This is a genomic window from Streptomyces olindensis (assembly GCF_040645895.1).
Lineage (GTDB): Bacteria > Actinomycetota > Actinomycetes > Streptomycetales > Streptomycetaceae > Streptomyces > Streptomyces olindensis.
The window spans coordinates 1-45,724 of sequence record NZ_JBEYZD010000073.1 but is presented as its reverse complement, the minus strand read 5'-3'; the positions used below and the strand labels follow the sequence as shown (position 1 = coordinate 45,724).

The window sequence follows — 45,724 nt, the reverse complement described above, 5'->3', positions numbered from 1 at the left end:
GACGACAGCGACCTCTCGGGTGACCAGGGCGTCACCGACCCGACGCCCGAGCCGGTCGAGGCGCAGGTGCCGGGTGGCCGCGAGGCCGCCCGGCTCAGGTCAGGAAGTCCTTGGCGATGCGCTCCGCCACGCGTTCCAGGATCGGGCCCGCCTCCGCGATGCACTTCGCGACGTCCGGCTCCGCGTCCGTCAGGGGGTAGGCCCGGCGGATTCCCGCCCGGCCCAGGGCCTCCGGGGGCAGGGCGAGGCGGCCGCAGACCGCGACGACGTCCTTGCCGGCGGCACGGGCGGCGGCGGCGACCCCGGCCGGGGCCTTGCCGTGCAGGGTCTGCTCGTCGAGGGAGCCCTCGCCGGTGATCACCAGCTCGGCGCCGTCCAGCGCGGGGGCGAAGCCCAGGACGTCGAGCATGACCTCGATGCCCGGGCGGAAACCGGCGCCCAGCAGCAGGGCGCCGTAGCCGATGCCGCCGGCGGCACCCGCGCCCGGGGCGGCCGCGTACTCGGCGGCCTCCGGACCGGCCGGGCCCTGAAGCACCTCCGCGAAGTGCGCCAGGGCGGCGTCCAGGGCGGCCACGTCGTCCGGGGAGGCGCCCTTCTGCGGGCCGTAGACCGCGGGTGCGCCCTTCGGGCCGGTCAGGGGGTTGTCCACGTCGCTCGCGAGGATGAATGCGATCTCGGTGAGGCGTGGGTCGAGGCCCGACAGGTCCGCGGTCGCCAGCTCGGCGAGACCGCCGCCGCCCGGGGGCACCGGCTCCCCGTCCGCGTCCAGGAACCGGGCGCCCAGCGCCGACAGCATCCCGGCGCCGCCGTCCGTGGTGGCGCTGCCGCCGACCCCGAAGACGATCGTGCGGGCACCCGCGTCCAGGGCGGCCCGCAGCAGCTCGCCGGAGCCGTACGTGGACGCCGTGAGCGGTGCGAAGACCCCGGCGGGCAGCCGCTGGAGTCCGCTGGCCTCGGCCATCTCGACGACCGCGGTGCCCTCGCGCAGCGCGAACGCCGCCGTCACCTCGTCGCCGAGGGGGCCGGCGACCCGCACCTCCCGGCGCTCGAACCCGGCCGCGACCGCCGCGGCCACCGTCCCGTCACCGCCGTCGGCGACGGGCAGCGCCTCGACCTCCAGGTCCGGCACGACCCGGCGCAGCCCGGCCGTCACCCGCTCGGCGACCTCCACGGCCGTCAGCGACCCCTTGAACTTGTCCGCGGCGACGAGCACCCGCCGCGTCCTCCGGGTGCCGCTCCCTGCAGCGTCCGCCACTTGCACTCCCCTTGCTCTCCGGGCCCTCACGCACGTCAAGGCCAGTCGCGCCGCAGCGACCTTAACCGGAGGACGCCCCCGCCGTCAGCCCGTGCCCATCCCATGGACCTGAGGGTCCTCGCCCCTTGGGCACTCTGCGGGAAACGGGTAGACGACATGCATGACCCTCGTCGACAACGAGACGGCACTGGCCGACCGCATCCTCGGCGGCTGGACGGGCCGCATCGCGGGAAACATGCTGGGCAAACCGGTCGAGCAGGGCGAGCTCTGGACGCGCGAGCGCATCGACCGATACCTCAGACAGGCCGCCGCCCTGCCCCTGACCGACTACCTGCCCGAGCCCACCGGCGACCTGGAAATCGCGCTGCGCCCCGAATGGCGCCAGTGCGTCCGCGGCCGCATCCACGGCAGCTGCCGTGACGACGACGTCGACTACGCGATCCTCGGCCTGGACCTTCTGGAGACCCACGGCTTCGGCTTCAGCACCGAGCAGGTCGGCGACCTGTGGCTGCTGCGGCTGCCCTACCTCCAGACGTTCACCGCCGAGCGCGCCGCGTACCGCAACCTCGCGGGCGGGCTCAAGCCGCCGCTGACGGCGACGTACGACAATCCGTACCAGGAGTGGATCGGTGCGCTGATCAGGGCCGACATCTACGGCTGGACCTGCCCGGGCGTGCCGCGCCGGGCCGCCTCGCTGGCCCGGCGGGACGCGGTGCTGTCGCACACCGGCAACGGCGTCTACGGGGCGATGTGGGCGGCGGCGCTGATCGCGGCGGCGTTCACGGCGCCCACCGTGCGGCACGCCGTCGACGAGGCCCTCGCCGTGATTCCGGCGAGCAGCCGCCTGGCCCGCACGGTACGGCGGGTGACCTCCCTGCACGAGGCCCGGATGTCCTGGGAGGACACGCTCACCACGCTCTCCGAGGAGACCAGCGGGATGGGCTGGATCCACGCCGTCCCGAACGCGGCCGTCCTCACCGCCGGCCTGCTCTACGGCGACGGCGACTTCACCCGGACCATCACCCTGACCGTCCGCGGCGGCCTGGACACCGACTCCAACGGTGCGACGGCCGGTTCCGTCGCGGGCGTGTTCGGCGGGGCGGCGGCCATCCCGGACCAGTGGAAGGCGCCCCTGGAGGACACGGTCCGCAGCGCGGTTTTCGGCTTCGACGGGGTGCGGATCAGCGAGCTGGCGGAGCGGACGGTGCGTCTGGCGGCGTCCGCGGCCTGACGCCTGCGAACCGGCCATTCACGGGCCGGTCTGGGCGGTCGGGGCGGCCTTCCGGTTCGGCACTGCGCGGCAGCGGCTACACCCTGCGCAAGGCGATCCCGCTGCCCCTCGGCACCGAGCCGAGCGAGCGTCTGGCCACGCTGTTCTCCTACGAGAACGGCGGCAAGGGCTGCGTCATCCTCGACAACAACGTCGGCCGGGCACAGTACATGTACGTGCAGGTCTGCAAGGTCGGCGGCACCGCCTGCGACCCCGACTCGGGCAACTTCAGCGAGTACGCGGGCCCGGTGTACGTCTCCAGCTTCGCCTGCGCCCCGGTGACCGCGAAGATGGGCTCGTCCGCCGGCAACCTCTACATCAACTACAAGTCCAGCTACGTCTTCCCGTGCGGATGAGGCCGGGCCGGTGGTTACCCTGCATCGATGACCACCACTCCTGACTTCGCCGCCTACATCGCCTCCCTGCCGCGCGTCCTGGCCGGTGCCGCCGCGCTGTTCCGGGACGGCGAGGGCCGTGTCCTGCTCGTCGAACCCAACTACCGGGAGGGCTGGGCGCTGCCGGGCGGCACCGTCGAGTCCGACGACGGCGAGACCCCGCGGCAGGGCGCGCGTCGCGAGACCGCCGAGGAGATCGGCCTGGACCGTGAGCTCGGCCGGCTGCTGGCGGTCGACTGGGTGCACGGCACCGGCCGTCCGCCGCTCGTGGCGTACCTGTACGACGGCGGGGTGCTCGGCGAGGACGACCTCAAGGCGATCCGCCTCCAGGAGGAGGAGCTGCTCTCCTGGCGGCTGGTCCCGCGCGAGGAGCTGGCCGAGTACCTGCCGGGCGCCCTCGGCCGCCGGGTGCTGACCGGGCTGGACGTGCTGGCGGACGGCTCGGGCCCGGCGGAGCTGGAGAACGGCCACCGGGTGTCCTGACCGGCCCCGCCCGGGCCGCCACCGCTCGATATCCGCTCGCAACCCCGGCGGGGCCCGGCCTACGCTCGGTGGCATGGCCAAGCCACTCGTCGCGCTTCTCACCGGTGCCGGTATCAGCACGGACTCCGGGATCCCGGACTACCGCGGGCCGAACGGGCTGTGGCGGCGGGACCCGGAGGCCGAGAAGCTCGTCACGTACGAGTACTACATGGGCGACCCGGAGATCCGCCGCCGCTCCTGGCGGATGCGGCGCGAGAACCACACGCTGCGGGCCGAGCCCAACGCCGGGCACCGCGCGGTGGCCGAGCTGGAGCGGTCCGGGGTGCCGGTGCGGGTGATCACGCAGAACGTGGACGGGCTGCACCAGCTCGCCGGGATGCCCGACCGCAAGGTGCTCGAACTGCACGGCACGGCGCGCGGTGTCGTGTGCACCGGCTGCCACGCGCGCGGCTCCATGGAGGACGCGCTGGCGCGGGTCGAGGCCGGTGAGGACGACCCGCCGTGCCTTGAGTGCGGCGGGATCCTGAAGTCGGCGACGGTGATGTTCGGCGAGCGGCTCGACCCCGTCGTCCTCGGCGAGGCGGCCGCCATCAGCAAGGCCTGCCAGGTGTTCGTCGCCGTCGGCACGAGCCTCCAGGTGCAGCCCGCCGCCGGCCTCGCCGGTGTCGCCGCCGACCACGGCGCCCGCCTGATCATCGTCAACGCGGAGCCGACGCCGTACGACGACCTCGCCGACGAGATCGTCCGCGAGCCGATCGGCACGGCCCTGCCGGAGCTGCTGCGCGGCCTCGCTGCCTGAGAGCACCGGCTGGGCGTCGGGCGGTCGTTCACGCGAAGAGTGCGGCGCCCCGCTCGAAGTCCAGCAGGCGCTGCTTGCGCTCCAGGCCGCCGCCGTAGCCGGTCAGGCTGCCGTTCGCGCCGATGACGCGGTGGCAGGGGACGATGATGCCGACGGGGTTGCGGCCGTTGGCGAGGCCGACCGCGCGGGAGGCGGCGGGGGTGCCGAGGGCCTCGGCGAGCTGGCCGTAGGTGCGGGTCTCGCCGTACGGGATGCGGCGCAGCTGATCCCAGACGGTGCGCTGGAACGGGGTGCCGGTCAGGCGCAGTTCGACGGTGAACTCCTCCAGCTCGCCCGCGAAGTAGGCCCGCAGTTCTTCCTCCGCCCGCGCGAAGAGGGTGTCGTCGCGCGGGCCGAAGCTCTCCTGCGGCGGGCGGTGGCGCTGCCCGGTCATGTAGAGGCCGCACAGGACGCCGTCGTCGGCGACGAGGGTCAGGGGGCCGTACGGGCTGTCGGTCACGGTGTGCTGCTTCATGAACGTCCTTATTCCGGAAGGAAGTTGATGGGGTGGCTGTCGGTCGCCCAGAGGTACTGGACGGCGTAGGCGCGCCAGGGCCGCCAGGCCGCCGCGCGGGCGGTGAGGGCGGCCGGGGTCGAGGGCAGGCCCAGGTCCCGGGCGGCGCGGCGGACGCCGAGGTCGGTGGGGAGGAAGGCGTCGGGGTCGCCGAGGGCGCGCATGGCGATCACGTCGGCCGTCCAGGGGCCGAAGCCGGGCAGGGCGAGGAGCAGGTCGCGGGTCTGCGGCCAGTCGCTCTCCACGCCCAGCCGGAGGGAGCCGTCGGCGAGCCGGCCGACCAGGGTGGTGAGGGTGGCGCGGCGGGTGCGGGGCATGGCCAGCGACTCGGGGTCCACCGCCGCGAGTGCCTCGGGGGACGGGAACAGGTGGGTGAGGCCGCCCTCGGGGTCGTCGACCGGGTCGCCGTGCGCGGTGACCAGGCGGGCCGCGTGGGTGCGGGCGGCGGCGGTGGAGACCTGCTGGCCGAGCACGGCCCGGACGGCGAACTCCGCCTCGTCGACCGTGCGCGGCACGCGTCGGCCCGGCGCCTTGTCGACCAGGGGGGCGAGGACCGGGTCGGCGCGCAGCTGGTCGTCGATGGCGACCGGGTCCGCGTCCAGGTCGAGCATGCGGCGGCAGCGGCTGATGGCGACGGTCAGATCGCGCAGGTCGCTGAGGGTGAGGCGGCAGGCGATGTGGTCGGGGGTCGGGGTGAGGGCCGCGATGCCGTGGCCGTAGGGCAGCCGGAGCGTGCGCCGGTAGGCGCCGTCCCGCCACTCCTCCACGCCGGGTACGGCGGTCGCGGCCAGGTGGCCGAAGAGGTTGTCGAGGTTGAGGGGGGCGCGGAACGGCAGGCGCAGGGTCAGGGCGCCCGCGGTGGCGCCGGTGCTCCGCTTCGGCGCCCGGGTCCGCAGCTCGCTCGGGGACAGGGCGAAGACCTCGCGGACCGTGTCGTTGAAGGTGCGGATCGAGGCGAAGCCGGCGGCGAAGGCGATCTGCGCCATCGGCAGGGCCGTGGTCTCGATGAGCAGCCGGGCCGTCTGGGCGCGCTGCGCGCGGGCGAGCGCGAGAGGACCGGCGCCCAGCTCGGCGAGCAGCTGGCGTTCGACCTGCCGGGTGCTGTAGCCGAGCCGGCCGGCGAGGCCGGGCACGCCCTCGCGGTCCACGACACCGTCGGCGATCAGCCGCATGGCGCGGGCCACGAGGTCGGCGCGCACGTTCCACTCCGGGGAGCCGGGGCTGGTGTCGGGCCGGCAGCGCTTGCAGGCCCGGAACCCGGCCTGCTGGCAGGCCGCCGCGCTCGGGTGGAAGACCATGTTCTCCGGCTTGGGCGGCACCACCGGGCAACTGGGCCGGCAGTAGATGCGGGTCGTCAGGACGGCCGTGAAGAACCATCCGTCGAACCGCGCGTCCTTGGACTGGACCGCGCGCACGCAGCGCTCGGTGTCGGTGTGCATCCCCATCTGCATGCGTCCAGCATCGGGGACCGGCGGGCCGGGGTCTGGCGAGAATCCGACATCGACCTGATCGTGCAGCACCCCCGGCAAGTACAGATGAAGATTCATTCATGTGTTCGTGCGGGGCCGGTACGATGACGTCATGGGTCATGGAGCCGTCATCCCCGCGCAGGACGCAGCCGAGCGCGTACGTCTGGACGCGGACAACGTCGCGAAGGTCGCCACCACGCTCCAGGCCCTGTCCACACCGTCCCGGCTGCTGATCCTGGCGCGGCTGCGGGAGGGCCCGCTGCCGGCCACGGAGCTGGCCGCCGAGGTGGGCATGGAGCAGTCGGCCTGCTCGCACCAGCTGCGGCTGCTGCGGAACCTGGGCCTGGTGGTGGGCGAGCGGCGGGGCCGCTCGGTCGTGTACGCGCTGCACGACCACCATGTGGCCGAGTTGCTCGACCAGGCGGTGTACCACGTGGAGCACCTGCGCCTGGGCATCAGTGACACCGCGGAGTGAGACGCCCCCGGCGTCCGCGCGCCGGATGTGGCCGCTGTACGCGGCCGGTTTCACCACCGCCTTCGGCGCGCACGGCATCGCCGCGAACCTGGGCGGCTCCGGCGCCGACGCGGTCACCTCGCTGCTGGTCCTCGGCGGGCTGCTGGCGCTGTACGACGGGGCGGAGGTGCTGCTGAAGCCGGTGTTCGGCACGCTGGCCGACCGGGTGGGGGCGCGGCCCGTGCTGCTGGGCGGTCTGCTGGCCTTCGCCGCCGCGTCCGCGCTGTACGCCCTGGCCGGCTCCCCGGGGTGGCTGTGGGCCGCCCGGCTCGGGCAGGGCGCGGCGGCCTCGGCGTTCTCCCCGGCGGCCGCCGCCCTGGTGGCCCGGCTGAACCCGGCGGCGAAGCACGGGCGGGCGTTCGGGAGTTACGGCTTCCACAAGTCGGTCGGCTACACGCTCGGCCCGTTGCTCGGCGGGCTGCTGGTGTGGGCGGGCGGGCTGCGGCTGCTGTTCTGGGTGCTGGCGGGGCTGGGTGCCGGGGTCGCCGTGTGGGCGCTGGTGGCCGTGCCCGTCGTGGCGCCCCTCCCCCGGGCCCGGCAGACCGTGCTGGACCTGGCGCGGCGGCTGGCCGACCCGGTGTTCCTGGGCCCGACGGCGGCTTTGGCCGGAGCGACGGCCGCGCTGTCGGTCGGGGTGGGCTTCCTGCCGGTGTCGGGTGCGGCGGCCGGGCTGGGCACGGTGGCGACGGGGGCCGCGGTGTCGGTGCTGGCGGCCTGCGCGGCGGTCGTCCAGCCGCGTGCGGGGCGGGCCCTGGACACCGGCCGGATCACCCCGCGCGCCGGGCTCACCGCCGGCCTGCTGCTCACGGCGGCCGGTCTCGCCGCGGCGATGCTGCCGGGCCTGGCGGGGCTCCTGCTCGCCGCCGCCCTGATCGGCACGGGCACCGGTCTGATCACCCCGCTCGGCTTCGCGGCCCTGGCCTCGTCCACCCCGCGGGAACGCCTCGGCCAGACCATGGGCGCCGCCGAGCTCGGGCGGGAACTGGGCGACGCGGGCGGCCCGTTGCTCGTCGCCGGGGTGGCCGCGGCGACGACGCTGACGTACGGGTACGGGGCTCTGGCCGTGCTGCTGGCGGCGGGTCCGGCGGCGGTCGCCGCGGCGGCCCGGGTGCGGCGGCGGGTAGGCCGCCCGGACGGCGCACGGCCGGGGAGCCGTATCCGCTCCCCGGCCGTGTCCCGGTCCGCTGCGCCTACTGGGCCGCTGTCGGGCGGCGCGAGAGCGCCATCGCGTCGGTCACGTCCGTCAGGGGGCGCAGCCGGTAGGTGTACGCGTAGTCGCGGTTCGCGAACAGCTTGAACTCGTCGTGCGGGTGCGCGCCCCAGCTGTCGTCCCCGCCGACGCCCGTCTGCCGGTGGTTGACCCGCAGGACCACCGCGTCCCGGGGGGTGAGCTGGTAGTCGTGGCGGGCGCCCACCGACAGGTCCTCGGGGGTGAAGTGCGAGGCGTTGACCTCCAGCAGCGGCTCACCGGAGACGAGCAGTCCGCGTCCGGCGGAGTCCGTCAGCGCGGCCCAGCGGACGTCGGTCTTGTTGCCGTTCTCCTGGGGCCGCAGGTAGGGGGTCCACTGGTCGGAGACGGTGCCGGAGTACAGGCCCACATCGGTGGCGTTGTTGCGGTCCCACATGTTCTCCTCGGGGCCGCGGCCGTAGTAGTGCAGCCGGTCCAGGCCGCGCGGCAGGAACAGCAGGGTGCCGACCTCGGGGATGTACGGCAGGTTCGCCGCGCCCGGGTGCAGGGTGTTGTCGACCCTGATCTCGCCGTTGCCGAAGACCGTGTAGGTCGTGCTGAACGTGGACTCGGTGCCGGTGGGCAGCGTGCCCGTGATGGTGATCTCGACGGCCCGGTCGCTCAGCGGGCGCACCCGTACGTCCGCGACCTTCCGCTTCGCCCCGGCGTCGCGCCAGACCTGGTTGCGGATGTGGTGGCCGTTGCCCCGGTCGTTGTCGGTGGGCGCCCGCCAGAAGTTGGGGACGGGCCCGGAGCTGATGAGGCGCGTGCCGGCCGCCTCGTACGAGGTGATGGTGCCGCTGCTCTTGTCGACGGTGACGGAGAAGCCCTTGCCCTTGACCGTCACGGCGGTGTCGTCGTCGGTGTGGCGCAGGGCGGGCACGCTGCCGAGCGGTGCCGGCTTCACGGCCGGGGCGCCCGCGTCCAGGGCGAGCTGCTGCTTGGCCACCTCGAAGCCCGCCCTGGCCCACGGGGTGGCTTCCCTGGTGGTGAAGGAGAGCTGCAGGAAGAACTCCGTGCCGGGCGCGGGCTTCGCCGGCAGCCGGACCGGGATGTCGATGTCCTTGGCGGTCAGCGGTGCGACGTTCAGCTGCTCGCGGGTGAGCCGGCCGCGCTGGATCACCTTGCCGTCGGCGACGAGGGACCAACGGCCGTCGAACTCGTCGAGGCGGGTGAAGAGGTACTCGTTGGTGAGGGTGACGGCGCCGGGGCCGCCGGAGGCCGGGGCGGCGTTGATCGCCTGGTAGATCTGCTTGACCTCGGCGGACTTGCCGGTGAGCCTGCGGTCGGGCAGGACGATGCCGTCCCCGGCGAAGGCGCCGTCGTTGGGGTTGTCGCCCCAGTCGCCGCCGTAGGCGTGGAACGTCTTGTCGCGCGGGCGCTTCTCGGTGAAGCCGACGGTGGCGGCGTCGAACCAGAACCGCACGCCCTCGTCGTCCGGGCCGCGGCTGTCGGAGGCCAGTTCCGCGGCGCTGAGCGCGCGGGCGTAGACGCGGGCCCGGCGGATGGTGCCGCTGAACTCCCGGGTGGGGTTGTCGACGTCGGTGGCGAGCGCCAGGGACGCGGTGTTGTCGGTGGGACGCCGGGTGGTGGTGCGGGTGCCGCGCACCTGGCCGTCGACGTACAGGGTGAGGGTGCCCGCGTCCGCGTCGAAGACGCCGGCGACGTGGTGCTCCTTGCCCGTCCAGTCGTCGGGCAGCGCCCAGCTCGCGGTGACCCACTGGCCGCCGCCGTGGATGAAGAACTCCAGGTTCCTGTTGGTCTGCTTGAGGGCGTACTGGGTGTCGCCCTTGGCGAGGATGGGCTGGTGGCCGTAGGGCACGTCCGGGGTGACCCAGGCCTCCAGCGTGAGGGAGCCGGTGAGGTCCAGACCGGGGTCGCGAGGGAAGACGGTGCCGCCGGAGACGCCCTTGGCGCGGTCGAAGGTGCCGGCGGGCGCGATGATCTCGCCGCGCAGGGAGCCCGGGCCGGACTCGGTCAGCAGCTTGCGGGTGGGGGTGGGCCAGCTCAGGGACTGGTCGACGAAGTCCCAGATCCAGCCGCCCTGGAGGACGTCGTAGCGGCGGACGATGTCCCAGTACTTCTTGAAGTTTCCGTTGGAGTTCCCCATCCCGTGCGAATACTCGATCATCACGTACGGGCGGGTGTCGCGGGTGTCCTTGGCGCGCTGTTCGACCCGCTGCGGGCTGTCGTACATCTCGGAGCGGATGTCGCTGATGCCCGGGCGGTCGTCGCCCTCGTACTGGATGACGCGGGTGGGGTCGTAGGAGCGGATCCAGTCGTACATGGCGTTGAACGTGGTGCCGCCGCCGGCCTCGTTGCCGAGGGACCAGATGACCACCGAGGCGTGGTTCTTGTCGCGGTGGACCATGTTCTGGGCGCGCACCACGCACGCCTCGGTCCACTCCGGGTGGCCGCTGCCGGGGTACCTGTCGCGGATGCCGTGGGTCTCCAGGTTGGTCTCGTCGACGAGGTACAGGCCGTACTCGTCGGCGAGTTCCAGCCACAGCGGGCTGTTGGGGTAGTGCGAGGTGCGGACGCTGTTGATGTTGAGCCGCTTGATGATCCGGATGTCCTCGACCATCTGCGCGCGGGTGAGGGCCGAGCCGGTGACGGGGTGCATCTCGTGCCGGTTGGTGCCGCGGAAGGACACCGGTTCGCCGTTGATGCGCATCAGGCCGTCCTTGAGCGCGAACTCGCGGAAGCCGACCCGGTGCGAGAGGGTCTCGACGACCTTGCCGGCCGGGTCGCGCAGCCGCAGCACGGCCGTGTAGAGGTTCGGGTGCTCGGCCGACCACAGCTTCGGCGAGGGGACGGCTCTGGACGCCTCGGCCGTGGCCTCGTCGCCGTCGGGCACGTCGACGGGCCGGCTCAGGGGCCGGGACCAGACGGCGTGGCCGCGGTCGTCGTACAGCTGGGTCTCGACGGTGTAGCGGCCCGCGCCCTCGCCGCCGTAGTCCCGGACGTGGGCGGTGACCTTGAGCTCGGCGGAGGTGTAGCCGTCGGCCAGCGGGGTGTCGAGCTTGAAGTCGCGCAGGTGCACCGAGGGCGTGGAGTACAGGTGGACCGAGCGGAAGATGCCGCTCAGCCGGATCATGTCCTGGTCCTCCAGCCACTCCGCGTCGGAGTAGCGGTAGACCTCGACGGCGATCTGGTTGGTGCCCGGCTTGAGGTGGCGGGTGATGTCGTACTCGGCGGAGGTGTAGGAGTCCTCGTGGTAGCCGACCAGTTCGCCGTTGATCCACACGTAGTGGGCGGACTTCACGCCCTCGAAGTGCAGGAAGGTGCGCCGGCCTCTCCAGTCGCGGGGGACGGTGAAGGTACGGCGGTACTGGCCGACGGGGTTGTAGCGGGTCGGGGCGGCCGGCGGCTGCGCGTCCTCGCCGCCGCCGTTGGGTCCCCACCAGGGATAGGTGATGTTGACGTAGATCGGGAAGTCGTAGCCGTGCAGCTGCCAGGCGGAGGGCACGGGGATGGTGTCCCAGCCGGAGTCGTCGACGTCGGTGCGGTGGAAGTCCGGGTCCCGGTCGTCGGGCCGGTCGGCGTAGGAGAACTTCCACGTGCCGTCGAGGCTCAGCCGGTACGGCGAGCGCGTGCGGTCGCCCTTCAGGGCCTGACCGAGGTCGGCGTACGGCATGAGCGTGGTGTGCGGCGGCTCGGTGCCCACCCGGTACACCGACAGGCCGTCGTTCCACTCCGGGGGGCCGTCCGCCGCCGGGCGCCGGGCGGCCGCGTACGCCGTGCCGGGCGACGCGGACAGGGCGAGCGCGCCGAGCACGGCGGCGCCCCCCTCGAGCAGACGACGACGGCTGACGACGGGCCGGTCGGCGGGAGTGGGGTGGGGGTGCGGCATGACCGTGGCCTTCCTCGGTTCGACAGGGTGCTGCACGGACTGAGGGCACGTCAGGTGCGGTCCTCAACTACCCACCCGTGATGGGTGTTTCTGTTGAGAATCGTGTCAACTGACGGTGACGGAGCAACTGCTGAGCAGGCACACCCTAGGACTCGAACACAACCGAAGCAATGACCCCGTCGGACTTTGTGCGGTCCTGATGGTTCAGCGGGAGAGGAAGGCGAGAACCTCGCTCGTCAGCCGGGCCGGCGCGTCCAGCGGGACGAGGTGGCCGGCCTCCGGGACCGGCACCAGCCGCGCGCCCGGGATCAGGGCGGCCAGTTCCTGTCCCTTGGCGAAGGGGATCCAGGTGTCCTCGGTGGCCCAGCAGACCGTGACCGGCAGATCGATCGTGGGGTACAGCGGCTGGATCTCGTCGGTGTAGCGCTGGTCGGCCTGCGCTATCTGGCGGTAGAAGGCCGCCTGGCCCCGCTGCCCCGTCCACGGCCGGACCAGGGCGTCGAGCGCGGCCGGGCGCAGTCCGATGTGGCTCGCGGACGTGACGTACTCGCGCACCAGGGCCTGGTGCAGCGCGGCCGGCAGCTGCTCGAAGACGTGGCTGTGCTCCCCGACCAGCCGGAAGAAGGGCGAGCCCCACGGCTCCAGGGCCACCGGGTCGACCAGGGCGAGCCGCCGGTAGCGGGCGCCGTGCAGCAGGTGGGCGCGCAGTGCCACGCACCCGCCGAAGTCGTGCGCGACGACGGACGGCTCCCGCAGCCCCCAGTGGGCGAGCAGCTCGGTGAAGACGCGGCCCTGGGCGCCGAGCGAGATGTCCTGGTCCGGGTGCATCTCGGAGGTGCCGTAGCCCGGCATGTCCCACACGTGCACGTGGTATCCCGAGGCGGCGAGGGCCGGGGCGATCCCGTGCCACACGTACGACGAGAACGGCGTCCCGTGCAGCAGCACGACCGGCTCGCCGCCCGGGTCCCCGAACCGGTCCCAGCGCACGGTCCCCGATGCGCTGGCCAGGCTCTCCCGCAGTATCCAGTCGCTCAAGACGCCACTCCTTCTCTCGGTGAACGGACCCTCGGTTTTTTGTCATTTCGGCGCGACAGTGTCGCGCCTCCGACCGTAATGTGACCTCATCGGACAGCCCGAGCAACGGATCTTGGCGGTACCTTTTGCCGCGCCGGAAGGGGAGCGGCTCGCATGAACGGGTATGCGACGTCGGATCGCGACGCCGTCACGGCCGCACCCGGCGGGCTGCTGGACCTGCTCAAGGTCGCCGCCGTGGTCCTGGACGGGACCGGGCACATCGCCCTGTGGAGCCCCGAGATCGGGCAGCTCCTCGGCTACAGCGCCGAGGAGGCCCTGCGGCAGCGCGCCGACACGCTCCTCGTCGCACCCGAGAACCGCCACCGCGGCAGGGAACTGTTCGCCCAGGTCAGCTCCGGTGCCCGGTGGGCCGGTGTCTTCCCGCTGCGGCACCGCGACGGCACGGAACGCGCCGTGGAGTTCCGCACGATGCGCCTCCTCGACAGCGAGGGGCAGCCCCATCTGCTGGGCCTCGCCACGGACGCGACGACCGTACGGAACGTGGAGCGGGACCTCGCCCTCTCGCACAGCCTGGTCAACCAGACCCCGCTCGGCATCGCCGTCTTCGACAACGACCTGCGCTGGGTCGGTGTGAACCCCGCGCTGGAGCGCATCAACGGCGTACCCGAGGAGGCCGTGCTGGGCCGCCGAATCGGCGAGGTGCTACCGGACCTGGACGTGGCGGCCATCGAGGCCCGGATGCGGCACGTCCTGGAGACCGGCAGGCCCCTGCTCGACCAGCAGACCATCGGCCGTACGGCGGCGGACGCCCAGGACCGCGCCTACTCCGAGTCGTACCACCGCATCGAGGACACCGACGGGCGGGTGCTGGGCCTCGCGATGGCCGTCCTGGACGTCACCGAGCGCCAGCAGGCCTCGGCCGAGGTCGCGCAGGCCCGCCAGCACCTGTCGGTGATCGCCGACGCCGGGGTGCGGATCGGCACCACGCTCGACCTCCGGCAGACCGCCCGGGAACTGGCCGAGGTGGTCGTGCCGCAGCTGGCCGACCTGGCGGCGGTGGACGTCCTGGAGTCGGTCGTGGCCCACGGCACCATCGCGCCCGTGTCGGGCGGCGCCCCCGCCGAGTTCCGGGCGCTGGCCGTCGCGGCCGGCTATCCCACCGACGCCATCCACGCCGCCGATCCGGTGGGCGAGCTGGCCACGTACGGATCGTCGCGGGTCATCACGCAGTGCGTCCGCCGGGCCCGCCCGGTGCTCGTCGAGCGCGTGGATCCGAAGATGCTGCGGCGCCTCGCCCGGGACGCGCGGGCCGCCCAGGCCCTGCACGAGGCCGGGGCGCACTCCTACCTGGCGCTGCCGCTGATGGCCCGGGGCAAGGTGCTCGGCACGCTCTCGCTGTACCGGACGGTCAACGAGCGTCCCTTCGACGACCAGGACCAGTTGCTCGCCTCGGAACTCGCCGCCCGCGCCGCGATCTGCATAGACAACGCCCGCCTCTACGGCCGGGAGCGCGGCACCGCCCTGACCCTCCAGCGCAGCCTGCTCCCGAGCACGCCCGCCCAGCGGGAGGGGCTCGACATCGCCGCCCGCTACCGACCGGCCCTCAGCGAGGTCGGCGGCGACTGGTACGACGTGCTGCCGCTGGGGCCGGGGCGCACCGGCCTCGTCGTCGGGGACGTGATGGGCAAGGGCGTCCAGGCCGCCGCGATCATGGGGCAGCTGAGCACGGCGACGCGGGCGCTGGCCCGGCTGGACCTGCCGCCCGCCGAACTGCTGCGGCACCTCGACGACATCGCCGGCTCGCTCGGCGACGCCATCGCCACCTGCGTGTACGCCGTGTGCGACCTGGAGCGCGGCACCTGTGCCCTGTCCAGCGCGGGCCATCTGCCGCCCGTGCTCGCCGGGGCGGACGGCAGCGCACGGCTCGTCGACGTGCCGGGCGGCGTGCCGCTCGGGGTCGGAGGTGTCGATTTCGGCACGGTGGAGGTGGAGTTCGCGCCGGGCTCGCTGCTCGCCCTGTACACCGACGGGCTGGTCGAGAACCGCGGGGAGCCGATCGACACCGGTCTGAGCACGCTGACCCGTCTGCTGACGACGGCGGGTCCGAGTCTGCAGCGCACCAGCGACAGCCTCCTCGGCGCGCTGAGCCCGGAGCCCGACGACGACGTGGCCCTGCTCCTGGTCCGCGCGCGGGCCTAGAGGGCCTGCTCGATCACCCCGCTGCGGGGCGGGTGAGCCCCGGCGCGAGGCGCGCGACCCGCGGCCAGTCGGCGGCCGGTCTGCTCACGGATTGCCCGGTGGCCGTTCGAACGGCTCCCAGGCGTCGTCCTTCCGCACGGTGCACAGGGCCCAGATGATGAACCCCGACATCGCGATCATCACGACCGACCAGACCGGGTAGTACGGCAGGGAGAGGAAGTTCGCGATGATGACGAGCCCGGCGATGGCCACGCCGGCGACGCGCGCCCACGTCGACGCCTGGAACAGCCCGAAGCTGACGATCACGGCCGCCACGCCCAGGAACAGGTGGACCCAGCCCCAGCCGCTGAGGTCGAACTCGAAGACGTAGTTGCGGGTGGTGAGGAAGACATCGTCCTCGGCGATCGCCGCGATACCGCGCAGGATGTCCAGGATCCCGGCGATCATCAGCATCACGGCCCCGAAGACCGTCAGACCGACGGCCCATTCGCGTTTGGCTGTCGAGGGCGCGTGTGTGGGGTGTGTGGCGGTCATCCTGGTGCCTCGTTTCTGCTGCGTCCGGCGCGTTCAGCGACCGGAGGGGGAGGTGACGGTGCCCGAGGATCCCGAGGGGGCGGAGCCGCTCAGCACCAGTTCCTTCGCCCTGCGGAACTCCTCGTCCGTGATGTCGCCGCGGGCACGGATCTCGGACAGCCGGGAGAGTTCGTCGACGCTGCTCGACCCGCCGCCACCGCTGCGGGCGGTCTGCCGTACGTAGTCGTCGAAGGCCTGCTGCTGTTCGCGCGCCTGGGCCACTTCCCGGCGGCCCATGTCCTTGCCGCGGGCGACGACGTAGACGAACACGCCGACGAAGGGCAGGACGATGCAGAACACCAGCCAGCCGGCCTTCCCCCAGCCGCTCATCGAGTCGTCCCGGAAGATGTCGAAGACGATCCGGAAGAGCAGGACGAACCACATGATCCACAGGAAGAAGACCAGCATCGTCCAGAAGGCGCTCAGCAGCGGAAAGTCGTACGCCAGGTAGGTCTGCGCACTCATGTCACTCCTCCGTCCCGGGCGCGGCCCGGCAGCCGCTCCGTGCTGTTACAGCGTGCTTCGCGGCCGACGGGGGCCGCCTCACCCGGGACGGGTGAGCGTGCCGCCGGCCCGGGTCGGGTCAACGGCCGTCCGCCGGACGGTGCCGGTCAGCGGCCGTCCGCCGGACGGTGGCGGTCAGCGGCCGTCCGCCGGACGGTGGCGGGCGGCGGGCAGCCTGCGGAACCGGGGGGCGGCGAGCAGCCCGCGGTACCGGGCGGTCGAGGCGACGCTCTCCCCGAGCGCCAGGCCGCACACGATGCCCAGGAAGACGGCGATCAGCCAGGACAGGAAGGTGAAGACCGGGCCGAGAGCGCCGAATTCCGCCAGGCTGCGGTCCATCGCCGTGGGCAGTACGAGCGGGGCCACCCGGCTCAGGCCGACCGTGGTCGCCGCCGCCAGGACCGCCCCCGGCAGCAGGGGCCCCCATCCGACCCGGCCGCCCAGCAGGAGGTGCTGGGACCACCACCACAGCAGCGTCGACGACAGCAGCGACAGCACCAGCCCGGCCACCGGGCCGCTCCCGAACCCGTCGCGCAGCGGCGCCTGGACGAGCAGGTAGGCCAGCCAGCCGAGCAGCCACAGCGGCCAGCGCCAGGCCGCCGCGCGCAGCGGGGCCCGGGGCAGGCGCCAGCACCTGAGGCAGACCGCCTGGAGGGCGCGGGTGAAGGCGGTGGCCGAGACGAGGGCGACCACGACGCCGAGGGCTCCGACCGAGTTCCGGGTGGGCCCGGTGGCGGCGAAGGTACGGCGGATCTCCTCCAGGGTGTCACCGCGTACACCGAGGACCGCCCGCAGGGAGTCGATCAGGAGGTCCTGCACGCCGCTCGGTGCGAACGCCGCCACCGTCATCAGCAGGGGCAGCGCGGTGAGGAACGCCTGGGCGGCCAGCCTGACGGCCCCTTCCATGATGTTGAGCGCGGTCAGCCTGGGCAGCAGCCGGGCCGCCGGGCCCGACCGCAGGCTCGCCGAGAGCCGCTCCGCCCTGGATCTGCGGGACGGCGGAGGCGGTGCGGGCGACCCGGGCATGGGTCACGGGGCGGGCGCCGGGCCGGGGCGGGGCGGGGCGGGGGTGTGGGTGTGGGTGTGGATGGCGTTGGCGGCGAGCGTTTCCAGGATGATCAGGACGGCCAGGGCCACGCCCACGACGAGCGCCACCGCGCCGACCGTCGGGTGGTTCCAGAGGACCAGGGTCAGGGCTGCCGCGCCGATGACGATGCCCGTGGTCCAGGAGCGGTGCTCCGCGAGGGCCCGTCCGGCCGCCCCGGTGCGCAGCCCGGCGGTGGAGAGTCCCCGTCCGGCGGCGCCGGTGCCGCGCCGGGCGAGGCCCCGGACGGCTCTCGCCCCGCGCCCGGGACCGTAGAGGTACGCCGTCAGCGCGGTGATCACGGCGACCACGAGGAGGGTGCTGGTGCTGTCGCGCAGGAAGCGGACGAAGGTGTCGTAGATGACGGCGGCGGCGTCCGGGGGCAGGGTGGAGCCCGGCACCGCGTCGAGGTAGACCCGCCGGACGACGGCCAGCGCGACGAGGAGCAGCACCATCATCACGCCCACGCCGACGGCCGTGACCAGCAGCATCAGCCGGTGCCGGGGAGCGGTCCACACCGCCAGGGCGGCCAGGGCGATGGTCAGCACGGGCAGCCAGGTGCCGACGATGTCCAGCAGCCGCATCGCGTTCTGGGCGCTGTCGAGCTTCTCGGTCTCGAACAGCGTGACGGTCCGGTCCGTGTCCGGGATGGCCGCGGCCTTGTCGAACCCCGCGTCGACGAGGCGCTGCCGTACCTCGTCCACGGCCTGCCCGAGATCGAGCTGGATGGTGTCGCCGGTGGCGCGCAGGGTGCCCTCGCGCTCGCCGGTCAGCATGGTGACCACGGCGGCGTGCGCCCGCTCGTTGGCGCCCTCCCACGCCTGCTGGAAGGCGTCACTGGTGATGACACGGCTGATGGTGCTGTCCACGACACCGCGGACGGCGGAGCGCAGCGGCCCGGCGAGGGACTCGGAGGCCTCGACCACGCCCGGCGGTGCTCCGGCCTCCGCGAGCGTCCGCGTCAGGGCGTCCGTGACCGCTTCGACGTCCACGGCGGCCACGACACGGTCGGTGAGCCGGTCCGTCACGACTTCCTGGACGGCGGGTTCCGACGCCAGCGGCGCCACGGTCTGCACGTAGCGGCCCGTGTCGGAGACCTCGTCGTCCACCCAGGCGGCGACGACGGACAGCGGTGCGAGCAGCAGCGCCAGGACGAGCAGCACCACCGCGCCCGCGCTGCGCAGCCGCCGGTGGCGTACCCCGGCGGCCCGGCGCAGCCGCTCGTACTCGTCGTGTTCCGCCGCGCTCAGGACGCGGCCGGAGCCCTCGGTTCCCGGTCCTTCGGTTCCCGGTCCTTCGGTTCCCGGGCCCTCGGTTCCCTCCGGGGGCGGCGGTACGGGGCCGTGGCTCGGTGCCATGGTTCCTCCTCGGGCTCGGGCGCCGGGCAGCGCCAGCCGGTTCATCCGGCGGCGGCTCTGCGCAGCGCTGCGCGCCAGGCGAGGGCGAGCCCCGCCTCGGCGAGGCCGAGCAGCACCAGCCACAGGCCGAGCAGCCGGGTCAGCGCCCGGGCCGACTCCGCGGGCAGGGCCAGTACGACGACGCCCGCGACGAGGGCGAGAACGGCGGCGCCGAGGACGAAGCCGCGGTGCGGCAGGTCCGGAGCGGCGAGGGCGTGGTAGAGCGTGAGCATGCCGGACACCAGCCAGACCAGTCCGACGATCAGGGACAGCGCGGTGATGGTCTGGAGCGGGTTGCGCAGGCACAGCACCCCGGCGAGGACGTACAGCACGGCCAGCAGCAGGCTGGGCAGGCGGTGGCCCTGTTCCCGCCGGGCGAAGGTCTCCACGAACCGGAAGGCCCCGGCCGCCAGCAGGTACAGGCCGATGAGGACCGCCACGACGTGCAGGGTCGCCTCCGGCCAGACCAGGAGCAGGATGCCCGGCACGAGGGTCGCGACCGCGGAGGCGAGGATCCACGTCCAGGAGCGGCCGAGGGCGGCCAGGACCTCGGCGGGGTCCGCCGCGCGAGGGGGCCCGGGGCCGTCCGGCTCGTACTGCGCTCCGGTGCCCGGTGCCCGGCCTGGCGACGTGGTCATCGCTTCTCCTCCTGCCCGACGGGAGACCCCGGGGCCAGCGTCGCGCGCGCCGCCGGTCGTCCGGGTCACCCTCGGCGGGTGATCCGTCCGCGCCGCCGGGGCGGTGAGGTGGTAGACGCCCCGCACCGGTTGCCCGGGGCGGGGCAGGACCATCAGCGGGGAAGGACCGTCCGGGTGCCGGGCACAGAAGCGAGAGACACGACATGAAGGATTCGGCGTTCGTCGGCACCGGCCCCGCCGGGGCCCGGCAGGGTCAGGGGCCGCAGCGGCGGCGTGCGTCGGCCGCGGCGCTCGTGCGGGCGCTCCTCATCGCGGCCGGGCTCGTCACCGTCTACTACGTGCTGCCCCTGGACGGACGGCTGGCGGGCGGTGCCGCGGCCGTGCTCGTCTGCGGACTGCTGCTGGTCGTGGTGGTCTTCTGGTGGGAGGTGCGGGCCATCGTGGACTCGCCCTATCCGCGGCTGAAGGCCGTCGAGGCCCTGGCCGCGACGCTGGCGCTGTTCCTGCTGCTCTTCGCGGGCGCCTACTTCCTGCTGGAGCACTCCTCGCCGGGCTCGTTCAGCGAGCCGCTCACCAAGACGGACTCCCTGTACTTCACGCTCACCACGTTCGCGACCGTCGGCTACGGGGACATCGCGGCCCGTTCCCAGACCGGACAGGTGCTGACGATGTTTCAGATGGCGGGCGGGCTGGTGCTGGTGGGCATCGCCGCGAAGATCCTCGCGGGCGCGGTGCAGGCGGGGCTGCGCCGGCAGGGCCGGGAGCCGGCGGAGGACTTCCCTCGCGGCCGGAGGGCCGAGCGATGACCGTCCCGGGCCCCACGACCGGCTTCCTGTCACCCGCCGAGCGGGCCGCCGAGGGCCGCGCCGCGCGGCGCCGCTCGCCGCGTTCGTCGCACGGCCGGTTCGAGGCGGAGCCCGGACGGTTCGACCCGGTCGAGGTGGTGGAGCGCCAGTCGGCCACGCGCCTGCAGGAGCTGGTCCCGGTCCGCTACGGCCGCATGCTCGAATCCCCGTTCCGGTTCTACCGGGGCGCCGCGGCGATCATGGCCGCGGACCTCGGTGCCGCCGCCGACACCGGGCTGCGGGTGCAGCTCTGCGGGGACGCCCATCTGCTGAACTTCCGGCTGCTGGCCTCGCCGGAGCGCCATCTGGTCTTCGACGTCAACGACTTCGACGAGACCCTCGCCGGGCCCTTCGAGTGGGACGTCAAACGGCTCGCGGCCAGCTTCGCCATCGCGGGCCGTGCGAACGGCTTCGGGACGCGGGAGCAGGACAGTGCGGTGCGGACGTGCGTGGAGGCCTACCGGCGGCGGATGCGGGAGTTCGCCGGCATGCGCACCCTGGACATCTGGTACGCGCAGGACGACGCCGACCGCATGCGGGAACTGATGGCCGCGTCGATGACCAAGCGGGCCAGGCGCCGCACGGCCGAGGCGACGGCGAAGGCCCGGACCCGCACCCACCTCCAGGCCTTCGCGAGCCTCACCGTCGCCACCGCCGAGGGCCGGCGGATCGCGGCTGATCCACCGCTGATCACCCCGCTGCGGGACCTGGTGGCCGGCTCCCCCAGGCACGAGCAGGAGAAGGAACTGCGCACCGTCCTGGAGGGATACGCCCGCACCCTGTCCTCCGAGCGCCGGCACCTGCTGCGCCGCTTCCGGCTGGTGGACGTGGCCCGCAAGGTCGTGGGCGTCGGCAGCGTCGGCACCCGCTGCTGGATCGCGCTCCTGCTCGGCCGGGACGACGACGACCCGCTGCTGCTCCAGGCCAAGGAGGCGCAGGAGTCCGTCCTCTCCCCCCACACCGAGGGCATCCGCTACGACAACGAGGGCCGCCGCGTGGTGGCCGGGCAGCGGCTCATGCAGACCACCAGCGACATCCTGCTGGGCTGGACCCACGCCGTGGGCCTCGACGGGCGCGAGCGGGACTTCTACGTGCGGCAGCTGCGCGACTGGAAGGGCATCGCCCGGCCGGACACCATGGACCCGGCCCTGCTGCGGCTGTTCGCCCGGCTGTGCGGGGCGAGTCTGGCCCGGGCCCACGCCCGCTCGGGCGACCCGATCGCCATCGCCGCCTACCTGGGCGGCGGCGACCGCTTCGACCGCGCGCTCACCGCGTTCGCGCAGTCCTACGCCGACCGCAACGAGCGGGACTTCGAGGCGCTCGGCGCCGCCGCCCGCTCGGGCAGGATCCGTACGGCGTCCCTGTGAGCCCCGGCCCGGGTGTGAGCCCCTGCCCGGGGTGCGAGCCCGTGCCCGGGGTCAGGTCACTCGGGCAGCTGGCGCATCTCCACGACCCGCAGCCCCAGCGACTGGAAGCGGCTCAGCAGCCCGTACAGGTGGGCCTCGTCGATGACGGGGCCGAACAGCACGGTCTGCCCGGCCATCAGGACGTGGTCGAGCTCCGGGAAGACCTTGGCCAGCGTCTCCGACATCTGTCCGTCGACGCGGATCTCGTAGCGCATGTGCTGCTCCCCCGGGCGGTGTGGGGTGTGCGGTGCGCGCCCTTCTCCTGCGATGGTCCGCCCCGGTGGCCGGGCCGCCCTCACCCGGGGCAGGTGAACCTCCGCCGGCGGCACGGGCGGCGGTTCACTTCTTCAGGACGATCTTGAGCAGGATGATCAGCAGCCCGAGCAGCAGGTTCACGGCGGCGGAGAGCGCCATCTGCCGCCGGGAGGCGCCGGCTCGCACGGCCGCGGCCAGTGACCAGCCCACCTGCCCGGCCACGGCCACGGCGAGCGCGAGCCACAGGGTGCCCGGCACGCCCAGGCCCAGCAGCGGGCTCACGGCCACGGCGGCGGCGGGCGGGACGGCGGCCTTGAGGATGGGCCACTCGTCGCGGCAGACGTGCAGCACGGTCCGGCGGTCGATGCTCTGCTGCGCCAGGCGCGCCCCGAACAGCTGGGCGTGCACGTGCGCCATCCAGAACACCGCGCCGGTCAGCAGGAGCAGCAGCACCAGCTCCAGGCGGGGCAGCTCCCCCAGGTGACCGGCTCCGACCACGACGGAGGCGGCGAGCATGGAGCCGTAGACGCCGCCGGTGTTGTCGGCGTGGGCCCGGCGCTGCGCACTGCGGGCACGGCGCGCGGTGCCGCGGGAGGTGGTCATGACGTCACTTCCCCGGCCTCGGGGCCCCGGTCGGGACCTCGGCGTCCGGCTGCCGCGTACGGGGCGTCCGGCCGCTCGGCAGGTGCGGGGTGGCCAGGAAGCCGACGAGGGTGATCCCGCCGGTGGCGAGGACGGCCGCCTTCAGCCCGTCGAGCTGGGCCGCGGCATAGGAGTCCGTGACCGCCTCCACCTCGGCCGGGGGCAGCCCGGCCCGTTCGGCCGAGGAGCGGACCTGGTCCGTGGAGACGAAGCTGACGCCGGCGTCCAGGGCCACGCCGGTCTGGCGGCGGGCCTCGTCCGACAGCCGGGGGTCGTTCTCGACCTGGGTGGTGAAGGCGTGCACCAGGGCGCCGATGAGCAGCGACCCGATGAGGGCGGTGCCGAGCGCGGAGCCCAGGTTCTGGGCCGTGAACTGCAGTCCGCCGGCCTCGCTGCGCTCCTCCTCCCCCACGGCGGACTGGACGACGTTGCCCAGCTGCGAGGCGAGCAGGCCCATGCCCACCCCCAGCAGGGCCATGGCGCCGGCGAACTGGGCGTCGTCGATGGCGGGGTCGATCGTGGCGAGCAGCCACACGATCGACCCCGCGAGGGTCAGCAGGGCCAGCCGCACCACCCTGCGGGGTCCCGCCACCCGGCCGAGCGGCGCGGCGAACAGGGACGCGAGCAGCATGGTGACGGACACGGGCAGCAGCCGCAGCCCCGTCTCGAAGGCGTCGAAGCCCTGCACCACCTGGAGGTACAGCGGGATGGTGAAGAACAGGCCGAGCAGGATGAGGTTCTGGCTCAGCAGCATGGTCAGGCCGGACCGCAGGACCGGCCGGTGCAGCAGCGTCAGGTGCACGAGGGGGTCGCCGCCGCGCCCGGACCGCCGTCGCTCCCAGTGCGCGAAGCCCGCGAGGACGAGCACGCCCGCGCCGACGACGAAGAGGGTCGGGGCGAAGCCCAGCACGGTGAAGGGCGGGTCGCGCGGCCGGACCCAGCCCCAGGCGGTGCTCTGGAGCACGCCGAGCACTCCCAGTCCCAGACCGGCGGCCGAGAGCGCGGCGCCCACGCCGTCCAGCCGCGGGCGCGGATCGGCCGGGGGCGTGCGGGGGATCCACCGGTGCAGGCAGAGCACGGCCAGGACGATCACGACCTCCCCGGCGAAGACCAGCCGCCAGGTGAGGTAGGTGGTCATCCATCCGCCCAGCAGCGGGCCGACGGCGATGCCCGCGCCGGCGAGGCCGCCGATCACGCCATAGGCGACCGCGCGGTCCCGGCCTCGGTAGGACTCGGCGACGAGTGCCGCCATGGACGGCAGGACGAGCGCGGCACCGAGCCCCTCGATGACGGACCAGCCCAGGGCCAGGACCCACAGGGTGGGGGCCACGGCGGTCAGGGCCGACCCGGTGCCGTAGACCGCGAGCCCCAGGAGGAACACGCGCCGGCGGCCCAGGATGTCCCCGTACCGGCCGCCGATCATCATGAACGCCGCCATGACCAGGGCGTACAGGGTGATGACGGCCTGGATGGCGGTGACCTCGGTGTCGAAGTCGTCGACCAGCCGGCTGATGGACACGTTCATCACGGAGGTGTCCAGCACCATCAGGAACTGGGCGGTACCGAGGACGAGCAGGGCGCGCCAGTGGCTCACGCAGTCCATCACAGCGGTGGTGCCCGAGACGTGCCTCACCCCTCACGGGGGAACCCTCGCGGGGGAACCCTCGCGGGCTCACAGGAGGCGCACCTCGCGGGCGCGGCGCACGGCCTCGGCCCGCCGGCTCACGCCGAGCTTGCGGTAGATGCTCTTGAGGTGGGTCTTCACGGTGTTCGCGGAGACGTGCAGATCGGCGGCGATCTCCTCCGTGGACAGCATGTCGGCCAGCCGGTGCAGCACGTCCCGCTCCCGCGCGCTCAGTTCCTCGACGGCGAACCCCGGGGGCCGGGCGGGGGCCGCCGCCGGGGCCCGGCCGGGGCCGCGGACGAGCCAGCCGCCGGCCAGTTCCCGCAGCCGGCCGGTGCTCAGCAGCGGCCGGATCCAGGGGCCGGCCTCCAGGAACGGCCGGCGCAGGTGCTCGCGCCTGCCGTCCAGGAGCGCGCGGGCGACGAGACGGTGGGCGGTGCCCCGGTCGCCGGTCTCGTACGCGGCCTGGGCGCGCACCAGCGTGGCGCGGACCGCCACGGCCGGGCCGGGTCTGTCCCCCTCCGGCAGGCCGTCGATGAGGGCGAGCGCCTCCTCGGCCCGGCCGGCCGCGAGCCGGACCCGGGCCGCCTCGACCGCGCACGCGGTCCGGTGGGGTGCCACCCCGTCGACGGCCTTCCGTGCCAGGTCCGGATGTCCCTGGGCCAGGTGGGCGGCCGAGGCGAGCAGCGCGCTCTGCTCCCGCGCCCAGGGTGAGCCGACATCCGCGGTGACGGGCTCGTCGGCCGCGGCCAGCGCCGCCCGGGCGTCCCCTCGGGCCAGGAGCAGCCGGCCCCGGACGACGGTCCGGCCCGCCCGTGCCACCGGGTCCTCGACGGCCGGGCGGGAGACGGCCTCGTCGTCGAGGAGCGCCTGGGCCTCGTCGAGTTCGTCGCGGTCCACGTGGACGGCGGCCAGGACCAGCGGGCCGAGGCCCGACCCGGACCTCCGGGGCAGGCTGTAGCGCTCGGCCTGGCCGGCCGCGGTCAGGGCCTTGTGCTCCGCGCGGCCGGGCCAGCCGTTGAGGTAGTCGATCAGTGCCAGATGGCCGAGGGCCTCCCAGCGGGGCAGCGCCATCACCGCTCCGCCCGGGTGCCCGGCGACCGCCGACAGGGCGGTCCTGGCGTCCTCGAAGCGCCCGGCCCACAGGCGCGCGGAGCCCAGGTGGGTCAGGAGGAGGGCGGTGAGTTCGGGGTGCTCGTCCAGGCGCTGCTCGGGGACGTGCCGCCGGAGCCCGCGGGCCTGCTCGGCCGCCCGCTCGGCCCGCCCCGGAGAGCCGGTCAGCCGGGCCGCCAGCGCTTCCAGCAGGGCGCAGCTGAGGCGGACCGGGGCCGGCTCGGGGCCGTCGCCCTCGGCTTCCGCCACTTCCCGCGTGGCGCGCCGCAGATGGGTCAGGCCGTGTTCCAGATCGTGCCGCCCCAGGTCGCGGGCCGCGCGGACCAGGTCGGGCACCGGGCCGGTCACCTCCGGGCTCATCCGCGAGAACAGGGCGGACAGGTCCTCGGAGCGCAGGCCGGTGAAGAGCCGGCCGATCGCGAGGTCGTCGACGACGGCACGGGCGGTGAACTCCCAGTCGTCCGCCGCGGCGCCCTGGACGAGCGCTTCGCGCAGGGCTCCGGAACGCCGCAGCCAGCGCGCGGCCCGGCGGCGCAGTTCCGGTTCCAGCCCGGGTGAGCGCTCGCGCAGATGGGCGCGGAGGATCTCGGCGAAGAGCGGGTGCAGGCTGTACCACGACTGTCCGAGGTAGTGGACGAACGCGTTCTCGCGGTGCAGCGCGGCGAGGACGGTCTCGGCGTCGGTGCGCAGCGTCAGCGCGTTCACCAGGTCGGGGCAGAAGCGTTCGAGGACGCTGATGCGCAGCAGCAGGTCCTGGGTGCCGGGCGACTGCCGGTCGAGCACCTCGGCGAGCAGGAAGTCGGCCACCGCGCTGTGGTCGGCCTCGAACTGCTTGACGTACGTGCCGGGGTCCGGGCCCCGCCGGGCGGCCAGCGCGCAGAGCCGGAGACCGGCGGCCCATCCCTGGGTGCGCTCCACCAGGGCCTCGACGGCGCTCGGGGGCAGGTGCAGGCCGTGGCGGGAGAGCAGTTCGCCGGCCTCGTCGGTGGTGAAGGCCAGCTCGGCGTCCCGGATCTCCGTGATCTCGCCCGACGCCCGGTAGCGGTGCAGCGGCAGCAGGGGTTCCGTGCGGGTGACGAGGACCAGGTGCAGGCCGCTTCCGGCGTGGTGCAGGACGAACTGCAGTTGCCGCGCGATCTCGGGGGAGGTCACGCGGTCGAACTCGTCGAGGACGACGACGGTGGTGTGGTCGCGGCGCTCCAGGTCGGCGGCGAGGCAGGTCAGTGTCCGCCGGTCCACGCGGCTCGCCTCCGCGGGGCAGCCGACCTCGGCCGCCACCGGGACACCGGCGGCCCGCAGCGCCTGGAGCAGATACGCCCAGAAGATCCCCGGGGCCTGGTCGGCGGTGTCGGCGGTGAGCCAGGCGACGGGCTCGTGCAGGCCGGTGGCCCAGTCCGCGACCAGGAGGGTCTTGCCCGCGCCGGCGGACCCGTCGACCAGGGTCAGGGGCGTTCGGAGTGCCTCGTCGAGGTGCCGGACGAGGCGGGGGCGGCGCAGGAAGGTGGCGGGCCGCTTCGGCAGCGCGAACCGGGTGCGCAGCAACGGGTCGCCCTCGGGGTCGACGCCCGGCGGCGCCGGCTCCGCGTCGGTCTCGTCGGTCTCGTCGGTCTCGTCGGTCAGGGCCATGGGGCCCTCCCCACTGCCTGCCGTCCGCCGGATCATGAGCGGCGCTCGTCCCGCTCAGGATCTCAGCGTTCACGCCCCCGCGCACGCCCGGGGGCGTGTGCTCGCATCCCCGCTCAACCACCCGTGGCGGGCGATGCGCCGCCGCGGCGGCCGGTGTTCGCTGGGGTACCCGCACACCACCCAGGGAGCCGCGGGGCAGATCCGGCGGCTCGGGATCGGGGGTACCGACCATGTGCCGCTGGCTCGCCTACTCGGGCACTCCCGTGCTGCTCGACGACGTCCTGTACCGCCCGGAGCACTCGCTGATCGACCAGAGCCTGCACGCGCGGATGGGTGTCGACACCACCAACGGCGACGGTTTCGGCGTCGGCTGGTACGCGTGGCACCTGCGCAGCCCCGCCGTCATCCGCGACACGGGCCCGGCCTGGAGCAACCGCAACCTCCGGGAGATCGCCGACCACGTCCGCTCGCCGCTGTTCTTCGCGCATGTGCGCGCCTCCACCGGGACGGCCGTGCAGCAGACCAACTGCCACCCCTTCCGGCACGAGCGCTGGATGTGGATGCACAACGGGGCGATCGCCGGGTTCGCCGACCTGCGCCGGGAGCTGATGCTGGCCGTGGACCCGGCGCTGTTCCCGTCGATCGAGGGCACGACGGACTCCGAGGTGATGTTCCACGTGGCCCTCACCTTCGGCCTCGACGGGGATCCGCCCGGCGCGGTGGCCCGGATGGCCGGGCTCGTCGAGCGGCTGGGGCACGAGCACGGAGTGGCGCAGCCGCTCCAGATGACGATCGCGGTGACCGACGGGGAGCGGCTGTGGTTCTTCCGCTACTCCAGCGGCGGGGAATCCCGGTCGCTGTACTTCAGCAGCCGGGTGGAGGACATCCGCGCCCTCCACCCCGACCTCGCGTTCCTGAAGCACATCTCCGACGAGACCCGCCTGATCGTCTCGGAGCCGCTGGGTGATCTGCCCGGTGTGTGGAACGCGGTACCGGAGAGCAGCTACGGCGTCGTCCAGCCCGGCCGGGACCTGCTGCGGCACTTCGAGCCCGAGCCCGTCTGAGTTCGGCGGCGACCGCCTCGGCGGAGCCGCCGGGAACACCTCGTACGCCTGCTGCTCGCGGGAGCGTCAGGAGAAGTGCTCGGCCATCGGGTGCAGCTGCTGGTCGAGGATGCCGAACCCACCGTCGACGCGGATCAGCTGACCCGCCACGGCACCGAACTCCTCGTCGGCGACCGCGGCCACGGCCCGCGCCGCGTCCTCGGGCTCGACCAGTCGGGACAGCACGGACCGGTCCGTGAGGAACTTGCGCAGGCCCTCGCTGAAGCCCGCCCCGGACGACTCGGTGCGCACCGCGCCGAACGAGACCGTGTTCACCCGGACCCCGAACTGCGCGGCGACGCCGGCGACATGACGGCTGAAGGTGTTCAGCGCGGCCTTGGCGGTGGAGTGCGCCACGGCCATGCCGATGAAGTCGGTGGCGGTGCTGGAGATGAAGACGATCCGGCCCGACCGCTGCTCCCGCATCAGGGCGAGCGCGTGCCGGCTGAGGTGGAAGACCCCGGACAGCTCGCCGTCGACCTTCTCGGCGAAGGCGTCCCAGGACAGCTCGGTCAGCGGCACGAACGACGGGTTGACGGTGTTGGCGCTGAGGATGAGCACGTCGATCCTGCCGTGTTCCGAGCGCACCCGCTCGACCAGGGCGGCGACCTGCCCGGCGTCGCAGACGTCGGCCTGGGCGGACTGCGCGGAGCCGCCCTCCTCGGCGATCGCCGCGACGACGGCGTCGGCGGCCTCCGCGCTGCTCCGGTAGTTGACGATCACGTGGTATCCGCGCCGTCCCATCTCCCGCGCGGTGGCCGCGCCGATGCCCCGGCTGGCTCCGCTGATCAGCGCGACGGGCTTGGGCTGGGTCACGATGTCTCCCTTGGAAACTCAGTGGGCCGTCGGCCGGCTCCAACGAGTTTCCAGGCAACACCGCGGAGATCCGCCCTGTCACTGCGGGACGACCACAGGTTCTCCGTTCGTGCGCGGCATATCCGTCATTCCCCGGCGCCTTCGAACAATGATGAGTCGGCGACGGCCGACGCTCACGATGCGGCGACGGCCGACGGTCATGAGTCGGCGACGGCCAGGGACGTTTCGGCCCGGATGACATCACGGGCCAATGCGATGGCTTCCGCGGCGGCGCCCGTGGCGCCGAGTGTGGCGCCACTGGCGTACACGCCGTCGATGATCAGCATGATCCGGTCGCCCAGCCGGTCGGGATCGGCCGCGGAAGTCCGCCGCGCCAATGCGCGCAGCTGTTCCCGGACGGCCTTGAAATGCTCCACGGACACTCGGTGCGCGGGGTGTTCCGGATCCGGGAATTCGGCGTGCGTATTGCGGAGTGAGCAGCCCCGGGTGCCCGGCACCATGGACTGCACGGCGCGGACGACTTCGACGAGCTGTTCTTCGGGGGTGTCGGCCGCCGCGAGGGCGCGTGCGAAGGTGCGGTCCCAGTCCTGGGTGCAGCGTTCCAGATAAGCCACGACCAGCTTGTCCTTGCTGGCGAATTCGCGGTACAGGAGCTGTTTTCCGCATCCCAGCTCATCGATGACCTGCTGCATCCCGACGGCGTGCACGCCATAGCGGTCGAACAGGTCGGCCGCTGCATCCAGGATGCGGTCGTGAGCGTCGGGCGTCGGCTTTCGCGGCATGTTTCCGAACAGTATCAGACCGATCGGTCCCCGCCCAGGGCAGGGCACATTGACATCCCGTCAGCGGTGTGACCATGCTGTGCCCTCCCGTTTGCAGACCGATCGGTCCGGACCTTCTGGAGGTTCTCCCATGCCCGCCCCTCCCCCCACGAACGCGATCTTCACGGCCATGACGCCCAGGGCCTACGGCATGCTTGCCGTACTCTGCGGCGCGTTATTCCTCGACGCCCTCGACGTCTCGATGAAGGGCGTCGCCCTGCCGGCGATCGGCACCTCGCTCGACATCTCGACCAGCACCCTCCAATGGGTGATCACCGGTTACGTGGTCGGCTTCGGCGGCTTCCTGCTCCTCGGCGGACGCGCCGCCGACCTGCTGGGCCGGCGCACGGTGCTGCTCGTCTCGCTCATGGTCTTCGTCATCGGTTCCGCGGTCGGCGGCGCGGCGCCCAACGGCGAGGTGCTCATCGCGGCCCGCTTCGTCACCGGCGTCGGCGCCGCGTTCAGCGCCCCCGCCGGATTCTCGATCATCACCACGAGCTTCGCCGAGGGTCACATCCGCAACAAGGCCCTGGCCATCTTCACCGCGACCGGCGCCACCGGCATGGCCTGCGGCATGGTGATCGGCGGCCTGCTCACCGATCTGGACTGGCGCTGGGTGTTCTTCGCCCCGGCCGCCGTCGGACTCGCCGCGTTCGTCGCGGGCCTCGCGCTGATCCCGCGGTCGGCCCGGCCGGAGGGCGGCGCCAAGGACTTCGACATCGCGGGCGCCGTGACCATCACCGCGACCATGGTGCTGGTGGTGTTCACCCTGGTGCAGGCGCCGGAGGTCGGCTGGGCCTCGGCCCGCACCCTGGGCTCGCTGGTGGTCGCCGCGCTGCTCCTCGTCGGGTTCACGGCCATCGAGCGCAGGGTCGACAAGCCCTTGGTCCGGCTGTCCATGCTGCGCTCCCCCGCCCTGGTGCGCGCCAACATCGCCGCCATGTCGCTGATCGGGGCCTGGATCGGCGTGCTGTTCACCATGACGCTGTACTTCCAGGAGTACCGGGGCTGGTCGGCGATGGAGACCGGCTTCGCGGTGAGCCCGGTGGGTCTGGTCGCCGCCGTGCTGTCGACCCGCATCGCCGCCCCGCTGGTGGGCCGCTTCGGTGTGGAGCGGGTGGTCCTGGCGGGCCTCACCTCGGCCGTCCTGGCCTACGCGCTGCTGCAGTTCCTGACCGCCGACTCCAGCTACGCGGCGCTGCTGCTGCCGGCGTTCCTGCTGATCGGCCTGGGCTTCTCGCTGGCGTACGGTCCGCTGACCATGGCGGCGGCCGACAGCGTCCCCGTGGAGGACCAGGGGCTGGCCGGCGGACTGGTCAACACCTCGTTCCAGATCGGCCCGGCGCTGGGGCTGAGCGTGGCCACCGCCGTCAACGCGGCGAACACCGGCCCGGCGCCCTCCGAGGCGCTGCACGGCCTGCGGCTCGCGCTGGTGGTCCCGCTGATCTTCGCGGTGCTCGGCGTGCTCGCCATGCTCCCCGCGCTGCGCCGGCGCGTCGCCCCGCCCGTCGCCGCCACGCTGCCCCAGGAAGAGGCAGCGCGCGGGTGATGGCGTACGGCTCGGCCCCCGGGCACGGGTCCCGGGGGCCGGTCGGGATCACCAGGGCCAGCGCCAGCCCTCGTTGTCCGGCACCACCCAGTAGTGGTCCAGTTCGACCTTGCCGAAGTACCAGCGTCCGTTCCGGTGGACGTAAGTGTCGGTGAACTGGCCGATGCTGTTGTGGATCTCGCTCTCCCGGTCGAACCGTATCTTCTCCTCGAAGAAGGAGACACCGGTGGCGGTTTCCCGGCTCAGCACCTCGACCTGATGCCCGTGGATGAAGTTCTTGAAGGAGATCGTCCGGGCTCCGGACTTGAACTCGAGGATCTTCCCGGGTAACGCGCTGTAGAAGTCGCGGATTCCGGCGCTGCCGTGCGCCTGCCCGAAGTCACCGTAGTCGAGATGCGCGTCATCGGTGAACAGACCGGCCAGCCCGTCCCACTCCGCGTTGTTCAGGCAGCGGTGGAACTCCGTCCGCAGCCGCTGGAGTTCACGAATCGCCTCCAGTTCATGAACCCGTTCGGTGAGCTGCTTCACCGTCTCGGCCAGCTCTGTCTCGTAACTCATCAAACGACCTTTCTTTTCTCGCTTGTTTTCTCGTTCCGGCCTTCAAGGAGAACATCATGAAGACCCTGGTTGTCTCGGGCGGCACCTCCGGCATCGGAGAAGCGCTCGCCCACAAATATCTGAAGCGCGGAGACCAGGTGGTGGTCATCGGCCCCAATCCGGAGAAGGGGCGAAAATTCCTCGCCACGGCGGAAGGCCTGGGCGCCGGGGAGCGGGCCTTCTTCCTGCCCGCCGACCTCAGCCTGGTCAGCGAGAACGAGCGGATCATCGGGGAAATCAGGGAGAACTTCCCCGCAGTGGACGCGCTGGTGCTGTGCGCCCGGTTCTTCCGTTCCCATCGACGCGTCACCTCCGAAGGCTTCGAGCACAATTTCGCGCTGTACTACCTGAGCCGCTTCCTGCTCGGCTACGGCCTGCTCGACCTGCTGGAGAAGGCCCCCGAGCCGGTCATCGTGAACGTGGCCGGGCCGGGTGTCGAAGCCGGCCGGATCCACTGGGACGACCTGGGCCTGAAGCGGGGCTACGACGGCTGGGGCGCCATGTTCCAGGGGGGCAAGCTCAACAACCTGCTCGGCGTTGCCTTCTCCCTCCAGGGCCGCGATCACCGGACCCGGTACGTGCTGGACTTCCCGGGCGGTACGGCGACCGGCTTCGCGGGTGAGTTCGACCCGGCCACCGCCGCCCACGTCAAGGAGATGCTGCTGTTCGCCAAGCCGGTGGAAGCGGGCATCGTCCCGATCGTCGCGGCCATCGACAGCCCGCCCGCCGAACCACTGAGCGCCTTCTTCGAGGGGCGGCGCCTGGATCTGCGGCACCACTCCTTCGACCCCGAGGACGCCCGGCGGCTCGACACCGTCACCCGGAAGCTGCTGGCCGGCTGAGGCGGACCTCATGTGCGCGCGCGCAGCCCGCCGACGGCTGCCACCACCCCGGCCGCCGCGACCAGCGAGGTCGCCAGCAGTGGTGCCCGGTAGCCGTCGGTGAGGTCGGCGAGACCGGCGACCAGCGGCAGCATGACGACGCTGCCGAGCTGCACACCGGTCTGGTAGACCGGCACGGCCGCGCCGCGCAGAGCCGGCGCCACGCTCTGCGCGGCCTGCATGTTCAGCGCCGCGAAGGACAGCACGAAAGCGGCCGAGACCAGCACCAGCGCGGGCAGCAGCCCGGTCGCGTACGACAGGGGGCCCGGCCGCAGCAGGGCGTACAGCTGACCGGCGAGCGCGCACAGCGCCCCGGCGGTGATCAACCGCCCGGTGCCGAACCGCTGGACCAGCCGGCCGGCGAACGGCACCGAGACCGCGAGCGGCACACAGGCGGGCAGCAGGCCGAGTGCGACCTGCCAGGGCCGCCAGCCGAAGACGTCGCTCGCCCGGAACGTGGCCAGCAGCAGCAGGCCGATGTAGGCCCCGTTGAGGGTGGCCGCACCCGCCGTCGCCCGCATCAGCGGGCCGTTGCGCAGGATCGCCCCGCCGAGCGGGGGCGGCTGCTGCCGTACCCCGCCGGGGATCACCCTGATCCCCCACACCAGCAGCACCAGGGCCACCGGGGCGGGGAACAGGAACGTCCAGTGCCAGTGGCCGGGGGCGAGGGCTCCGGAGAGCAGCAGTCCGGCGGTGAACCCGGCCGCGCCGAACAGGGAGTACACCGCCACCGCACGGCGCTGCGGCGGGCCGCTGGGGAACGTGGTGCCGATCAGGGCCAGCCCGACGGGCGCGGTGAGCGCCGCACAGGCCCCCTTGACCAGCCGGGAGGCGACCAGCAGCGCCATGTCGTCGCTCAGTCCGCCGACGACGGAGGCGAGCGCGAAGAACAACATCGCGGTGAGGTAGACGCGGCGCAGCCCGAAGCGGCCGGAGAGCACCGGTCCCATGGTCAGCATGGCGGCGAAGCCGAGGGCGAACCCGGTCATCAGCCACTGCACCGACCACAGGGTCAGCCCCAGGTCGGCACCGATCGACGGCAGTGCCGCCAGCACCACCGAGACCTCGACGGCGTCCAGGAGCATGTTCCCGGAGAGGACGACCAGCAGGGCCCGGTGGCCCCGCAGCCCGCGCGGCGCGGGCGGCGCCGGGGTGACGACCGGCTCACCCACCGGCCGCCTGCCTCTCCAGCAGCTTCGGCAGCTCGGCGACCAGTTCGATGTGCCGGGCGACGAGATCGTCCGGCATTCCCGCGATGCTCGCCCAGAAGATGAGGTGCCGCACCGGCAGTCCCCTGATCCGCTCGTGGATGCGGACCGCGGCCTCCTCGGGGGTGAGCACCTCCAAGGTGGCCCAGGAGCCGTCCTCGGGCCGCTTCTGGGGGAAGTCCTCGACCTTGAGCAGCGGCGGAGCGGGATGGTCGGTGCCCTCGACGGACCCGAGCCGGTAGGTGTTCATCTGGTGGACCACGTGCGGGGCGATCCGGGGCCAGGCGGCCTCGGGGTCGTCCGCGAGGATCACCGGGAGCAGGTCGGAGACCCGGGCGGTCCGCGGATCGTGGCCGCCCTCGACGAGTCCGGCCTCGTAGTGCTCGTACATCGCCCGGTTGATGTGCAGCAGTCCGATGCCGAGGCGGCCGGCGATCCGGGCGCCGCGCGGTCCGTAGAAGCCGCCCCACACGGGCACCGGGTGCTGGATCGGGCCGGGCGTGATGCCGCCCTCCTCCCACAGCCTGCGCACCTCGCGGATGTTCTTCTCCACTCGCCCGATCCGGCGGTCGAACTCCGCCCCGAACAGTTCGTACTCGGGGACCCGGTAGCCGGCCCCGACGCCGAGTTCGAGCCGGCCGCCGCTGATCAGGTCGACGATCGCGGCGTCCTCGGCGAGCTGGGCGGGCCGGCGCAGGTTGGGCAGGATCACCGCGGTGCCGATCCGGCAGTGGCGGGTCCGGGCGGCGGCCGCCGCGGCGAACACCAGCGGCTGCGGGAGATAGCCGTCCTCGAACAAGTGGTGCTCGGTGAACCACACTCCTCCGATCCCGCGCCGGTCGACCTCCTCACACCACTCCAGGGAGCGCGCGTAGTGGTCGGCCCACGGCCGGTGCCAGGCGTCCGGGTTGCGCAGGTCGAAGAGGATTCCGACTTCCATGTCCTGACTTCCGTTCGTCGTTGGCGTACTCGAAGGGCGGTTCACGAGGTCGTGTCCTGCCAGGTCCTGGGGCCGCGAAAGCCCGGTGACCGTTCGGGGCGGCGCCAGCCGGCCCGCGCCCGGCAGGGCGGGTCCGGCTCCGCCGGCCGGGCGGTGAGGCGCTGGAGAAGGGCCGCGGTGACGGCGGCGACCTCGTGCGCGTCCGGGTCGCCCTTCTCGATCCGCAGCAGGACCTGCCCGTCGGCGGCCGGTGCCGGCTCGGCGGTCACTGCGGCGGGTTGCCGTGCTTGCGGCGCGGCAGGTCCGCGTCCTTGCGTTGCAGCATCGCGAAGGCGCGAGCCAGTACGGCCCGGGTGTCACCCGGGTCGATCACATCGTCGACCAGGCCGCGTTCGGCCGCGTAGTACGGGTGTACCAGCTCCCGCCGGTACTCCTTGATCTTCTGCTCCCGGGTGGCCGCGGGGTCGTCCGAAGCGGCGATCTCCCGCCGGAAGACCACGTCGGCGGCCGCCTCCGCGCCCATCACCGCGATCTCGTTGGTGGGCCAGGCGAGTGCGAGGTCGGTACCGATGGAGCGCGAGTCCATCACGATGTACGCGCCGCCGTACGCCTTGCGCAGCACCACCGAGACCCTCGGCACGGTGGCGTTGCAGTACGCGTACAACAGCTTGGCACCGCGCCGGATGATGCCGTCGTGCTCCTGGTCGACACCGGGCAGGAAGCCGGGGACGTCCACCAGGGTGAGCAGCGGGATGTTGAAGGCGTCGCAGAACTGGACGAACCTGGCGCCCTTCTCGCTGGCCGTGATGTCGAGGACACCGGCCAGCGCGGCCGGCTGGCTCGCCACCACGCCGAGCACCTGGCCGTCGAGCCGGGCCAACGCGCACACCAGGTTGGCGCCCCACCGGGCGTGCACCTCCATGAAGTCGCCGTCGTCGGCCAGTTCGGCGATGACCTCGCGCATGTCGTAGGACCGGTTGCCGTCCAGCGGCACGAGTTCCAGCAGCCGGTCCACCCTGCGGTCCGCGGGATCCCCGGTGACCGCCGGGGGCGGGAGTTCGCGGTTGTTGGAGGGCAGCATGGACAGCAGCCAGCGCACCTCGGCCAGGCAGGTCTCCTCGTCGTCGTAGACGAAGTGGGCGACGCCCGAGGAGCTGCCGTGGACGTCGGCGCCGCCGAGCCCGTCGTGGGTGACCTTCTCCCCGGTGACCGTGCGGACCACGTCGGGGCCGGTGATGAACATCTGGGAGATCCCGCGGACCGCGAACACGAAGTCGGTGAGCGCGGGCGAGTAGGCCGCACCGCCCGCGCACGGGCCGAGCATCACGCTGATCTGCGGTATGACGCCGGACGCCCGGGTGTTGCGCTGGAAGATCCCGCCGTAGCCGGCGAGCGCCGAGACACCCTCCTGGATGCGGGCGCCGGCGCCGTCGTTGAGGGAGACCAGCGGACCGCCCGCCGCGATAGCCATGTCCATGATCTTCTGGATCTTTTCGGCGTGGGCCTCGCCCAGCGCACCGCCGAAGATCCGGAAGTCGTGCGCGTACACGAAGACGGTCCGCCCCTCGACGGTGCCCCAGCCGGTGACGACACCGTCGCTGTGCGGTCGCCTGCCGTCCAGGCCGAACCCCGTGGCACGGTGCCGCCGCAACGGCTCGACCTCGGTGAAACTCCCGGTGTCCAGCAGGAGGTCGATGCGTTCGTACGCGGTGAGCTTGCCCTTGGCGTGCTGGCGCTCGGTGGCCTCGGGGCCGGTCCCGAGCCGGGCCGTTTCCTTCAACTCCCTGAGTTCGCCCACCTGGTCGGCGAAAGTCGGCGGTTCCTGTACGGCCGTCACCGTTCCTCCTGCTCCTCTCGTACAGCCCGGATGGCCTGCGGTCAGCCCAGCAGGGTGCCGCCGCTGGCGTCGATGAAGGCGCCGGTGATCCAACGGGCCTCGTGGGTGGCCAGGAACGTCACCACGTCGGCGACGTCGACCGCCTCGCCCACCCGCTTGAAGGCCGACAGCTGGGCCATCTGCGCCACCGCCTCGGGGATGTCGAAGACCGGGCCGCCGTTGTTGGTGATGCCGGGCGCCACACTGTTGACGGTGATGCCGCGCGGGGCGAGATGGCGGGCGAAGTGCAGGGTGATCTGCTCGATCGCGCCCTTGGTCATCGAGTAGGCGACCTGGTCGGGGTTGGCGACCCGGGTCAGCCCGGACGAGATGTTGATGATCCGGCCGCCCTCGGCAAGCAGCGGCAGGGCGCGCTGCACGATGAAGAAGGGCGCCTTGGCGTTCACCGCGAAGAGCCGGTCGAACTCCTCGGGAGTGACGTCTTCCGGCTGCACCCCGGTCGGTGTGGTCACCGCCGCGTTGTTGACGATGATGTCGAGGGTGGTGGTGCCGGTGCGTTCCTTCAGCCCGCGCTCCAGGCCGAGGAAGAGCTCGTGGACGTCGCCGGGGACACCGAGTTCGGCCCGTACGCCGAAGGCCCGGCCTCCGTCCTTCTCGATCAGCTCGATGGTCTCCCGTGCGGCGCTCTCGTTGGCCGCGTAGTGCACGGCGACCAGCGCGCCCTCGGCGGCCAGCCGCTGTGCGGTGGCCCGGCCGATGCCTCGGCTGGAGCCGGTCACCAGCGCGGTCTTGTCGGCAAGCTTGCCCATGGTGGAAGTCCTGTCCTTCTCAGTCGTCGGGGAGTGAGGGGGCTGCGCCGGTGCGGTGGCGGGTGGCGGCGCGACCGTGGTGCGGGGCAGTCCGAGGCCGGTGATCATGCGGGCCAGCCGCCGCCTCACGGCAGGGAAGCGCATCAGCTCGGCGAAGACCTCCCGCAGCGGCTCGATCTCGGGCCCGCCGAGCAGCAGGGCCGACTGGGCCTGGATGTTGGTGAGGGTGCGCGCGCCGACGGGGTGGCGCTCGTCGTGGTAGTCGTCCAGGACCTCGTCGCCCGCCCGGCCGGCCAGGCGTTCGGCCAACCGCCCGCCGAGGGCCGCCGCGTCCTGCAGTCCGAGGTTGAGGGCCTGCCCGCCGACCGGCATCTGCGCGTGGGCGGCGTCGCCGGCCAGCAGGATCCGGCCCCTGCGGTAGCGGGTCACCTGGCGCCGGGTGTCGTCGAAGGCGTTCAGCCACAGCGGTGTCCCGTGGCCGATGTCCTCGCCCGTCACCAGCGCCCAGGCTTGTACGACCTCGTCGAACTCCGGTGCCCCGGCCCGGGTGCGGGGCTCGGCGCCGTAGACGTGCACCATGACCCGGGTGGTGCCGTCCGGCCAGTGGTGCGCGGTGGCCAGTCCGTGTTCCAGCCGCTCGAACCGCCGGGCGGGGATGTCGATCCCGGCGACGTCGGCCCGCAGCATCTCCCGGGCCGGGCCCCGCCCGGCGAACTCGAATCCGGCGGCCGTGCGCACAGTGGACTGCCAGCCGTCGCAGCCGACGACGTAGGAGCCGGTCATCCGTTCCCGGGTGCCGCCCTCCGTGCCGCCCTCCGCGTCGTCCGCCGTCCGGCCCGCTGTGACGGTCTCGACCAGCACCCGGTCGCCCCGGTCGGCCAGATCCACCAGCCGCCGTCCGCGCCGGATCCGCGCCCCCAGCTCCACGGCACGCTCCTGGAGCACCGCTTCCAGCCGGGTCTGCGGGCACTTCCACTGACCCGCGTGTCGATGGCCGGGGTCGGCCTCCGCCAGGTCGAGCCGGATACCGCCGAAGTGCCCGGGGCCGCCGTTCGGGAGCGGACCGAGCCGGTCGAGGACGCCGCGCTCGGCCAGCACCTCCATCGTGCGGGAGTGCAGGGTGGAGGCGCGTGACTCGGTCATCGGCCGGGCCAGCTGTTCCACCACCAGGACCCGCACTCCGTGCGCGGCGAGGTCCCCGGCGAGCAGCAGTCCGACCGGACCGGCACCGACCACCACGGCGTCGGCGTCCGCAGGACCGGAGGTCGCGGGAGCGGGCATCGGTCAGCGCCGCGCTTCCGCGTAGTCCTTGGCGTGCCCCAGGGTGGCCAGGCTGTTGTTGCCGAGCGCGCCCCGGATGAACTCGCGGGCCTCGGCCACGCCCGCCTCAGGGCCGAGAACGGCTGCGATGTTCTCGGCGTTGATCACCACCGTGTGCTGGGAGCCGGCGGTGGTGACGCCGTCAGCTCCCTCCTCGAACGTCCAGTAGCCGGTGTGCAGTTTCATCAGCGCCGGCAGCGTGGTCTGCTTGTAGACGATCTTGTGGTGCGGGAAGCAGACCCGGACCGACTCGGTGGTGTGCGCGGAGCCGTCCTTGGTGAGCGTCTCCATCCGCAGCACCTGGAGGCCGGGGGTGTCCTCGGTCAGCTTGACCTGATTGACGTGCGGCAGCCGCTCGCTCCACAGGTGAGCGTCGTTGACGAAATCGTAGAGGTCCTTGGCGGAGCCGTTGACGGTGACGCTGTCCACGAAGGACAGGGTCAGCTCCGCGGTCCGGGTGGCTTCCTCCAGTCCGGCCTTGACGCCGGGCAGTTCCTCCCGGCTGTTGCGGTCGACGGCCTCGTCGATCCACTCCAGGCCCTTGGGGTCGTCGTCGACCGCGCGGTACTGGTGCAGCAGCCGCAGCCGGGTCTCCGTCTCCCCGCGGGGTTCGACGACCCAGGTGCCGCTCATCGACGCGACCGGCGGCGCGGAGACCTCCTGCCGGAAGGTGATGCGCAGGCTCTCCGGGTCGAGCTGGCGGATCGAGGTCCAGTTCTTGGCCTCGCCGTTGGCGGTGGCCCAGATGCGGATGCGCTCCAGGTCCGCCTCGCGCTCCAGGACTTCGACGTAGACCGACGGCGGGAAGAGCCTCGGCCAGTTCTCCACCTCGGCGAGCAGCCGGTAGACGTCCTGGGCGGGTGCCTGGACGGTGATCTCGTGTTCGACCTGACGAGTCGTCATCGTGTTCCTCCGAGTGTCAGAAGTTGCCCAGGCCGCCGCAGACGTTGAGCGCCTGTGCGGTGATCGAGGCGGCGAGATCGGAGGCCAGATAGCCGACCAGGCCGGCGACCTCCTCGGGGGTGGAGTAACGGCCGAGCGGGATCTTGGCGTGGAACTTCTCGAGAATGGCCTCCTCGGAGGTGTCGTACGCCGCCGCGTAGCCCTGTCGCACCCGCTGGGCCATCGGAGTCTCGACGTAGCCCGGGCACACCGCGTTGACGGTGATCCCGGTCGGCGCCAGCTCGTTGCCCAGCGCCTTGGTGAAGCCGACCACGCCGTGCTTGGACGCGGAGTAGGGGGCGCCGAGCACCACGCCCTGCTTGCCCGCGGTGGACGCGATGTTGATGATCCGGCCGCGCTTCTTCTCGCGCATGCCACCCGCGTTGAGGACCTCGCGGGTCACCTGGAAGACGCTGGTGAGGTTGGTGGCGATGACGTCGTCCCACAGCTCGTCGGCGATGTCGGCGGTCACCCCTCCCCCGCTGCGGCCGGCGTTGTTGACGAGCACGTCGATCGGTCCGAAGCGGGCCACCGCGGCCCGCACCACGGCCTCGATGTCCTCCTTGGACCGCACGTCGGCGGTGCTGCCGTCCACGTCCAGGTTCTCGTTCTGCAGTGTCTTCACCGTTGCGGCGACCGCGTTCTCGTCGCGGGCGCAGATGTAGACGCGATGCCCCTGCTGGGCGAGGATCCGGGCGGCGGCGAGGCCGATCCCGCTGGTGGCGCCGGTGACCAGGGCGACCCTGGCGGTGTTCTCGATCATCGTGGGCTCCGGTCAGGCGGTCTTGACGGCAGACAGGTGGTCGTTGACCAGGCGGACCAGCGCGCGGGGCGTGGCGGCCTCACCGACCGCTTCCTCGTCCAGGCTGATGCCGTACTCGCGCTCGATGCGGCCGACGGTCTCCAGCATCGCCAGCGACTCGTAGCCGAGATCCTCGAAGGACGTGTCGAGGATGTCGCCGTTCAGGTCGACGCTCTCGTCGGTACCGGCGCCCTCCAACAGCGTGGCCTTCAGCTGGTCGAGGGTGAACTCCTTGGCGGACATACGGGTTCCTTTCGTACGGGTCACAGGTGGGCGGGGTCGGCGGCGCGGACGACCATCGCGGAGTTGAAGCCGCCCTGGCCGCGGGCGATCACCAGCGCGCTGCGCAGTTCGGCGGGGCGCGGCGCGCCGGTCACGAGATCGATCTCGTAGGCCGGGGAGGGCGTGCTGCCGGTGGTCGGCGGGATCACCTGGTCGCGGATGGACAGGAACGCGGCGGCCAGGTCGAGCGGGGCGGCACCGGAGTACAGCCGTCCGGTGGTGGTCTTGGGCGCGGTCACCGGCACGCCGCGCGGTCCGAAGACCTTGGTGATCGCCTCCGCCTCGGCCCGGTCCAGGTCCGGCACCGCGGCGGCGTCGGCGAACACCACGCCGATGTCGTCGGGGGTCGTTCCCGCGTCGGCGAGGGCGAGTTCGACGGCGCGCTGCAGGGTGGGGGCGCGGTCGCTGCCGGGCCGGGGGTCGATCGTGGCGGCGTGGCCCGCGATCTCGCCGTACACCCGGGGGGCGCCGCGCCGGCGGGCGTGCCCGGCCTCCTCCAGGACCAGAAGGGCGCCGCCCTCGCCGGGGACGTGTCCGGCGGCCCGGTCGTCGAACGGCAGATACGCCCGTGCGGGGTCGTCGGAGGTGCTCAGCCGGTCGCTGGTCATCTGGGCGACCCAGCCCCAGGGACAGATCGAGGCGTCGACCGCGCCGGCGATCACCATGCCGGTGCCCTTGCGGAGCTGCCGACGGGCCTGCGCCAGCGCGTCCAGCCCGCCGGCCTGGTCACTGACCACGACACTGCTGGGTCCGCGCAGGCCGTTGCGGATGGAGATCTGGCCGCTGTTGACGGCGTAGAACCAGGCGAAGGACTGGTAGGCGCTGACGTACTGGCCACCTTTGCTCCAGAGCGCCCGCAGCTCGTTCTGGCCGAACTCGAAGCCGCCGGAGTGGCTTGCGGTGATCACTCCCACGTCGTAGGCGGGCAGGTCGGACGGCACCACACCGGCATCGGCGAACGCCCAGTCGGCGCCGACCAGGGCGAGCCTCGTCATCCGGTCGGTCTGCGGGAGCAGCCGACTCGGCAGATGGTCCTCGGCGGCGAAGGAGCCGATCTCGCCGGCGAGCCGGGACGGGTAGGGCGTGGGGTCGAAGTGGGTGATCCGCCGGATCGCGCTGCGGCCGGCGAGGGTGGCCGCCCAGTAGTCCTCGATGCCGAGGCCCGTCGGGGCGACGACTCCGAGTCCGGTGACCAGGACCGTGGGGTTCATCGCTCGCCTCCCTCGGGGGCGGCGAGCACCATCGCGCTCTGGAAGCCGCCGAAGCCGCTGCCGACGGACAGGACGGCGTCGGTCTTCCAGTCCCGGGCGGTCAGCGGCACGTAGTCCAGGTCGCACTCGGGGTCGGGGTGGTGCAGGTTCGCCGTCGGCGGCACCACGTCGTGGGTGATGGCCAGGACGGACGCGGCGATCTCGATCGAGCCGATCGCGCCGAGCGAGTGCCCGACCATCGACTTGATGGAGCTGACCGGGGTCCGGTAGGCATGCTCGCCCAGGCTGCGCTTGAACGCGGCGGTCTCGTGCCGGTCGTTCTGCTTGGTGCCCGAGCCGTGGGCGTTGATGTAGTCGATGTCCTCGGGAGCGAGCCGGGCCTCGGCGAGGGCGACCCGGATGGCCTCGGCCATCTCGACGCCGTCAGGCCGCAGTCCGGTCATGTGGAACGCGTTCGAGCGCGTCGCGAACCCGGCGACCTCGGCGTAGATCCGCGCGCCGCGGGCGCGGGCGCTCTCCAGTTCCTCCAGGACGAACACCGCGGCGCCCTCCCCGATGACGAAGCCGTTGCGGCTGGCGTCGAAGGGCCGGGAGGCGTGCTCGGGGTCGTCGTTGCGGGGCGTGGTCGCCTTGATCGCGTCGAAGCAGGCCACGGTGATCGGGGAGATCGGCGCGTCGGTGGCGCCGGCGACCATCACGTCCGCCGTGCCCTCCCGGATCACGTCCGCCGCGTATCCCACCGCGTCGAGTCCTGAGGTGCAGCCCGTGGACACGACGGTGGTGGGGCCCTCGGCGCCCACCGCCCAGGCCACTTCGGTGGCGAAGGAGCTGGGCACCATGTAGCCGTACAGATGCGGCACGGCGTAGGCGTGGTCGACGAGTTCCAGCCGGCCGCCGTCGCTGACCGTGCGGTACTCCTGGTCGAGTCCGGTGGTGGCTCCGACCGCACTGCCGATCGTCACCCCGGTCCGGTCGGGGGCCAGCGCGCCGAACTCCAGCCCGCTGTCGCCGACCGCTTCCCGCGCGGCGACCACCGCGAACTGCGCGGCCCGGTCCATCCGCCGGACCTCCTGGGGGGTCAGCCCGGAGAGCTCGGCGTCGAAGTCGACCTCGGCGGCCACCTGGGAGCGGAACGGCGAGGGGTCGAAGAGGGAGATGCGGCGGGTGGCGGTGCGCCCTTCGGTGAGCAGCTTCCAGAACTCCTTTGCTCCCTTGCCGCCCGGGGCGAGCACCCCGACTCCGGTGATCACCACCCGCCGACGGTCGTGGGCGGCGCTCATGCGGCACTCCACTCGTAGAAGCGACGGGCCATGGCGTCCTTCGGCGACCGCCAGGTCGCCGGGTCGTACGCCTCGATGTACGGCTTGAGGTCCTGGCTGATCTGCACGAACCGGGGGTCGGACTTGGCCTCCTCGATCCGCTCCTCGCCGTGGTCCTCGTCGAAGTCCTGGAGGTGGAAGTACAGGCCCCGGAACTCGAAGAGCTGGCGGCGGCGGGTGCCCATACGTCCGGGCACGTCGGTGCGGTCGAAGGCGCCGAACAGGTCGGCGACCTCGCGGGCGGAGCCGGCGGCCATCCTGGCGACGATCAACGTGCTGTGCATCGCTTCCCTTCTGGTGCTCATCGGGCCGGCCCGAACCAGCGGGCCAGTGACATCGGTAGGTCGGAGTGGGCGCCGGGCGCGGCCCAGGCGACGTGGCCGTCGGGTCGCAGCAGGACGGCGGCGGTCCGGGCCGGCGGTTCGTCGCCGGGGAGGTCCCCCTGCCGGGAGGCCGTCACGATGTCGACGCGGTCGGCCCACCCCCGTGCCCTGCCGCGCAGGGTGGCGTTGTCCTCGAGGTCGAGGAGCACACCGCGGCCCGCGCGGAGGAGTTCGGTGCTGCTGGTGGGGCGGCCGTTGCGGAGCAGGGACAGCCGGGGCATGCGGGCGCCCAGCAGGGGGTGCGAGCCGCCGCCCGTCTCGTAGCGGATGTCGAGTCCGCTGACCTTGGCCGCCAGCCGGCGCACCGCCTCGGGGTGGCCGTCCAGCAGTTCGGCCAGGGTGTCCCGCAGCGGGCCCACCTCGTCGCCGCCGAGGATCAGCGTGCTCTGGGCGCGGGTGTTGGCCAGCAGCCGGCGGCCCACCTCGTGCCGCTCCTCGTGGTAGGTGTCCAGCAGGGTCTCGGGGGCCGTTCCGCGCACCACGGCGGCGAGCTTCCAGCCCAGGTTCACCGAGTCCTGGATGCTGGTGTTCATGCCCTGTCCGCCGGCCGGCAGATGGACGTGCGCGGCGTCCCCGGCCAGCAGGACCCGGCCGCGCCGGTATTCGGTGACCTGGCGGGCCGCGTCGCTGAACGCGCTGACCCACAGCGGCTCGGCGTCCGAGATGTCGGTGCCCGTCAGACGCTTCCAGACATCGGCCACCTCGCTGAACTCCGGCGGGGCGGTGCGTCGTTCGGGGGGCGGTGTGCCGCGCTCGCCGACGATGATCCGGTGGATGCCGCCGGGCAGCCGCGCCGTCATCACCATGCCGCCGGCCGTGCGCTCACCGATCGTGCGGGGTTCCAGCTCCACCCCTCGCAGGTCGGCGAGGAAGAGTTCGGTGGTGGCGGGGGTTCCGGGGAAGTCGAAGCCGGCGAGCTTGCGCACGGTGCTGCGCCCACCGTCGCAGCCGACCAGGTACCGGGCCCGCAGATTGGGCCCGCCGCCGACCATGACGGTCAGGCCCTCGGCGTCCTCGACGAAGCCGGTGACCGGCTGCCCGCAGCGGATGTCGGCCCCGAGGTCCCGCGCCCAGCTCTCGAGCACCGCCTCGGTGGTGGACTGCGGTACGGTCCGGGCGGCGCCGTGGGCGGCGCCCAGCAGGCCCAGGTCGAGGGGCAGCCCGCCGAAGTGCCCGGCCTCGCTGGTCTCTATCTCACCGAACCTGGGGAGCAGTCCCCGCTGGTCGAACACCTCCATGGTGCGGATGGTGAACCCGATGCCGCGGGACTCCCCGGTCCGTTCGGGCAGCCGGTCCAGCACGATGACATCGACGCCCGCGAGGCGCAGTTCCCCGGCCAGCATGAGCCCGGCGGGCCCGGCACCGACCACAACGACTGAAGCGTCCATACTCTTCTCCCGGATTGACTGCGCCGACTCGGCGGGGGCCGGCGGCCGCTATTCGTGCTCAAGGTTGTGGGCGATCCGGGCGAGCACATCGTTGGCCGCCAGGAATTCCTCCTCCGAAATACCGGCGAGCGAACGGGCCGCATGAGAATTCACCAGCGCCTCGGCCCGGTCGTGTGCCGCGTCGCCGTCCGCCGTCAGCGCGACGACGCCGGCCCGCACCGTGACCCAGCCCCGCGCCTCGAGCTCCTTCACGATCGGGGCGTAGGAGTCGACACGGTCGACGGCCAGGAAAGGAGAAAAGGCCGTGTCGATATCGGCGACGGAGTTCACTTTGATGCTGATGGCGTGCAGCACCTGCCACTGCCGTCGATTCAGTCCCTCACTCGACAGCGCCCGCTCGGTGGCCTCATCGAAAAGCTGATGCAGATGGAGCAGCCAATAGCCGATTCGCTTGGTCGTGTTCTGCTGGAGCATAGGAGCGCCCGCCTCGAAACGAATGGGATGACGGATACGGGATCTCGAGGAGGCCCCGCTGAATTAATCCGACCCTGACACTCGCGGCTCCCCCGGCACAAGGCGGGCCGGGGGAACCTACGGCGTACCCGCAGGGTTCGCTACGGCGCACCCACAGGATTCATTGCGGGCCGCCCCCAGGGTTTTTCGCGCGGTTGCACCACGGCATTTCCGGCATGTCGAGCACGCCTGGTCGTCCCGGCACACGACGGCGCCGCACGCCTCCGCCCGGGGCGGGAGATC

Annotated in this window: 42 protein-coding genes; 12 read left to right on the top strand and 30 right to left on the bottom strand. The window is 72.9% G+C overall.

The window, feature by feature from the left end; translation table 11 throughout:
- Positions 1–94: 94 nt before the first annotated feature.
- On the bottom strand, positions 95–1,213 hold the full coding sequence (locus tag ABZ948_RS33365; RefSeq protein WP_359765930.1) for a glycerate kinase: 1,119 nt from the start codon (positions 1,211–1,213) through the stop codon (positions 95–97).
- 202 nt (positions 1,214–1,415) lie between these two features.
- On the opposite strand from ABZ948_RS33365, the gene ABZ948_RS33360 reads away from it, so the two are divergent.
- The 4 genes from ABZ948_RS33360 to ABZ948_RS33345 all read left to right on the top strand — a co-directional run bounded on the left by ABZ948_RS33360 (position 1,416) and on the right by ABZ948_RS33345 (position 4,202).
- Positions 1,416–2,486: an ADP-ribosylglycohydrolase family protein gene (locus tag ABZ948_RS33360; RefSeq protein ID WP_359765922.1), complete on the top strand. Its 1,071-nt coding sequence runs from the start codon at positions 1,416–1,418 to the stop codon at positions 2,484–2,486.
- Between the two features lie 215 nt (positions 2,487–2,701).
- Positions 2,702–2,881, top strand: coding sequence for a hypothetical protein (locus ABZ948_RS33355; RefSeq protein WP_359765921.1), 180 nt, complete (start codon positions 2,702–2,704; stop codon positions 2,879–2,881).
- Between the two features lie 27 nt (positions 2,882–2,908).
- A complete protein-coding gene (locus ABZ948_RS33350) occupies positions 2,909–3,403 on the top strand; it encodes an NUDIX domain-containing protein (protein ID WP_359765919.1) in 495 nt (164 codons plus the stop codon).
- 73 nt (positions 3,404–3,476) lie between these two features.
- Positions 3,477–4,202: an SIR2 family NAD-dependent protein deacylase gene (locus ABZ948_RS33345; RefSeq protein ID WP_359765917.1), complete on the top strand. Its 726-nt coding sequence runs from the start codon at positions 3,477–3,479 to the stop codon at positions 4,200–4,202.
- A 28-nt stretch (positions 4,203–4,230) separates the two neighbouring features.
- Here the strand turns inward: ABZ948_RS33345 and ABZ948_RS33340 are convergent, their stop codons facing one another.
- Both ABZ948_RS33340 and ABZ948_RS33335 read right to left on the bottom strand, forming a co-directional pair.
- Complete coding sequence (locus ABZ948_RS33340) at positions 4,231–4,716, bottom strand: methylated-DNA--[protein]-cysteine S-methyltransferase (protein WP_359765915.1); 486 nt, start codon at positions 4,714–4,716, stop codon at positions 4,231–4,233.
- 8 nt (positions 4,717–4,724) lie between these two features.
- Complete coding sequence (locus ABZ948_RS33335) at positions 4,725–6,194, bottom strand: AlkA N-terminal domain-containing protein (protein ID WP_359765928.1); 1,470 nt, start codon at positions 6,192–6,194, stop codon at positions 4,725–4,727.
- 142 nt (positions 6,195–6,336) lie between these two features.
- Between ABZ948_RS33335 and ABZ948_RS33330 the strand changes: the two genes are divergently transcribed.
- Both ABZ948_RS33330 and ABZ948_RS33325 read left to right on the top strand, forming a co-directional pair.
- Positions 6,337–6,699 carry an ArsR/SmtB family transcription factor gene (locus ABZ948_RS33330; protein WP_359765913.1) on the top strand — a complete coding sequence of 121 codons (363 nt, stop codon included), beginning with the start codon at positions 6,337–6,339 and terminating at the stop codon, positions 6,697–6,699.
- 25 nt (positions 6,700–6,724) lie between these two features.
- A complete protein-coding gene (locus ABZ948_RS33325) occupies positions 6,725–8,035 on the top strand; it encodes an MFS transporter (protein WP_359765926.1) in 1,311 nt (436 codons plus the stop codon).
- Here ABZ948_RS33325 and ABZ948_RS33320 read toward each other — a convergent pair.
- Positions 7,929–11,819: a glycoside hydrolase family 2 TIM barrel-domain containing protein gene (locus ABZ948_RS33320; protein ID WP_359765911.1), complete on the bottom strand. Its 3,891-nt coding sequence runs from the start codon at positions 11,817–11,819 to the stop codon at positions 7,929–7,931. The two genes, ABZ948_RS33325 and ABZ948_RS33320, sit on opposite strands and share 107 nt — an antisense overlap.
- A gap of 204 nt (positions 11,820–12,023) precedes the next feature.
- The gene (locus ABZ948_RS33315; protein ID WP_359765909.1) at positions 12,024–12,854 is read right to left on the bottom strand and encodes an alpha/beta fold hydrolase; all 831 of its coding nucleotides are present in this window, start codon (positions 12,852–12,854) and stop codon (positions 12,024–12,026) included.
- A gap of 153 nt (positions 12,855–13,007) precedes the next feature.
- Between ABZ948_RS33315 and ABZ948_RS33310 the strand changes: the two genes are divergently transcribed.
- Entirely contained in the window at positions 13,008–15,053 is a 2,046-nt protein-coding gene (locus tag ABZ948_RS33310; protein WP_359765907.1) for a SpoIIE family protein phosphatase, read from the top strand.
- Positions 15,054–15,137: 84 nt separating this feature from the next.
- Here the strand turns inward: ABZ948_RS33310 and ABZ948_RS33305 are convergent, their stop codons facing one another.
- From ABZ948_RS33305 to ABZ948_RS33285, 5 genes are all read right to left on the bottom strand, one after another.
- Positions 15,138–15,587: a DUF7144 family membrane protein gene (locus ABZ948_RS33305; RefSeq protein WP_359765905.1), complete on the bottom strand. Its 450-nt coding sequence runs from the start codon at positions 15,585–15,587 to the stop codon at positions 15,138–15,140.
- A 33-nt stretch (positions 15,588–15,620) separates the two neighbouring features.
- Positions 15,621–16,091: an SHOCT domain-containing protein gene (locus ABZ948_RS33300; protein WP_359765903.1), complete on the bottom strand. Its 471-nt coding sequence runs from the start codon at positions 16,089–16,091 to the stop codon at positions 15,621–15,623.
- 174 nt (positions 16,092–16,265) lie between these two features.
- Positions 16,266–17,156 carry a YhjD/YihY/BrkB family envelope integrity protein gene (locus ABZ948_RS33295; RefSeq protein ID WP_359765901.1) on the bottom strand — a complete coding sequence of 297 codons (891 nt, stop codon included), beginning with the start codon at positions 17,154–17,156 and terminating at the stop codon, positions 16,266–16,268.
- A 3-nt stretch (positions 17,157–17,159) separates the two neighbouring features.
- Positions 17,160–18,572, bottom strand: coding sequence for a hypothetical protein (locus ABZ948_RS33290; protein ID WP_359765899.1), 1,413 nt, complete (start codon positions 18,570–18,572; stop codon positions 17,160–17,162).
- Positions 18,573–18,613: 41 nt separating this feature from the next.
- Positions 18,614–19,249, bottom strand: coding sequence for an HdeD family acid-resistance protein (locus tag ABZ948_RS33285; protein ID WP_359765897.1), 636 nt, complete (start codon positions 19,247–19,249; stop codon positions 18,614–18,616).
- A gap of 203 nt (positions 19,250–19,452) precedes the next feature.
- Here ABZ948_RS33285 and ABZ948_RS33280 point away from each other — a divergent pair, with 203 nt between their 5' ends.
- Together ABZ948_RS33280 and ABZ948_RS33275 are read left to right on the top strand one after the other, a co-directional pair.
- Complete coding sequence (locus ABZ948_RS33280) at positions 19,453–20,055, top strand: potassium channel family protein (protein WP_359765895.1); 603 nt, start codon at positions 19,453–19,455, stop codon at positions 20,053–20,055.
- Positions 20,052–21,461, top strand: a complete 1,410-nt coding sequence (locus tag ABZ948_RS33275; RefSeq protein ID WP_359765893.1) for a DUF2252 domain-containing protein — start codon at positions 20,052–20,054, stop codon at positions 21,459–21,461. Before ABZ948_RS33280 ends, ABZ948_RS33275 begins: the two co-directional genes overlap by 4 nt.
- A gap of 56 nt (positions 21,462–21,517) precedes the next feature.
- Here the strand turns inward: ABZ948_RS33275 and ABZ948_RS33270 are convergent, their stop codons facing one another.
- The 4 genes from ABZ948_RS33270 to ABZ948_RS33255 form a co-directional block, all read right to left on the bottom strand.
- Positions 21,518–21,715, bottom strand: a complete 198-nt coding sequence (locus ABZ948_RS33270) for a DUF8691 family protein (protein WP_359765891.1) — start codon at positions 21,713–21,715, stop codon at positions 21,518–21,520.
- A 124-nt stretch (positions 21,716–21,839) separates the two neighbouring features.
- Positions 21,840–22,358, bottom strand: a complete 519-nt coding sequence (locus tag ABZ948_RS33265; RefSeq protein WP_359765889.1) for a hypothetical protein — start codon at positions 22,356–22,358, stop codon at positions 21,840–21,842.
- Positions 22,359–22,362: 4 nt separating this feature from the next.
- Positions 22,363–24,000: an MFS transporter gene (locus ABZ948_RS33260; RefSeq protein WP_359765924.1), complete on the bottom strand. Its 1,638-nt coding sequence runs from the start codon at positions 23,998–24,000 to the stop codon at positions 22,363–22,365.
- A gap of 69 nt (positions 24,001–24,069) precedes the next feature.
- Positions 24,070–26,760, bottom strand: coding sequence for a winged helix-turn-helix domain-containing protein (locus ABZ948_RS33255; RefSeq protein ID WP_359765887.1), 2,691 nt, complete (start codon positions 26,758–26,760; stop codon positions 24,070–24,072).
- A gap of 230 nt (positions 26,761–26,990) precedes the next feature.
- Between ABZ948_RS33255 and ABZ948_RS33250 the strand changes: the two genes are divergently transcribed.
- Positions 26,991–27,824: a class II glutamine amidotransferase gene (locus ABZ948_RS33250; RefSeq protein WP_359765885.1), complete on the top strand. Its 834-nt coding sequence runs from the start codon at positions 26,991–26,993 to the stop codon at positions 27,822–27,824.
- A 66-nt stretch (positions 27,825–27,890) separates the two neighbouring features.
- Here ABZ948_RS33250 and ABZ948_RS33245 read toward each other — a convergent pair whose 3' ends face one another.
- Together ABZ948_RS33245 and ABZ948_RS33240 are read right to left on the bottom strand one after the other, a co-directional pair.
- Positions 27,891–28,679 (bottom strand): SDR family oxidoreductase, encoded by a 789-nt coding sequence (locus ABZ948_RS33245; RefSeq protein WP_359765883.1) that lies wholly within the window; start codon positions 28,677–28,679, stop codon positions 27,891–27,893.
- Between the two features lie 197 nt (positions 28,680–28,876).
- Positions 28,877–29,461, bottom strand: coding sequence for a TetR/AcrR family transcriptional regulator (locus ABZ948_RS33240; protein ID WP_359765881.1), 585 nt, complete (start codon positions 29,459–29,461; stop codon positions 28,877–28,879).
- Positions 29,462–29,591: 130 nt separating this feature from the next.
- Between ABZ948_RS33240 and ABZ948_RS33235 the strand changes: the two genes are divergently transcribed.
- Complete coding sequence (locus tag ABZ948_RS33235; RefSeq protein WP_359765879.1) at positions 29,592–31,049, top strand: MFS transporter; 1,458 nt, start codon at positions 29,592–29,594, stop codon at positions 31,047–31,049.
- A 48-nt stretch (positions 31,050–31,097) separates the two neighbouring features.
- Here ABZ948_RS33235 and ABZ948_RS33230 read toward each other — a convergent pair whose 3' ends face one another.
- Positions 31,098–31,607 (bottom strand): nuclear transport factor 2 family protein, encoded by a 510-nt coding sequence (locus ABZ948_RS33230; protein WP_359765877.1) that lies wholly within the window; start codon positions 31,605–31,607, stop codon positions 31,098–31,100.
- Positions 31,608–31,663: 56 nt separating this feature from the next.
- Between ABZ948_RS33230 and ABZ948_RS33225 the strand changes: the two genes are divergently transcribed.
- Positions 31,664–32,488, top strand: coding sequence for an SDR family NAD(P)-dependent oxidoreductase (locus tag ABZ948_RS33225; protein WP_359765875.1), 825 nt, complete (start codon positions 31,664–31,666; stop codon positions 32,486–32,488).
- A gap of 8 nt (positions 32,489–32,496) precedes the next feature.
- Here ABZ948_RS33225 and ABZ948_RS33220 read toward each other — a convergent pair whose 3' ends face one another.
- Genes ABZ948_RS33220 through ABZ948_RS33160 form a run of 13 tightly spaced genes read right to left on the bottom strand, consistent with a single transcriptional unit; the run spans position 32,497 to position 45,442 of the window.
- Positions 32,497–33,699: an MFS transporter gene (locus tag ABZ948_RS33220; protein ID WP_359765873.1), complete on the bottom strand. Its 1,203-nt coding sequence runs from the start codon at positions 33,697–33,699 to the stop codon at positions 32,497–32,499.
- Entirely contained in the window at positions 33,692–34,675 is a 984-nt protein-coding gene (locus ABZ948_RS33215; protein ID WP_359765871.1) for an LLM class flavin-dependent oxidoreductase, read from the bottom strand. Before ABZ948_RS33215 ends, ABZ948_RS33220 begins: the two co-directional genes overlap by 8 nt.
- Positions 34,676–34,716: 41 nt before the next feature.
- Entirely contained in the window at positions 34,717–34,944 is a 228-nt protein-coding gene (locus ABZ948_RS33210) for an acyl-CoA carboxylase subunit epsilon (RefSeq protein WP_359765869.1), read from the bottom strand.
- Positions 34,941–36,512, bottom strand: a complete 1,572-nt coding sequence (locus tag ABZ948_RS33205; protein WP_359765867.1) for an acyl-CoA carboxylase subunit beta — start codon at positions 36,510–36,512, stop codon at positions 34,941–34,943. Before ABZ948_RS33205 ends, ABZ948_RS33210 begins: the two co-directional genes overlap by 4 nt.
- Positions 36,513–36,553: 41 nt before the next feature.
- The gene (locus tag ABZ948_RS33200) at positions 36,554–38,602 is read right to left on the bottom strand and encodes an SDR family oxidoreductase (protein ID WP_359765865.1); all 2,049 of its coding nucleotides are present in this window, start codon (positions 38,600–38,602) and stop codon (positions 36,554–36,556) included.
- 3 nt (positions 38,603–38,605) lie between these two features.
- Positions 38,606–39,544, bottom strand: a complete 939-nt coding sequence (locus ABZ948_RS33195; RefSeq protein WP_359765864.1) for an aromatase/cyclase — start codon at positions 39,542–39,544, stop codon at positions 38,606–38,608.
- A 16-nt stretch (positions 39,545–39,560) separates the two neighbouring features.
- Entirely contained in the window at positions 39,561–40,346 is a 786-nt protein-coding gene (gene fabG / locus ABZ948_RS33190; RefSeq protein WP_359765862.1) for a 3-oxoacyl-ACP reductase FabG, read from the bottom strand.
- 12 nt (positions 40,347–40,358) lie between these two features.
- Positions 40,359–40,628 carry an acyl carrier protein gene (locus tag ABZ948_RS33185; RefSeq protein ID WP_359765860.1) on the bottom strand — a complete coding sequence of 90 codons (270 nt, stop codon included), beginning with the start codon at positions 40,626–40,628 and terminating at the stop codon, positions 40,359–40,361.
- A 20-nt stretch (positions 40,629–40,648) separates the two neighbouring features.
- Positions 40,649–41,878: a ketosynthase chain-length factor gene (locus tag ABZ948_RS33180; RefSeq protein ID WP_359765858.1), complete on the bottom strand. Its 1,230-nt coding sequence runs from the start codon at positions 41,876–41,878 to the stop codon at positions 40,649–40,651.
- Positions 41,875–43,158, bottom strand: a complete 1,284-nt coding sequence (locus ABZ948_RS33175; RefSeq protein ID WP_359765856.1) for a beta-ketoacyl-[acyl-carrier-protein] synthase family protein — start codon at positions 43,156–43,158, stop codon at positions 41,875–41,877. Before ABZ948_RS33175 ends, ABZ948_RS33180 begins: the two co-directional genes overlap by 4 nt.
- Complete coding sequence (locus tag ABZ948_RS33170) at positions 43,155–43,481, bottom strand: TcmI family type II polyketide cyclase (protein WP_359765854.1); 327 nt, start codon at positions 43,479–43,481, stop codon at positions 43,155–43,157. The genes ABZ948_RS33175 and ABZ948_RS33170 overlap by 4 nt, the downstream gene beginning before the upstream one ends.
- Positions 43,482–43,498: 17 nt before the next feature.
- A complete protein-coding gene (locus ABZ948_RS33165; RefSeq protein ID WP_435857695.1) occupies positions 43,499–44,968 on the bottom strand; it encodes an FAD-dependent monooxygenase in 1,470 nt (489 codons plus the stop codon).
- A 48-nt stretch (positions 44,969–45,016) separates the two neighbouring features.
- Entirely contained in the window at positions 45,017–45,442 is a 426-nt protein-coding gene (locus tag ABZ948_RS33160) for a MarR family winged helix-turn-helix transcriptional regulator (RefSeq protein ID WP_359765852.1), read from the bottom strand.
- Between the last annotated feature and the right edge of the window lie 282 nt (positions 45,443–45,724).

Bases quoted from the DNA above. Each gene is read 5' to 3' on its own strand.
- ABZ948_RS33230 (WP_359765877.1), bottom strand. From the start codon at position 31,607: ATGAGTTACGAGACAGAGCTGGCCGAGACGGTGAAGCAGCTCACCGAA.
- ABZ948_RS33225 (WP_359765875.1), top strand. From the start codon at position 31,664: ATGAAGACCCTGGTTGTCTCGGGCGGCACCTCCGGCATCGGAGAAGCG.
- ABZ948_RS33180 (WP_359765858.1), bottom strand. From the start codon at position 41,878: ATGAACCCCACGGTCCTGGTCACCGGACTCGGAGTCGTCGCCCCGACG.
- ABZ948_RS33270 (WP_359765891.1), bottom strand. From the start codon at position 21,715: ATGCGCTACGAGATCCGCGTCGACGGACAGATGTCGGAGACGCTGGCC.
- ABZ948_RS33235 (WP_359765879.1), top strand. From the start codon at position 29,592: ATGCCCGCCCCTCCCCCCACGAACGCGATCTTCACGGCCATGACGCCC.
- ABZ948_RS33305 (WP_359765905.1), bottom strand. From the start codon at position 15,587: ATGACCGCCACACACCCCACACACGCGCCCTCGACAGCCAAACGCGAA.
- ABZ948_RS33330 (WP_359765913.1), top strand. From the start codon at position 6,337: ATGGGTCATGGAGCCGTCATCCCCGCGCAGGACGCAGCCGAGCGCGTA.
- ABZ948_RS33200 (WP_359765865.1), bottom strand. From the start codon at position 38,602: ATGCCCGCTCCCGCGACCTCCGGTCCTGCGGACGCCGACGCCGTGGTG.
- ABZ948_RS33290 (WP_359765899.1), bottom strand. From the start codon at position 18,572: ATGGCACCGAGCCACGGCCCCGTACCGCCGCCCCCGGAGGGAACCGAG.
- ABZ948_RS33175 (WP_359765856.1), bottom strand. From the start codon at position 43,158: ATGAGCGCCGCCCACGACCGTCGGCGGGTGGTGATCACCGGAGTCGGG.
- ABZ948_RS33285 (WP_359765897.1), bottom strand. From the start codon at position 19,249: ATGACCACGTCGCCAGGCCGGGCACCGGGCACCGGAGCGCAGTACGAG.
- ABZ948_RS33345 (WP_359765917.1), top strand. From the start codon at position 3,477: ATGGCCAAGCCACTCGTCGCGCTTCTCACCGGTGCCGGTATCAGCACG.
- ABZ948_RS33340 (WP_359765915.1), bottom strand. From the start codon at position 4,716: ATGAAGCAGCACACCGTGACCGACAGCCCGTACGGCCCCCTGACCCTC.
- ABZ948_RS33265 (WP_359765889.1), bottom strand. From the start codon at position 22,358: ATGACCACCTCCCGCGGCACCGCGCGCCGTGCCCGCAGTGCGCAGCGC.
- ABZ948_RS33165 (WP_435857695.1), bottom strand. From the start codon at position 44,968: ATGGACGCTTCAGTCGTTGTGGTCGGTGCCGGGCCCGCCGGGCTCATG.
- ABZ948_RS33275 (WP_359765893.1), top strand. From the start codon at position 20,052: ATGACCGTCCCGGGCCCCACGACCGGCTTCCTGTCACCCGCCGAGCGG.
- fabG (WP_359765862.1), bottom strand. From the start codon at position 40,346: ATGATCGAGAACACCGCCAGGGTCGCCCTGGTCACCGGCGCCACCAGC.
- ABZ948_RS33195 (WP_359765864.1), bottom strand. From the start codon at position 39,544: ATGACGACTCGTCAGGTCGAACACGAGATCACCGTCCAGGCACCCGCC.
- ABZ948_RS33325 (WP_359765926.1), top strand. From the start codon at position 6,725: ATGTGGCCGCTGTACGCGGCCGGTTTCACCACCGCCTTCGGCGCGCAC.
- ABZ948_RS33320 (WP_359765911.1), bottom strand. From the start codon at position 11,819: ATGCCGCACCCCCACCCCACTCCCGCCGACCGGCCCGTCGTCAGCCGT.
- ABZ948_RS33300 (WP_359765903.1), bottom strand. From the start codon at position 16,091: ATGAGTGCGCAGACCTACCTGGCGTACGACTTTCCGCTGCTGAGCGCC.
- ABZ948_RS33250 (WP_359765885.1), top strand. From the start codon at position 26,991: ATGTGCCGCTGGCTCGCCTACTCGGGCACTCCCGTGCTGCTCGACGAC.
- ABZ948_RS33350 (WP_359765919.1), top strand. From the start codon at position 2,909: ATGACCACCACTCCTGACTTCGCCGCCTACATCGCCTCCCTGCCGCGC.
- ABZ948_RS33295 (WP_359765901.1), bottom strand. From the start codon at position 17,156: ATGCCCGGGTCGCCCGCACCGCCTCCGCCGTCCCGCAGATCCAGGGCG.
- ABZ948_RS33255 (WP_359765887.1), bottom strand. From the start codon at position 26,760: ATGGCCCTGACCGACGAGACCGACGAGACCGACGAGACCGACGCGGAG.
- ABZ948_RS33360 (WP_359765922.1), top strand. From the start codon at position 1,416: ATGACCCTCGTCGACAACGAGACGGCACTGGCCGACCGCATCCTCGGC.
- ABZ948_RS33310 (WP_359765907.1), top strand. From the start codon at position 13,008: ATGAACGGGTATGCGACGTCGGATCGCGACGCCGTCACGGCCGCACCC.
- ABZ948_RS33240 (WP_359765881.1), bottom strand. From the start codon at position 29,461: ATGCCGCGAAAGCCGACGCCCGACGCTCACGACCGCATCCTGGATGCA.
- ABZ948_RS33215 (WP_359765871.1), bottom strand. From the start codon at position 34,675: ATGGAAGTCGGAATCCTCTTCGACCTGCGCAACCCGGACGCCTGGCAC.
- ABZ948_RS33170 (WP_359765854.1), bottom strand. From the start codon at position 43,481: ATGCACAGCACGTTGATCGTCGCCAGGATGGCCGCCGGCTCCGCCCGC.
- ABZ948_RS33335 (WP_359765928.1), bottom strand. From the start codon at position 6,194: ATGCACACCGACACCGAGCGCTGCGTGCGCGCGGTCCAGTCCAAGGAC.
- ABZ948_RS33260 (WP_359765924.1), bottom strand. From the start codon at position 24,000: ATGGACTGCGTGAGCCACTGGCGCGCCCTGCTCGTCCTCGGTACCGCC.
- ABZ948_RS33280 (WP_359765895.1), top strand. From the start codon at position 19,453: ATGAAGGATTCGGCGTTCGTCGGCACCGGCCCCGCCGGGGCCCGGCAG.
- ABZ948_RS33160 (WP_359765852.1), bottom strand. From the start codon at position 45,442: ATGCTCCAGCAGAACACGACCAAGCGAATCGGCTATTGGCTGCTCCAT.
- ABZ948_RS33185 (WP_359765860.1), bottom strand. From the start codon at position 40,628: ATGTCCGCCAAGGAGTTCACCCTCGACCAGCTGAAGGCCACGCTGTTG.